At 45.5% G+C, this 52,950-nt stretch carries 40 protein-coding genes and 1 pseudogene; 36 read left to right on the top strand and 5 right to left on the bottom strand.

Annotated elements, in window-relative coordinates; all coding sequences use genetic code 11:
* The 3 genes and pseudogenes from PR675_RS16505 to umuD all read right to left on the bottom strand — a co-directional run.
* Positions 1-495 (bottom strand): hypothetical protein (locus PR675_RS16505; protein WP_000572561.1); only part of this gene is annotated, 495 nt, incomplete at its 3' end.
* Between the two features lie 188 nt (positions 496-683).
* Positions 684-917, bottom strand: a pseudogene (locus PR675_RS16500) (Y-family DNA polymerase); the annotation flags it as partial.
* Between the two features lie 7 nt (positions 918-924).
* Entirely contained in the window at positions 925-1,374 is a 450-nt protein-coding gene (umuD, locus tag PR675_RS16495) for a translesion error-prone DNA polymerase V autoproteolytic subunit (protein ID WP_000116661.1), read from the bottom strand.
* Between umuD and PR675_RS16490 the strand changes: the two genes are divergently transcribed.
* The 36 genes from PR675_RS16490 (at position 1,373) to PR675_RS16315 (ending at position 51,515) form a co-directional block, all read left to right on the top strand.
* Positions 1,373-1,630, top strand: a complete 258-nt coding sequence (locus PR675_RS16490) for a hypothetical protein (RefSeq protein ID WP_000182836.1) — start codon at positions 1,373-1,375, stop codon at positions 1,628-1,630. The two genes, umuD and PR675_RS16490, sit on opposite strands and share 2 nt — an antisense overlap.
* A gap of 382 nt (positions 1,631-2,012) precedes the next feature.
* A complete protein-coding gene (locus PR675_RS16485) occupies positions 2,013-2,918 on the top strand; it encodes a 3'-5' exonuclease (protein WP_071192450.1) in 906 nt (301 codons plus the stop codon).
* Between the two features lie 213 nt (positions 2,919-3,131).
* On the top strand, positions 3,132-3,431 hold the full coding sequence (locus PR675_RS16480) for a hypothetical protein (protein ID WP_071192448.1): 300 nt from the start codon (positions 3,132-3,134) through the stop codon (positions 3,429-3,431).
* A 317-nt stretch (positions 3,432-3,748) separates the two neighbouring features.
* Complete coding sequence (locus tag PR675_RS16475; RefSeq protein ID WP_071192445.1) at positions 3,749-4,702, top strand: WYL domain-containing protein; 954 nt, start codon at positions 3,749-3,751, stop codon at positions 4,700-4,702.
* Positions 4,703-4,781: 79 nt separating this feature from the next.
* Positions 4,782-6,605 (top strand): site-specific DNA-methyltransferase, encoded by a 1,824-nt coding sequence (locus PR675_RS16470; RefSeq protein ID WP_071192443.1) that lies wholly within the window; start codon positions 4,782-4,784, stop codon positions 6,603-6,605.
* Position 6,606: 1 nt separating this feature from the next.
* Positions 6,607-9,258, top strand: a complete 2,652-nt coding sequence (locus tag PR675_RS16465) for a DEAD/DEAH box helicase (RefSeq protein ID WP_071192441.1) — start codon at positions 6,607-6,609, stop codon at positions 9,256-9,258.
* 96 nt (positions 9,259-9,354) lie between these two features.
* Positions 9,355-13,236 carry a hypothetical protein gene (locus tag PR675_RS16460; RefSeq protein WP_071192439.1) on the top strand — a complete coding sequence of 1,294 codons (3,882 nt, stop codon included), beginning with the start codon at positions 9,355-9,357 and terminating at the stop codon, positions 13,234-13,236.
* 26 nt (positions 13,237-13,262) lie between these two features.
* On the top strand, positions 13,263-15,662 hold the full coding sequence (locus PR675_RS16455; RefSeq protein ID WP_272582805.1) for a hypothetical protein: 2,400 nt from the start codon (positions 13,263-13,265) through the stop codon (positions 15,660-15,662).
* A 71-nt stretch (positions 15,663-15,733) separates the two neighbouring features.
* Positions 15,734-16,915, top strand: a complete 1,182-nt coding sequence (locus PR675_RS16450; protein WP_071192435.1) for a DUF4268 domain-containing protein — start codon at positions 15,734-15,736, stop codon at positions 16,913-16,915.
* Between the two features lie 157 nt (positions 16,916-17,072).
* Positions 17,073-19,223: a MobH family relaxase gene (gene mobH, locus PR675_RS16445; protein ID WP_071192433.1), complete on the top strand. Its 2,151-nt coding sequence runs from the start codon at positions 17,073-17,075 to the stop codon at positions 19,221-19,223.
* Positions 19,224-19,271: 48 nt separating this feature from the next.
* Complete coding sequence (gene traD, locus PR675_RS16440) at positions 19,272-21,092, top strand: conjugative transfer system coupling protein TraD (RefSeq protein WP_071192431.1); 1,821 nt, start codon at positions 19,272-19,274, stop codon at positions 21,090-21,092.
* 9 nt (positions 21,093-21,101) lie between these two features.
* Complete coding sequence (locus PR675_RS16435) at positions 21,102-21,662, top strand: conjugative transfer protein (RefSeq protein ID WP_071192429.1); 561 nt, start codon at positions 21,102-21,104, stop codon at positions 21,660-21,662.
* Positions 21,649-22,284, top strand: a complete 636-nt coding sequence (locus tag PR675_RS16430; protein ID WP_000033753.1) for a DUF4400 domain-containing protein — start codon at positions 21,649-21,651, stop codon at positions 22,282-22,284. The genes PR675_RS16435 and PR675_RS16430 overlap by 14 nt, the downstream gene beginning before the upstream one ends.
* A 113-nt stretch (positions 22,285-22,397) precedes the next feature.
* Positions 22,398-22,994, top strand: a complete 597-nt coding sequence (locus PR675_RS16425) for a hypothetical protein (protein WP_225025319.1) — start codon at positions 22,398-22,400, stop codon at positions 22,992-22,994.
* Positions 22,987-24,093 carry a helix-turn-helix domain-containing protein gene (locus PR675_RS16420; RefSeq protein ID WP_071192425.1) on the top strand — a complete coding sequence of 369 codons (1,107 nt, stop codon included), beginning with the start codon at positions 22,987-22,989 and terminating at the stop codon, positions 24,091-24,093. The genes PR675_RS16425 and PR675_RS16420 overlap by 8 nt, the downstream gene beginning before the upstream one ends.
* Positions 24,094-24,229: 136 nt before the next feature.
* Positions 24,230-24,511: a type IV conjugative transfer system protein TraL gene (gene traL, locus PR675_RS16415; protein WP_000433891.1), complete on the top strand. Its 282-nt coding sequence runs from the start codon at positions 24,230-24,232 to the stop codon at positions 24,509-24,511.
* Positions 24,508-25,134, top strand: a complete 627-nt coding sequence (locus PR675_RS16410; protein ID WP_000667170.1) for a TraE/TraK family type IV conjugative transfer system protein — start codon at positions 24,508-24,510, stop codon at positions 25,132-25,134. Before traL ends, PR675_RS16410 begins: the two co-directional genes overlap by 4 nt.
* Positions 25,115-26,014 (top strand): TraK domain-containing protein, encoded by a 900-nt coding sequence (locus PR675_RS16405; RefSeq protein ID WP_410317203.1) that lies wholly within the window; start codon positions 25,115-25,117, stop codon positions 26,012-26,014. Before PR675_RS16410 ends, PR675_RS16405 begins: the two co-directional genes overlap by 20 nt.
* 2 nt (positions 26,015-26,016) lie before the next feature.
* The gene (locus PR675_RS16400) at positions 26,017-27,306 is read left to right on the top strand and encodes a TraB/VirB10 family protein (RefSeq protein ID WP_071192423.1); all 1,290 of its coding nucleotides are present in this window, start codon (positions 26,017-26,019) and stop codon (positions 27,304-27,306) included.
* Positions 27,307-27,380: 74 nt separating this feature from the next.
* Positions 27,381-27,953, top strand: coding sequence for a type IV conjugative transfer system lipoprotein TraV (gene traV, locus PR675_RS16395; RefSeq protein WP_141130322.1), 573 nt, complete (start codon positions 27,381-27,383; stop codon positions 27,951-27,953).
* Entirely contained in the window at positions 27,950-28,336 is a 387-nt protein-coding gene (gene traA, locus PR675_RS16390) for a TraA family conjugative transfer protein (RefSeq protein WP_032469918.1), read from the top strand. Before traV ends, traA begins: the two co-directional genes overlap by 4 nt.
* A gap of 178 nt (positions 28,337-28,514) precedes the next feature.
* Positions 28,515-29,348, top strand: a complete 834-nt coding sequence (locus PR675_RS16385; protein ID WP_001883769.1) for a type IV toxin-antitoxin system AbiEi family antitoxin — start codon at positions 28,515-28,517, stop codon at positions 29,346-29,348.
* Positions 29,341-30,279 (top strand): nucleotidyl transferase AbiEii/AbiGii toxin family protein, encoded by a 939-nt coding sequence (locus PR675_RS16380; RefSeq protein ID WP_032469919.1) that lies wholly within the window; start codon positions 29,341-29,343, stop codon positions 30,277-30,279. Before PR675_RS16385 ends, PR675_RS16380 begins: the two co-directional genes overlap by 8 nt.
* Before the next feature lie 580 nt (positions 30,280-30,859).
* Positions 30,860-33,589, top strand: coding sequence for a DEAD/DEAH box helicase family protein (locus tag PR675_RS16375; RefSeq protein WP_071192421.1), 2,730 nt, complete (start codon positions 30,860-30,862; stop codon positions 33,587-33,589).
* The gene (locus tag PR675_RS16370) at positions 33,586-34,695 is read left to right on the top strand and encodes a hypothetical protein (RefSeq protein ID WP_032469921.1); all 1,110 of its coding nucleotides are present in this window, start codon (positions 33,586-33,588) and stop codon (positions 34,693-34,695) included. The genes PR675_RS16375 and PR675_RS16370 overlap by 4 nt, the downstream gene beginning before the upstream one ends.
* 12 nt (positions 34,696-34,707) lie before the next feature.
* Complete coding sequence (locus PR675_RS16365) at positions 34,708-36,240, top strand: phospholipase D-like domain-containing protein (RefSeq protein ID WP_071192419.1); 1,533 nt, start codon at positions 34,708-34,710, stop codon at positions 36,238-36,240.
* Positions 36,241-36,242: 2 nt separating this feature from the next.
* On the top strand, positions 36,243-37,688 hold the full coding sequence (locus PR675_RS16360; protein WP_071192417.1) for a sigma-54-dependent transcriptional regulator: 1,446 nt from the start codon (positions 36,243-36,245) through the stop codon (positions 37,686-37,688).
* Positions 37,689-37,832: 144 nt separating this feature from the next.
* Complete coding sequence (locus tag PR675_RS16355; protein ID WP_001228924.1) at positions 37,833-38,525, top strand: DsbC family protein; 693 nt, start codon at positions 37,833-37,835, stop codon at positions 38,523-38,525.
* The gene (gene traC / locus PR675_RS16350) at positions 38,525-40,924 is read left to right on the top strand and encodes a type IV secretion system protein TraC (protein ID WP_000648043.1); all 2,400 of its coding nucleotides are present in this window, start codon (positions 38,525-38,527) and stop codon (positions 40,922-40,924) included. The genes PR675_RS16355 and traC overlap by 1 nt, the downstream gene beginning before the upstream one ends.
* A complete protein-coding gene (locus tag PR675_RS16345; protein ID WP_001044649.1) occupies positions 40,917-41,264 on the top strand; it encodes a hypothetical protein in 348 nt (115 codons plus the stop codon). Before traC ends, PR675_RS16345 begins: the two co-directional genes overlap by 8 nt.
* Positions 41,248-41,760 carry a S26 family signal peptidase gene (locus tag PR675_RS16340; RefSeq protein ID WP_175460329.1) on the top strand — a complete coding sequence of 171 codons (513 nt, stop codon included), beginning with the start codon at positions 41,248-41,250 and terminating at the stop codon, positions 41,758-41,760. The genes PR675_RS16345 and PR675_RS16340 overlap by 17 nt, the downstream gene beginning before the upstream one ends.
* A gap of 10 nt (positions 41,761-41,770) precedes the next feature.
* Positions 41,771-42,895 (top strand): TrbC family F-type conjugative pilus assembly protein, encoded by a 1,125-nt coding sequence (locus PR675_RS16335; protein WP_071192415.1) that lies wholly within the window; start codon positions 41,771-41,773, stop codon positions 42,893-42,895.
* A complete protein-coding gene (locus PR675_RS16330; protein ID WP_071192414.1) occupies positions 42,879-43,907 on the top strand; it encodes a TraU family protein in 1,029 nt (342 codons plus the stop codon). Before PR675_RS16335 ends, PR675_RS16330 begins: the two co-directional genes overlap by 17 nt.
* A gap of 2 nt (positions 43,908-43,909) precedes the next feature.
* On the top strand, positions 43,910-47,602 hold the full coding sequence (traN, locus tag PR675_RS16325) for a conjugal transfer protein TraN (protein WP_071192412.1): 3,693 nt from the start codon (positions 43,910-43,912) through the stop codon (positions 47,600-47,602).
* A gap of 458 nt (positions 47,603-48,060) precedes the next feature.
* Positions 48,061-49,479, top strand: coding sequence for an SIR2 family protein (locus tag PR675_RS16320; RefSeq protein ID WP_004249371.1), 1,419 nt, complete (start codon positions 48,061-48,063; stop codon positions 49,477-49,479).
* The gene (locus PR675_RS16315) at positions 49,476-51,515 is read left to right on the top strand and encodes an ATP-binding protein (RefSeq protein ID WP_004249372.1); all 2,040 of its coding nucleotides are present in this window, start codon (positions 49,476-49,478) and stop codon (positions 51,513-51,515) included. Before PR675_RS16320 ends, PR675_RS16315 begins: the two co-directional genes overlap by 4 nt.
* A 408-nt stretch (positions 51,516-51,923) precedes the next feature.
* Here the strand turns inward: PR675_RS16315 and PR675_RS16310 are convergent, their stop codons facing one another.
* Together PR675_RS16310 and PR675_RS16305 are read right to left on the bottom strand one after the other, a co-directional pair.
* Complete coding sequence (locus PR675_RS16310; protein WP_048608563.1) at positions 51,924-52,598, bottom strand: endonuclease; 675 nt, start codon at positions 52,596-52,598, stop codon at positions 51,924-51,926.
* 41 nt (positions 52,599-52,639) lie between these two features.
* On the bottom strand, positions 52,640-52,950 hold a 311-nt coding region (locus tag PR675_RS16305; RefSeq protein WP_272582804.1), incomplete at its 5' end, for a transposase.

Below are 52,950 nucleotides of genomic sequence, written 5' to 3'. Positions count from 1 at the left end.
GGCTGTACTTGGAGAACCACCGACTTTTCCAGTTTCATCCTTGGTATAAAGGTTTTCCAATAAATAGTCTCGATATCTCACGATTGGACTTTCCTCTACCTTCTCGGTGCAGTCATATATTGTTAACGGAGGTTTTTCATCAACCAGAAGGCCAGTCCTTGGGTGTGTATGTTCGGGGATTTCCGTGCTCAACCACCGATAGAAGCTCAATAACGCAACTGCATGGGATTGAATCGTCTTATCGGAGGATATATCTGGATCTGCCAACAAAGAGTGAAGATATAGATTCACTGGCACCACATTGATACCATCGGGGTCTATTAAAATTGGAAGTTTATGAGCAAATGGTTTTGAGTTGTCCCTAACGTCATGGATGATCTCGCCACTGTCAGGGTGTGGCCTACTTATAAATGAGGGATATTTCTCCGTACTAATCCACATAAGACAATAGTCAAAGCCGAAGTCATCTGGAAACGACCTATTTTGTTCAATCACATTAACACCTAAATCATCCGTTATTCACACTGCTAAGCCTTCCCCCAGGGGGTTACGCGTTCATACATCTACTTTTTCAAGATATTTCTTAACCAATAGTAAAAATTGTAACCACCCCTCATCTCGACGTCTAATTTATACAACCTGAAACATTACAACATGTGATGTCTAAAGTATTTCCCAACTGTAAGCGCATAGTTAGAGGAGAATGCCAAAATGCCATGGCGCTGCATTTCGGCTTTGATCTGAAAGACGGGTACGCCCATTTTAATACCGAGTAACTTAGCTTCACGCGAGCGTGCAACCACGCAGCCGTCATTGTTGGACAGCACCACAACCGGCGTATCTTTTAAATCAGGACGAAACAGCTTCTCACAACTGGCGTAAAAGTTGTTGCAGTCCACCAAGGCAAATACAGGCATGGGACAGTCACGACTTACGGCGCATGTTTCGCACCACATTGGTGACCACACCAAATATCTCTAACTCTGCCCCTTCAGGAATATGAATGGGCTCATACGCCTGGTTTCTTGGGATCAGCTTGACGCACGGCCTTAGTTGAAGCTCCTTTACCGTGAGTTCTCCATGGATGCCAGCGATGACAATGTCACCGTGTTCTGCTTGAACAGAACGATCAACCACCAAAATATCATCTGGGTGAATCCCAGCATCAATCATTGAATCACCTTCAACACGCACAAAGAACGTTGCAGCCGGTCGCTTGATGCACAGCTCGTTGAGGTCGAGCGTTTGCTCAACATAATCCTGCGCTGGTGAGGGAAAACCAGCAGAAACACGTTCCATGAACAATGGAATACGAAGGCGCTTGGCTTTGATGAAGGCAAGTGCGCCGCTACGGCCTATCAGCGAGACACTCATGACGAACCTCGAAAAAATAGAATTAATACTGTTTGTTTATACAGTATCTGATGCTATGCTGATTTCTACAAGTAAAATTGTAGGTAAAACTGTAGTTGTTCGAGTAAGACGTTGTGTCGTGGGTGATTTCTTTTTTGTGTTGAAAAGCTTGATGTGGGGATTGCTCGCCCTCGTCAAAGCCTGCAAGGCTTGGACAATACTGCTTCTGCCTACTGCTCTTGTTTCTGTTACTGATCCTGTTACTGCTACTGGTTAACGCATGGGTCAAGTAACCGTCAAACAAGGCTTGTTGAACCCTTTGCAAAGGGTTTAAAAACAGTTAGTAAAATTCTGCTTCGTATTGAATTTACTGGCTTAAAGCGAAGTCAGGAGCATCATTAAAATGCTCAGTCGAACTCAGTTCAAGCCTTTTTCAACCGTTTGAAAAGGGGTTGGCTAAGCCATACCTAAAGGGTATCGGTAAGGGTTACCTAAAGGGTTTAGCTAAGGCTTTCTGAAAGGCTTAGCCAAAGCCTTCATACATGGGTCACCCAGTAGAAAGATCAAAAAAACGCTGAGGTATCCAAGGTGCATTTAGAGAAACCTGTGGCACAGTGAAATAACCCAAAGCGAACAATAGAATTGAAGAGGAACCATCAATGACAAGAGCCCCTGCGCCATTTCCGCTAGAGCGCCTCGCGGATATTCCAGAAAGACCAGAAGATTTTAGATTGCTGGAGCGCATTCCATTAACGCGTGAGCCGCAGACTTGGCCACTTGAACTTTCTCCTATGGTCGGTGATGAACAGCCAATGGTGCTGCTCGATACAGAGACAACCGGAATGTCTTCCGATGATGAGTCCATTATTGAGCTTGGTATGGTTAAGGTGCTTTACAGCCCCTCTGCTCAGCGGATTGTGTCGATTGTTGATGTGATCAGCTTGTATGAAGAACCCGGCAAGCCAATCCCCGAGCTGATTACCGACTTAACCGGTATCACCGATGATATGGTGCAAGGCCAGCACATTGATGATTCACTGGTAGCGAGTTGGTTATCCGATGATCCGCTGGTGGTTGCACACAATGCACAGTTTGATCGTCCTTTCTTTGAAAAGCGGTTTGCTGCATTAGGCCATCTATCTTGGGCCTGTTCAGCCAGTGGCATAGATTGGAAGGCTCTGGGTTTTGAAAGTCGAAAACTTGAGTACCTGCTGCTTCGATTAGGTTGGTTCTATGAAGGACACCGAGCTGCAACCGATTGTTTGGCGATGGCCTGGTTGTTCTATTTGTTGCCCGAGTCCGTTGCAAACTTGTTGTCTGAAGCAGACAGGCGAACTGTGTTAGTTCGTGCGTTTGGTGCGCCGTTTGACGTAAAGGACTATTTAAAAGAGCGTGGTTACCGCTGGCATGACGGTGTTAAAGGTGCCAATAAACATTGGTGGCGCGAAATCAGCGAAGACGAGTTGCCGCAGGAACAAATTTACCTGGATGATTTGTACCATCGTGGCTCAGAACATGCCCACTATGACTACAAAGATGCTCGCAATCGATTTAAAGCTTTGTAGCTCTCTACAAGGTAAGCCTTGCATATTTGAAAACCTCTGGAAAATGGAAAGTGAACTTACGTTATACCCAAACTACTTGGTGTTGCAGCTAGGCGGCAAGTGAGCAAGTCCCCATGAGCATAGATCTTCTATGTGATTGGGGTGAGCGAATGCAGGTAACACCGCTGCGGCTGCAAGTAGGCAGGGTATATAACCAAAAAGAGGAATCTTTCCATGTACCAAGACACCTACATTGAATACTGGGGCGAAATCTTCGTCTCTGCCCGCATCATTGAATTTGGCATCACGTTCGAGCGCTTTCTTAAAGATCCATGGAAGCATTTGATGTCCTGTGGCCAAGAGTCTGCCCCAGACGCGATTGCTGAAGGGATGCTGCCATTGCTGCCAGCCCAGGCAGAAGTTGCCAGGCGCATTCGGGAGAGTGAGCAACGAGCCCTGATGTCTACAGAGTCGGACAAAGGGGGATCTCATCGCGGTAACATCGTGGTGCCATTGGTTAGTGTGGCACATTGATAGCAGCTATCAGCATTGGCACAAAACAAGGTCTTCACGCTCATGACTCAGTGGCAATTGTAATCCAGATCATAAAGTTGCCGCTTAGTCTTCCCTACAAAATAATTTGTGATAGGATGACACCTAATAAAATTAATTAGGTTGAAGCCTATTCAGTGTTTTATGACCATCTGTCCAGCTTCAACCGGTAGAGATTGCTAAGTCATTGCGAATGAAGAGCAGCATTGAGTGATGCTTTTCAATGTGATTACGCGATGTCGGTACTTACTGTATAAACAGAGTTTTAAGAAACTGGTTGAATTGGATAAACAAGACGCATGACAAATGATGCTCTGAAACAAACGGTAGCAGCGAGTTCACTCGCTCAAGAAGGCGCGAAAGGAAAGCCAGATAGGCTTTCGCAGATAGCGCAGTTGCCACAAGCAACTAGGGATCGCATTGCCCACATCGACTTCACCTTATTGTTTAAGGGAGAAGCGGTACGGGCGGATTTAGTTGATCGCTTCAGCATAGCCGCTGCACAAGCAACGAAAGACTTCACAATGTACCGAGAGCTTGCACCAAGCAACATTGAGTATGACCAAAAGCTCAAGTTGCATAAACGTGGTGAAGCATTTGAACCCTTGTTCGACTATGACGATGTGAGAACACTGGCAACCATTAGCCAAGGGTACGGCGATGGCTTTACTGGAAAGTTAAAACCACCCCTTGCTTGTGAAGCGCCTTATCACCTTAATAAACCGAATTTATCGATTGTCGCGAAAGTCACCGAAGCCATACACAAAGGCAAAGCCTTGCGTATCACCTATGTGTCGTTATCGAGCGGAGAAACAACGCGTGAAATTGTACCGCATACACTGGTAGACAATGGCTTGCGTTGGCACGTTCGTGGTTTTGACCGCAAACATGGTGAATTTCGTGACTTTGTACTGACCCGCATTAAAGCAGCGGTTGTGCTTGAAGACTCTACATTATCTGAAGCGGAGCTCGAAACTCAGGACAGGCAATGGAACCGCTTTGTTGAATTGGAGTTAGTGCCGCATCCTCGTATTGAGTACAGTGAAGCGATAGAGCTGGACTATGGCATGACGGGAGGCGTGATGAAGGTTGAGATTAGAGCAGCAACTGCGGGGTATTTGCTCAGGCTCTGGAATGTAGACTGTTCCGAGACCGCTTGCTTACCAATCAGTCAATGCCAACTGGCATTGAAAAATCGTGCTGCTCTTTATGGGGTACAAAACCTTGCAATCGCGCCGGGTTATGTCACTTAGACAATTAGTACAACCCAGACAACCACATTTATGACTAGAGATTAATCATCAGAATTAATTAAGAATTTAAGGAATACCGATGCCAACGTTGGATTTTAAAGGTAAGCAGTTTGTTTATTCACACCACCTGAGTGTGCCGTTTCGTGAACTAAAAGTGGTTGCGGATAAATCGTTACCACAGCAAGGTAAGGCTGCTTCACTTGATGACAACCTCATCATCCATGGCGACAACCTTGAAGCCCTCAAGGCGCTGCTGCCAACTCATGCTGGTAAAGTTGATTGCATTTTTATCGACCCGCCGTACAACACAGGTAATGAAGGATGGTGTTATAACGACAACGTTCGCTCACCATTGATGCAGGAGTGGTTGAAAAAGTCAGCTAATCCTGTTGATAAAGAAGACTTGGAACGTCATGACAAATGGCTTTGCATGATGTGGCCAAGAATTCTTCTTTTAAAAGAGTTACTCAGTGACTCTGGGAGTATCTGGATAACATTGGATGATAATGAGGTTCAGCGATTTAAAGTACTTATGGATGAGGTTTTTGGAGAGGAAAATTTCATTACCAGTTGTATTTGGCATAAAAATTATGCGCCAAAGAGTACAGCCCGTCATTTTTCAGAAGATCATGATTACATATTGGTCTATGCGAAAAACAGCGAGACCTGGGTTCCTAACATGCTCGAAAGATCGGAGGCATCAAATCAACTGTACAAAAACCCAGATAATGACCCTAGGGGTCCATGGCGGCCGAATAACTTAGCAGCAAGAAATTTCTATAGTAAAGGAACCTACTCTATAAAATGTCCAAGTGGAAGAATTGTGGAAGGCCCTCCAAGAGGACTTTATTGGAAAGTGTCAGAAGAAAATTTCTGGAAGCTTGACGCGGATAATAGGATTTGGTGGGGAGAGAGCGGGAATAACATCCCAGCTCCTAAAATCTTTTTATCAGAAGTAAAGCAAGGAAGGGTCCCTCAGACAATTTGGAGCTGGGCAGATGTTGGCCACACACAGGAAGCTAAGCGCGAATTATTAGAAATAATGGATTTTGCCACATCAGGTGATGTCTTTGTAACGCCTAAGCCGGTTCGTCTTATCGAGAGAGTAATTGAACTAGCAACACAGCCTACCTCCATAATATTAGATTCTTTTGCTGGTTCTGGTACTACAGCCCATGCAGTATTAAGTCGAAATCAAAAAGATGATGGCGATCGGAAGTTTATTCTTGTGGAGTGCGAAGACTATGCTAATTCGATGACTGCTGAGCGTGTTCGTCGAGTTATCAGTGGCTACCCTTTCAAAGGTAATCAGAAACAGGAACTGTTTTCTGAGAAAATAACTTGGTCGGTCTTTGAGAAAAAACACGCTGAGTTGTTGGAGCAAATTGCCAAAGTTGAAGCAAAACATAGCAAAGATTTCGACAACATTAAGAAAGAGCTCAAGGACGGTGTGCTGACTGTCACTGGTGAGCGTAAAGTGGACGAGTTTGCCCCAGGCATCGGCGGCAGTTTCACCTATTGTACCTTAGGTGAACCGATTCAAATTGAAAGCTTACTTACCGGCGAAGCGATGCCGTCGTTTGACGCGCTTGCGCGTTATGTATTTTATACCGCCACTGGGCAATCGTTAGAAGCGGTCGCTAAAGCTTCTGCCGATGGTTTTATCGGTGAAACAGACTTATTCCGTATTCATTTGTTCTATCGCCCAGATAGTGAATGGTTGCGCTCAAATGAAGCGGCATTAAACGCAGATAAAGTAGCAGCGATTGTTAAAAATAATGCTACGAAGAAGCGCACCATTGTTTTTGCTGTCGCGAAGTTTATGAGCCAGAAGGACTTAACTGAAAAACGCATTGAATTTTGCCAGTTACCTTACGCCATCCATCGCATTATGGGGGCGTAACATGGAGTTAAAAGACTACCAGAATGGTGTATTGGATAAGCTGGACTATTACCTGAAAAAGCTGGCCGACACCAAGGAAGAAGCGGAAGACTTTGCCGCTTTTCAGAAAATGAAAGGCAAAGAGGCCCGCTTAACTGATTACGCCAAAGATACGTGGGAAGCTCTGGTACAGGAGCGCCGTATTGACCTACTTAAAGACAAAAGCGGTCACTTGGTGCCTGCTCCTTATGTCACAAGATTTGACGGCTTAGAGCGGCCAATTCCTAACGTGTGCCTGAAAGTACCGACAGGTGGTGGTAAAACCTTACTTGGTGTTGCTGCGGTCGAGCGTCTGCAAACGGATTTGTTTGCGCAACAAACGGGTATGGTGCTGTGGGTGGTGCCTTCGGATGCCATTTACAAGCAAACCTGGAAACAGTTGGCTAATCGTGAACATCCGTATCGGCAAATGCTTGAACGTGCATCGGGTGGTCGGGTAAAAATGCTCGAAAAGAACGATGCCTTTACCAAGCGGGATACCGACGAAAACCTGTGCGTTATGTTATTGATGCTGCAATCCAGTGCGCGTCAATCCAAAGAAACCCTGCGCATGTTCCGTGATAGCGGGCGATTTACCACTTTCTTCCCGATTGAAGATGACACCACCGCCAATGAGGCGCTATTGAGCAGTATTCGTAATCTAGATTGTAACGATCTATCCGATTACGGTTGGCAAGAAGGCATAGCCCCAGGCTCAGTGTCAGTCAAACAAAGCTTAGGCAATGTGTTACGCATGGTTCGCCCAGTGATTATTGTGGATGAGGGGCATAAAGCCTATAGCGAAACCGCAAGAGAAACCCTGTGTGGCTTTAACCCTAAGTTTATTCTTGAGCTTTCTGCCACGCCTAACGCAAACGGTAAGCATCACTCAAATGTGCTGGTGAATGTGTCTGGGCAAGCGTTGAAAGATGAGCAAATGATTAAGTTACCCATCAACTTAATCAACGAAGACAAAAGTGAGTGGAAGCATACCTTGTCGCTTGCGCACGCCAAATTGGCAGAGCTAGAGAAGGATGCTGGGCAGCTACAAAACGAAACCGGTCGCTATATCCGCCCCATCATGCTGATCCGTGTTGAGCGCACAGGTAAAGACCAAAGAGATTCAGCCTTTGTGCATGCGGAAGACGCCCGCGAGTATTTAATGGAAAAATTGGGCGTAAATGAAAATGAAATTCGCTTGAAAACGTCTGACAAAGACGAGTTAGGTGATGATGATTTGCTCAGCGAAATGTGCCCCGTTAAATACATCATCACAAAAGATGCGCTGCGTGAAGGTTGGGATTGCCCCTTTGCTTATGTGTTAACCGTGTTGTCTAAAATGACCGCAAAAACGGCAATCACACAAATGATTGGCCGGGTACTCCGTCAACCACATGCGCGATTGACGCAAAAACCAAGCTTAGATGAATGTTATGTCTACACCTTTGATCAAGATGTGATGGAAGCCGTCGCCGGTGTTAAGCAAGGTTTAGAAGAAGAAGGGATGGGGGATGTGGCGAATCAAGTTAAAGCTACAGAAGCCAATAAACCCGCCGCTGTAGTGAGCAAAGAAACCTTATTGCGTAGAGAGCGTTTTCGTAACCTACCTAAAATATTCTTGCCTAGGGTTTTACATCGTGATGCAGAGTACAAAGACGGCTACCGTTTGTTTGACTATGAACGGGATGTGCTGGGTGACCTAGATTGGGAATCGCTGTCTTATTTGAATGCTGAAAACTTCCAGCTAGTGGACGACAAGTTACAGCGCACGATTGCCCGTATCGACTACAAAATGTCCAAGGATAACCAAGGCGAATTGGACTTGGCCGATCCGGTTCACGAGAACATCGAGTTTGACCCCAGTGCAGGCCTGGATATCTCGTTTATGGTAAGGCAGCTTACCGATGTCATTCCAAACCCATGGCAAGCCATGCGGGTATTAACGCACACCTTAGACACCTTACGTAGCAATGGGGTTACAGAGGAAGCGCTGTTTACTAATCGCCTTGAGCTGCTCAAAGAGATGAAGCGCGACATTAAACAGCAGGTTGCGCAATTATCGGAGCAAATCTTCAGATCTAAGTTGGACAAGGGTGATATTTCCCTACGTCTACTTGCTTCTGATAACGAAAAGCTAAATTGGGAACTGGCGCAAACCCTAGAGGTTAATGTTAGTGAGCATGATCAGGTGCTTCGCCGCAAAGATGGATCAGAACTCGAAAAAAGCCTGTTTGAAAAGGTCTATCAAAATGGGCTGAACAATTTAGAGCGCGACACAGCCTGGTATTTGGATAAGCAAGCGTCTGTATATTGGTGGCATCGTATTGCAGTAAATCAACGTGAGTACAGCCTACAAGGCTGGCAAAAGCAAAAGGTTTACCCTGACTTGTTGGTGTGCGTCGAACAGCCAAACTCTGGCAGTTACCGCTTCTCTGTACTGGAAACCAAGGGGGAGCATTTAAAAGGAAACGATGACACTGAGTACAAGCGCCGATTGTTTGAGCTGTTAACAGAGCACGTCAAGACGGCCGTAGATGCTGGCGAACTTACGTTGGAAGCAGCGTCGGGTGGTATGTCGTTCAGAATGCTGATGGAAGACAGTTGGTCACAAGAGATCGTGCCTGAATTGAATTAATGAGTCATTTGTTGGTGTTGTGTTGTATCCAACCTTGTCGCCCCTTCTAAAAGAGGGGCGAAACTCAAAAGGAATAGTAAGTTAACGAGGATTTAGATGAGTCAGCCAATACCGACTTCTTATAATCAAATCATTGCGCATACGATTGAACAGGCGCTTGCCCTATCGGTGAATGCAAAGAACGAAAATGCTATTGCTGGCTTTTGCCAGTTACAAGGCCCAACCGGCGGGGGCAAAAGTAGTTCGCTTTATCGTAGCCCTGACGGGAAAATTCCAGCGAGCCTTGAATTTATAAAATCCAAAGGGTTGCAGGCCATATTGGTCACCCATCGCTGGAACATCCTGCATGACATTTATGAAAGTGCCACGAGTGCAAAAGACAGTTCAGGTAATCCACTGCTCGTTAGTATTCTTTATGCTCAGGATGAAACTGTCGTTAGTGCGGTTTCTCAAAGGGCACTGCCACACGAACAAGGCGTTCAAAAGTCTGACTTGCCCGATCCTTATAAGGCCATTGAGGACATCCATGGTTTAGGAGTGTTTCGTTCTCATGCTGATAAAGAGGCTCTCGTTCGTGCTTGCCACAACGTTGCTGCCATTGCCCGTAATGTTGAGTACAAAAAGAAAAATCCTGATTCGATGGGCGTCTTACTCGAACGAGAAGAGCAGGAACTAAGAAAACTGTGTGGCTTTGTCGAGCGCACACTACTTGGGTGCATGTCGTCTTTAGAGAAGGCAGTGAAATATGCCAGTAAGCACCATGGCAAGACGCATGAACTCACGGAGCAAGCAAAAGAAAAGCTTCGTTTATTCAGAGAAAATAAATGGGTGCGTCGAATTTTTCCGGCGATTGCTTGGCACGATGATAAGCAACATTTGCTGGTATTAACGACGCAAAAACTGTTCGCTTCCTTTTACGACGGTAAACAGAAAGTCAGAATGTCGAGCGGCCAACTGGCCGGAAAAGTAGTATTTGTTGATGAGTTTGATTACCAAGCGGACATTCTACAGACGTTACTTGCCCAGTCTCAAATGGTGCAAGAGCCGCCTGAGTGTATTGGTCAATTACTTGAAGGGGGCAAGCGTCTTTTAGCGCGAATGCAGTTTGTTACTGCTGAACCTATACCTGAGCTTTACAGTGAGCTGAAACAGCTTATTGCGGAGCTAGAGGAGGATTTGACCAGCAAAGGTGTCGATCTCAATCAGTCTAGGGCGCTGGTAATACCATTAAAGCAGTATGAATCCGGTGTCCCGTTCGAAAAGAAATATCTATTTCGCTCAGATCACTTAGTAACCAGTGAGCCTTTGCAGTTACAGCAAAAACCTCATGGCTTTGAAGTGAAAAGTTATGGGCAAAGCGATGAAGCATCAGTTGATGTCGGTGATTTTTTGCGTGTGATGGAGAAATATATCAGACGCTTCAGTTTGTTGTTGTCGCAGTTCGCAACCGATGAGTCCGAAGCCTATGAGTATCTCGTTCGGCTAAACCGATTGCTGTTTGATCCAGCGAATGACTATCGACCATCCTACTACAGCACAGCGTTACCCAGCTTATCGCTGTTCTCCTTGCCTCGCACTAGCTTGCCTGAGTTAGAAGCGCTGAGTAAATCAAATCGATTACCCAATACTCAGACGAATATGTTTGGCCTAACAACTTGGCTGTTAACCACGGATGAAGCCGAAGCGGATATTGACCCGCTGAGGATCAAGATTAAACGCGCACTATTGCCGACAACGCCTGAAGGGTTAATGGTTTCGCTATCAAGTCGAAATCTTGTTTTTGCGCTATCCGCAACCTCTTATATCGAAAGAGGGATTGGTCATTTCGATATACGCTGGATTGAAAGCGCTTTGCGTTACGTAGCACAGGCCCGCAACCCACAATGTACCGAGAGTTTTTTGGGCGATAGCTTTGAGCAGCGCCCCGAAGATTGGTTTAAGAAGCCGATTCCATATTTACAAACTGACGAGGATAAGCAGTTACAAATGGCGGTGATCCGCTCGTTGGTTAAAGATAAATCTGAAAAGCGTCGTTCGGCACTGAAAACCACGATTCACGACTTTGATGAGGCTATCAATGCGCCAGTTTTTCAGGAGGCAAAACTGCATTTGAACGCTGCATTTTTTGAGGCTGAGCACTCAGATTACAAGTATGAATACCGGCAGTCTGTGTTGTTTAAATTACTGCACGTTCTGCATTTAGCAGCGAATGAGGCACAACATAAAGGGCACCTGGCCTTTGTTAACTCTGTCAAATACCTTCGGAAGTGGTTGATAAGTGATACTGCAGAAAACAGCAGAATGAGCGCGGATTGGCTTGAAATGGAGAGTTTAACCACTGGCGTATTGTCTTCTTTTGACGATGTGTTTATTCCTTTGGCTGTCAACGGTAAGCCCATGATGATTTGCTTACTCAATGCTGAAGCACAAAAGCGAGAAGGATTTGAGCACGCCTATCAAGCGGCGTTCGACTCTGGCCGAACTGTGGTGGTAATGACACAAACTGCATCCGCTACCAATGGCATTAATTTGGACTACTCCTTGCCCAACTCTCAAGGACAGATGGATCTGACGTCGCTGTTTATTATTGAAAGTAAGCACTTTTACTTTTCACCATGGGATAGCAATGACGATGATGACGAAATGTCTCATGCTGGCTTTCAGCTCAGAAACTTAGAAAAATTAGTCAGGCGTTCAGAATTTTCTCGTAAGCAGCAGCGGCAATTTATTATGCCGTTGATGAATAACTCAGTCGCTAAAATCCAGGAGCTAAACAAGCTCTATAAAGGGACAAATGACTACGTTAAGAATCTTGCCGCTGACGTGCAGCAGCAAGTTGGTCGTATTGAACGTGCTTGGACGTATGTGCCGCATGTGGCCATTCATCTAAGCGATGATGTAGCAGGCCATCTTCGCAACTACGGCCAATTAACCGTTTGTACTAACAACCGAAATTGGGTTTCTAACCTTAATAATCAGCTGATTGATGATCTTACTCATTCTGAAGATGCAACGGTTTCCAACTTTCTTGCCCTGTTGAAAACGCGCTCCCAAGATGGCTCTGCTGCGGTAGATATCATTGATAATAAGTTAGTTTCCGCTATCCGAGATGCACGACAAGGTAAGGGTTTTATCGAAGGCATTTCAGCGCTTTGGCATGAACTAGGCCGCGCTGTATTGCAGCATGATCTCCAATGGATACCACATAACAACACGTTTGGCATTACTGAGCCTTTACTTCGTTGGGCGTGCTTTGAACGACCCGAGGAATCAAAGGTTACTGGTGAAATATGGTACGACCCGAAAAGTTGGCAGTTCTTTGCGAAACGAGCAGCCGGATTGATTAAATATAACCCACAGACGCTTTATGACGTTGTTAATCGGCAACCTGCCATTTTGGATTGGTTTAATCGTAAAGGTTTTCGAACGTCGTTTCAGCCGTTTGCCAACGACATTGAAGAGCAATTCTCATTTCATCCCGTTGTGATTCAGCGAATTTTACAAGGGCGTATTGGGGAGGAGGGTATTCGCGCATTGCTGAGTGACAAGCAGCTAGCCACTAAACAAGACGTCTACAACCATGAGTTGTTTGAATTATATGATTTTGAGATAGCAAACGCGGATGTTTTTGTTGATGCTAAATTTTGGTCGATAGCTGCTCTGGAACAGTCGGATGAAGGCTTTGAGCATTGGCTTGCTTCTGGTAAACGTCCTGAATTTGCGCCTTTGGGATTAATTAAAAAGCTGGAGAAGATCCGCCAAATCCGTGGTGAAAATGCCATTTTGGTTATCGCGAACCTATTAACTGGTGAAGATTGTTCCTTATCGGGCTTTTCTGAAATGTTGGAGCCAGTAAAAGTTGAGAATGCTTCAATCCTGTTTCTGCCAGGTTGTTTGGTGAGCGATGGATATCAAATGACGTCTGGCTTTAAATGGTTTTCGAAAATAGTCTGGCAGCGTATGAGGGAGCAAGGTTAATGGATAAAAATAAAGATTTGAGGAAGTTGCCGCTGTCTCATTTGGTTTATTTGAATAGCGAGGTTGATGCAGATAAAGCCAACAAATTCGTGGTTTATCACTATCCACTTCTCAATAACAGCTATCAGTGGAAAGAGAAGAAAGCCTGGGAAGAACGTATCGATGCTGAGCTAGACAGTCGGCAGTTTGCCTATTTAATGAAAAAAAATGGTAATCAGTTTGGTCTCTATGTGGCTTTACAAAGTTTAAGTGATATTCCTCCATCTATTGTAGACGCTGAGTTGCAACCTATTACTCCCGTTCGAGTTGAATATTCACCGGTGTTAAATCCTGTGTGGATTCGACTAATGATGCGATCATTACGAGCTTTTGGCGGTCATTGTAAAGGCGCTTACAGTTTAGGTTGTCCGTTATTGAAAGTAGATAGCTGGGCTGGCGGTGTCAATGCGATCAGCCTAGATTGTAGAACTCAGCAGTTAAATGATGGTAATACCACTGAAATTGCTCTGTTCTATACCAATGTTCCATTAAGACCGTTATCTAATGACGATGACATAGATCGCATTAAGAAGCCTCTATGGGTCTATGACAAAAATAAGGTACTCGTCAGGTGGTATCCTGGCCATGAAAGAAAACCGAGAGGTACACTGTTTAAAGAAATTGGAAAGAGTAAAAATTCACGGAAACAGCGTCCGTTTCTGGATCTTTCTACACCAACTAGGTTTGAGCAAAGTTGGCCTATGGTGTTAAAACCAGTGCAAGATGCGTTTATCCTTTTTGCGCGTGACTATGGTTTTGAACTTTCAGCTAAAACATTAAATCTCCAACCACTGTCGTTGAAAACAAAGCATAAGGCCAATAAGGCTAAGTCATCTTTCCCAAGCATCGAGATATCCGGTGAAATCAAGGTTATAGACCTAAGAGTTAATGCCGTTGTTGCCGGTGAAGAAATCTTAGACTTACTTAAATCGCTAATTGCACAGAAAGACGTCGATGTTTCGTGGGATTTACTAGACGGAATTGCGGCAAATGACTTTGAACGGATAAAGCTTGAACGTTCGGACCGTGTTTTGATTCTGCTTGATCAGGAAAAAGGTATTGAAGATGATCGTTATCCACTAACGAAGTCGTTAATTGGACGGTGTGCAGTTCAACATATCAACGTTAATCCTCATGATGTAACGGGAGACCCAGTCGAAAAAAGGTTATTAATCGAGTCAAAAAGAGACGATGACCCGATAAAGCTATACGTTGCGTCTGAAGGTGGATATTACACCTACAACTACGAATTATTAGATACCAAGGCATACAAAGAAGCGATTATTAGAAAGCTTGAAGTGGTTCTTAAAGAGTTAGAGATCAAACGTTTACTGATTGATTCTGATAGGGCTATTTCTCAAGTCTTGCCATTGCAACGCGCCTGTTTAAATGAATCAACCATTGTCATTACTGATGGTTATTTGTTTACGGTTTCAAACGACAGGCCGGTGTTGATCCCCTTCGATCCCACTGATTCTGGTATGACTTTGAAAATAAATGAGTACCTCGCCAATTTCGAAACATCCGTAGATGATTTGCTCACTTTGATGAATGAGAAGTGGCCCTATAGTTATCGTCAGAATGTCGTAATGGATTACTACGGTACTGAAGTCGATAAACAACGACGATTTGCGGCAAGAATTACGCTTGTTTTGAGTAAGGATAAGGATGCACAAGTATCAATCATGATGCAAGATCCATCTTACGACCAAACGAATGTATTGCCACTGGGTATGGAAGATGCGCTTTCGGATTTAACCAAGAAACAGAAGCCTTATCCGTTGACGGATTGGGTTCTGCCAGATAGTGAAGTATTGCTCAATATTGTCAAAGAGTTGAGTGATGATGGCGTGTTATCCAGCCAAAAGGCAACAATGCGATTTGAAAGTGAGTTACCCGAATTAGTTGAATTATGGCAAGAACAATTAGTTTCGCTTCACCAGAAAAATGAAACGAAGGTGACTTACTATCAGGTAAAAAAAGAGGTTATTCAGCGTTGGTTAGATAAGCGAGGAAAGAAAAAAGATACATCAATCAGCGGTAGTTTAGATACCTTGTTATCTCGATACTTTGATAAGCCTTTAAATGACATCAAACGCTGGATGAGTAACATACCGGGTATTCAACGCATATGGTACGACAAAGAAAAGGGATATTTTGTTGTCGGTGGATTAACCTCTCCAAAAGCTCAGTTGATCAGACAGCCAAGCATCCGACAATGGCACACCTTGCAAGGTGAATTGGACATCGAATTACTTGCTGATTTGCTAGATGTTGATTGGGTTCGTATGAATCAGCTTGCGGGTAACCCCTGCGTCACAACATTAATCAAGCGATGGAAAGAGATAAATCCCGACTCTAGAGATGCGACTTTGCTCAGTTGCTAAATGACTTTATTAAATAATTCTGTAAATGAAATTGAAGCGATAAAAAGTGCTAAGTAATAGGATAAATAACCATGTTCACGGTAAATCATCAAACCAACAGGATTAGTCCTGTTAGGGCAAAGAAGTTCAGTGAGCTTGGCTTTTCTGAGCGAAAACACCTTCAGGAATGGTTGGCGCATGAGCCTTCTGCGCTGGGTGAAGAGTTATTAATTATTCAAAAGGAGTTCGATGGCTTTGATGATACTCGCGAACGCTTAGATTTACTTGCGCTAGATAAAGATGGCAACTTGGTCATCATTGAAAATAAACTGGATGACAGCGGTCGTGATGTGGTCTGGCAGGCACTTAAATATGCCTCTTATTGCGCCAGTTTGACCAAGGCGCAAATAGTTGAAATCTACCAGCAGTACTTGGACCGCTATCAACCTGTAACACGAGAAGCTGACCCATTAAATGTCCCCCAAGTTGCTGAACTTAATGCCAGTCAAAGAATTTGCGAATTTCTGGATGCGCCAGATCTGGATGAGGTCAAGCTCAATCTAGGTAACAGCCAGCGTATTATGTTAGTTGCGGCAAACTTTCGCAAAGAAGTGACCAGTACTGCACTTTGGCTATTGGGGCAAGGTATTAGTATTGCATGCTTTAAAATTACCCCTTATTCGTTGGGTGAGCAGCTACTCATCAATATTGACCAGATCATCCCCACGCCCGAAGCGAAGGAGCTGATGATCGGTATTAATGCCAAAGAAGCGGAAGAAAAAACGACCGAAGTGGTACTGAAAAACCGTCATACGGTGCGTCGCGAATACTGGGAGCGAGCATTAGAGGCGTTTCAGAAAAGTCCGTGCCAGCTCTACAACAACATTAGCCCGAGTAAAGATCATTGGCTATCAGCCGGTTCTGGACTGAGTGGTTGTCCGTATAACCTGATTTTTCTGCAAAAAGAGCTTAGAGTTGAGCTTTGGATTAGCCGTGGGATTACCGAAGAGAATAAATATCTCTTTGATTCCTTGCTTGAGTCCAAACAGGAAATTGAACAAGCATTTGGTGCGGAGCTTGAATGGATGAGATTGGATGAAAAGAAATCTTGTCGTATTCAGTTTTCGACCAAAGCTGATGGCTTCAATAAAGATACGTGGCCCAATGCGGTTGCGTGGCACTTAGAGCAGATGACTAAGTTAGAAAAAGCTTTAAAAGGGCCGCTGCAAAAAGCGGCTGAAGCGCTAAAAAATAAACCGGCAGAGGTATCCTGATTCCCGTAAGCTGAATATTAGTATTTTCAACTCACTTATTTCATCGGGTTCAAAAAGACATAAATACATTGTCCGCACATTTAAGTATTAAATCTTTGAATCTAATTAACCAGCAACACTAGATTGAACCTTCACACTAACGTGTCGGAGGTTCACTATGTTCAAAAACCTATTTTTTCAAACCAAAGCACTACCAGAGCTTTCATCGCAACTGGATGCAGAAATCCCACGCTACCCGCCATTCCTGAAGGGGTTGCCAGCTGCGTCACCTGAAGATTTGCAGTCCACACAAGACGAGCTAATTGCCAAACTGCGCCAGGTACTTGGCTTTAATCAGCGTGAGTTTCAAAGGCTAATTCAGCCCTGCATAGATCATCTGGCTGCTTATGTTCATTTGTTGCCAGCTTCTGAGCATCATCATCACAGTGGCGCTGGTGGATTATTACGTCATTCGTTGGAAGTTGCTTTCTGGGCGGCACAAGCAGCTGAAGGGATCATCTTTGTTGCCAGTGGCACACCAGTTGAGAAAAAAGAGCTGGAACCAAGGTGGCGTGTTGCGGCGGCTCTTGGCGGTTTGTTCCATGATATTGGTAAGCCTGTTTCAGACTTGTCCATTACAGACGAAGATGGACGCTATCAGTGGAACCCTTTTTTAGAAACCTTATCTCAGTGGACCACTAATAATAGCATTGAACGCTATTTCATTCGCTGGCGCGACGGACGGTGTAAGCGGCACGAGCAATTTTCAATTCTGGTGTTGAACCGGGTGATGACACCTGAGTTGCTCGCCTGGTTAACCCAACCGGGCCCAGAGATTTTGCAAGCCATGCTGGAAGCAATTGGCAATACCGATCCCGAGCATGTCCTATCTAAATTGGTCATTGAGGCTGACCAAACCAGTGTCCAGCGAGACCTGAAAGCTCAACGAATTTCCGTTGACGACAATGCCCTTGGTGTCCCAGTCGAACGCTATCTACTTGATGCCATGAGGCGATTACTTGCCAGTTCCCAGTGGCTGGTCAATCAGCGAGACGCCAGAGTCTGGTTACGAAAATCGAATCAATCAACCAATCTTTACCTGGTCTGGAAAAGCGCGGCTAAGGACATCATTGAGCTGTTGGCCAAAGACAAGATACCTGGCATCCCAAGAGATCCCGATACCCTTGCGGACATCCTCATTGAGCGGGGATTGGCCACTAAATCCGCCTCAAATGAGCGATATGAAAGCCTTGCCCCTGAAGTGCTGCTCAAAGACGACAAGCCAATCTGGTTACCCATGCTGCATATATCTGAGGCCGATTTATTGTTCAGCTCGAATGTACCAAGTAGCGTGAGACTGTTTAGCAAATCTGAGTGGGAAGCAACACTGCAAACACAAGCAGAGCCTCAGAGTCGTTCCAGTGAACATCCAGATTTGCCTGAAGCGTCATCATCAATTGAACTCAGTAATTCGGCTGAGTCGCCATCGACAAAACCGTCCGAACAAGATGATGAACTTCGTCATGCCAGTGATGTTAATCACCTTCAGGCAAATGAAAATGCTCCAGGTGATGGATGTGAAAAGCCTAACAATTCATATGATGGCGCTATCTCAAATAACGTAAACCAGCACGATGCAGAAGCATTGAATCTGCCTGAATCTTTGGCGTGGTTCCCAGAGGCCAGCAGTGCGTTGGTTATGGTTGGTGAACAGATACTGATCCGCTATCCCGATGCCGTAAGGCCTTGGTGTGCTCCCCGAAAACTGCTTGCTGAACTCAGTCGATTAGATTGGCTTGAATTAGATCCCGCAAACCCGACACGTAAGGCCAGAACTGTGACTACGAATGATGGCGTTCAGGAGCAAGGGTTACTGCTGAAGGTATCGATTTCTAAAGGGCTTACTGCACTGATAGACCTCTCCAATCAAGACGCAGAATCAGTGACAGCAATTCAGAACGAAGAGGCTTCACAGCGTCAGAGTCGAACTGAGACAGCCAATGCCCAAGCAAAAGAGCCCGCCACAAGAGCGGAGCGTAAGCAAAAGCCGATTGCGCCCAATGCGAATTCAAGTACAGACCCAAAACACGCGCAGCGGCAACAGATGGTTAATTTTGTGAAAGATTTGCCCATCTTACTGACCGATGGCGATTACCCAGACGTGGATCATAGTGCCGATGGTATTCGCGTCACGATTCAAACCTTACGCCAAGTCGCCAATCAGCATGGCATTCCAGCCGGACAGCTGCTTCGGGGGATCTCGGCCAGTGACCAATGCCAGTTTGATGAGGGGGAAACGGTTCTGTTTACCGCTCACGCTAAACGTTAATCCATTTGAAGTTAAGCGGATTGTAAACGGTTATTTTGCGGAGCATGAATGAAAGAAAACGCATATGAGATGCCCTGGCGCACGAACTATGAAGCCATGGCAGCAGCAGGTTGGCTGGTTGGTGCAACTGGGGCAATTGCCGCAGAAATGCTGACTGAGCTACCACCTGAGCCATTTTGGTGGATGACAGGGATTTCCTCGGGCATGGCGTTGTATCGCCTGCCTGAGGCCTACCGTCTTCATAAGTTACAGAAGGGACTAAAAGGCAAACCTTTGGCTTTTATGGAGCTGTCGCATTTACAAAAGGTGATGGCAAAACATCCTGATGAATTGTGGTTGGGGTATGGCTTTGAGTGGGACCAGCGTCATGCTCAACGCGCTTATGAAATTCTAAAGCGGGATAAGCAAACCTTGCTTAACCAAGGTCACGGCAAACAAATGGGTTCGACCTGGATTCATGGTGTCGAGCCCAAAGAAGAAGATGTGTACCAGCCAGTTGGTCACACCGAGGGGCATACCTTAATTGTCGGCACGACCGGTGCCGGAAAAACCCGATGCTTTGATGCGATGATCACCCAGGCCATTTTGCGTAATGAAGCCGTGATTATTATTGACCCTAAGGGAGACAAGGAACTTAAGGATAATGCGCAGCGAGCCTGTATTGCCGCCGGTAGTCCTGAGCGCTTTGTGTATTTTCATCCGGGTTTTCCGGAGCATTCAGTACGTCTTAATCCCCTGAGAAACTTTAACCGGGGCACTGAAATTGCCAGCCGTATTGCGGCATTAATCCCATCCGAAACCGGTGCTGATCCATTTAAAGCATTTGGCCAAATGGCACTGAATAACATCGTACAAGGTTTGTTGCTTACTTCACAACGTCCTGATCTGAAAACACTGAGGCGATTCTTGGAAGGTGGCCCAGAAGGCTTGGTAGTAAAAGCCGTCACAGCCTGGGGGGAGCAGGTGTATCCGAACTTTAGTGTGGAGATCAAGCGCTTTACCGAAAAGGCCAATACCTTGGCTAAACAAGCGATGACGATGCTGCTTTTTTACTACGAACGCATTCAGCCCGTTGCCGCCAATACCGATTTGGAAGGGCTATTGAGTATGTTTGAGCATGACAGAACCCACTATTCCAAGATGGTGGCCTCACTGATGCCGGTGCTCAATATGCTCACATCAAGTGAACTAGGCCCATTGCTATCACCGATTGCAAACGATGTAGATGACAGCCGGTTAATTACGGATTCTGGCCGTATTATCAACAATGCCCAAGTGGCCTATATCGGGTTGGATTCATTAACCGACGCCATGGTTGGCAGCGCCATTGGTTCGTTGCTTTTATCCGATCTCACCGCTGTGGCCGGTGACCGCTATAACTATGGTGTTGAAAATCGTCCCGTAAATATCTTCATCGATGAGGCGGCTGAAGTCGTCAACGATCCCTTCATTCAACTGCTCAACAAAGGCCGTGGCGCAAAAATGCGTTGTGTGATTGCTACTCAGACCTTTGCTGACTTTGCCGCTCGTACAGGCAGTGAAGCTAAGGCACGCCAGGTGTTAGGTAACATCAACAACTTGATAGCCCTTCGGGTGATGGACGCCGAAACGCAGCAGTACATTACCGACAATCTGCCTAAGACTCGGTTGCAGTACATCATGCAAACTCAAGGTATGTCGTCCAACTCGGACAGCCCCGCGTTGTTTACCGGCAATCATGGCGAACGCTTGATGGAGGAAGAAGGCGATATGTTTCCACCGCAGTTATTAGGCCAGCTCCCCAACCTGGAGTACATCGCCAAGCTTTCAGGTGGCCGCGTGATCAAAGGTCGCATTCCTATTTTAACCAGCTCTACACAGGCAGCATAAGGAGTCTGTATGCATCATTCTGTCTGTCTGAAAATGACAACACTTACCAGTAAAGAAATGCTCGCTCAGTGGCAGCAACATAACCCCCAGTTCAAGGAAACCTTAAGACTGCTTGAAACCGACTGGCCTCATGCTTTGGCCTCGGTGTATTGCTTGGCGGACTACTTAACGGATGCGTTCACGTTAGATGGCCATTCCATCTTTGATTTGTGTCTGTGCAATGGCTTGGGCAGTTATGAAGAAGTCAGTTGTGATGATGATAGTGTACGCCTTTGGCATTTCATTGAGGCACTTACCTGGACTGCCGCCAGTGCTTTAACGGGGATTCGCCTGCGTGATCCTGACCATTTCGAGTGGGCTGCCGTGGATGGTGTGTATTTCCACTCCTGGATTCGTAATCGTCCAAATCGGATGGCGTATTTGGCTGAAGGACGTATTGATGTGCGTTATGTCAGTGGCCATACATCGACAAAGCGGCTTCAACAAGTGATTAAAGCCCAGATTATGACGCCAACCGTTGCAGCCATGCTGGCGCGAGTTGAAGAGGATGTTTGGCATGAGCAAGCATAAGTCGGTTTGGCTGCTGTGTCTGGCACTGATGCTAGAGATTATTGCCATTGGCGTGTTAGTGCCCGGTGATTGGACTGGCCGGGTCATCAGTAAAGAAAAGCAGATGATCCAAAATCAATTGGGCGCTCAAACAAGCTATTGGATAGGTCAAACTAGCCATGGCTGGTATCAATCATGGGTTGTGGATACGCAGATGGAGCAATCTGTGCGTGACTTTCTAATCCCCACTGAAGAACAGCGACTTCGTTCTAAAGGGATGGAGAACATGGGAGGCTTTTGGTTTGTCTGGGTAGAAGACCGTATTCAGGCATTTTTTGATGTGTTGTACCAAGTGTTCACGCGATTTGCGTTGCTGATGGTCTGGTTGCCCTTTGCGCTTATTCTCATGTTACCGGCGTTGTGGGACGGCTTGATGACCTGGAAGATTAAGAAAACAACCTTTGATTTTTCGAGCCCTATCATTCACCGCTACAGCATGATTATCCTGGGCTCAGGCGTCATTTTACTGTTTATGGGATTGTTCGCCCCGCTGGCCATTCCACCGGTGGTGCTACCGTCGCTGATCATCGGTTTAGCATTGATGGCGGGGTTGGCGTTAAGTCACTTGCAGAAGAAGATTTAGTTTACATTTTAATCTAAGGTTAACAAGTTGGTGGCGGGTTGACAAATCTTAAAATTAGCATATTATTGTCCGCGGTATCTAATCCTATTGCTTTACTACCTGAGGTAACAAATTTGAACATACCGATGACACTAAACCCTAATTTTAAAGAAAGTCAGCTGATTGAAGTTGCTCAACTTTTAGCAGATGTTCGAGCAGATGTTGTAGATTTACACAACAGAGATTTGGGTGACACCAATAAATCATTGGGCATAAGGTCCTACGAGTGTTGTTGTACACAGTTAGTAAGGAAGTCACTTGAAGTTGATTGGCTTAAGATACTGACCCCGAAAGGGAGGTTTACGTTTAGTATCGCTGACGTTCCAGTTCGTTTCTGGAAAGGTCAGCCTGACAAACTCCCATCAGGGAAACTGATACGTTCCCACGAAGCTATGATGCAAATGGAGTTATTTTCAACACAAGATAGTCCGTCAGAGATCATTTGGTTTTTTGTTCTGAGCACTGATCAAACTAAATGTGTAGATCGCGCCTTTTTCGTTGGTTATAGCGATATTGGTGAAATTGTAGTCAACTGGGAAGTGCCAATGAATTCTAAGGTTACGTTAATAACAGATACTGATGAGAATGTTTCTCATGGTGTTGAACTTGAATCGGCTGTTTCTAAAATCAAAATTAAGAAAAAGTCGAAAAATGCAGTAAATCATGAATAACGAATTTTTTGGTGAAAAACTAAGACTGGCGAGATTGATGGCCGGAATTACTCAACAAGAACTTGGTGAGTTAGTTGCGGTCAGTCGTCAGTTTATACATCAGCTTGAAGCAGGTGTTAAACCACCTGCTGAAGACCTGCTTTTGGCATTGGCTGAAGTATTAAAAGTGAAAAGTGATTTCTTTTTTAAGAAACCACAAAATGATGTTAAGTATGAGCAATGCCACTTTCGCAAGCGCAAAACAACACCAGTTGGACTTGCAAATCGTGTATTGGCTCTCGGCACCATTTTTGAACTATTAGTTGAGATTATTGAAGATCATCTTGAGTTGCCTGTTGCCAATTTTATTGATTTTGAAGAACCAGATCTGAGTGCGGAGGCTATCGAAAGAGCAGCGGAGCAATGTCGTATTAACTGGGGTCTGGGTTTGGATGCACCAGTTACAAACATGGTAAGAGTACTGGAGAATAATGGCGCTGTAATCACTTGCTTTGATGGTGTTTCAGATAAAGTTGATGCGTTATCAATGAATCGAAAAAGACCCATCATAGTAAGAAATAATGCGAAGGAAAGTTGCTGTAGAATGCGCTTTGATTTAGCGCATGAATGTGGCCATTTGGTTTTGCATCAAGGTGTAGAAACTGGGTGTGCTAAAACAGAGAGAGAAGCTGATGCTTTTGCAAGTGCGTTTCTTTTTCCACGTAAGGCTTTTCTGAAAGAGTTTCCTCAATGTGTGGGACCAGTTCGAATCAGGTGGGAGAAAATCTTTGCATTGAAACTTAGATGGCGTGTTAGTGCGAGAGCAATAATTTATCGAGCTAATTATCTTGGGTTAATTTCGTCGCAACAGTACAGAACCGCCAATGTTTATTTGAATAAATCGGGTCAATCGAAAACAGAAGACTTAGATGATCAAATACCAATGGAACAGCCAGAGCTTTTATCAGCTGCAATAGATCAGCTTAACGAGCATTTGGGGATTTCGATTTTTGATATTGCAAACGATTTAGGTGTTTCAGAGCAGATAGTTGCTCAGTTAACCAGTTACGATTTGACTAAGCAAATCAATAAGTCAAATGTCAGAAATATCAATTTCTAAGACAACCACCTCCCTAAAACAGATGAACTAGCGCTCGGTAGTTCAAAACCTTCAAGAATTCGATATCTACCTGACCACAGCCCTGAGTTATTTCGGGGCATTCTTCACTTCTCAATTCAAACAACGAGGAGTGACTATGGAACCTGTGAGTATTCCGTCCTATATCGATGACCCGCCGCACTTCCTGCTTTGGAGTGCCGATGAGATGGCTCCCATTCTGTTGGGGCTAGTGATCGGCATTTTTACCGGTAATGCCTTGGTTTTATGCCTGTTGGGGTTGGTTACAACCAAGCTCTATCGGCGTTTTCGTGATGGTCGCCCTGATGGTTTTATTCTTCACGCCATCTACTGGGCTGGACTGTTGCCAACCAAAGCCAAGACGATCCCTAACCCTTTTATCAGGAGCTATCTGCCGTGAAGTTCGACGTGTTTTTAAAATCATGGCAAGGCACGCAATTAGAGAACCGATGGCAGCGGTTCCTGATTGCAGTGCTGGTGCTATCTAATTTGCTGCTTGCGGTAGCGGCATTTTCTCGCAATACCGTGGTAGCTATTCAACCACCAACCTTGTCTGAAACAGCTGAAGTGTCACGAAACCAGGCCACTCAGCCTTACCTGGAATCTTGGGGGCTCTACCTGGCTGAGCTTATGGGCAACGTGACGCCGGGTAATGTGTCTTTCATCCGGGTTGCCATTGAGCCGCTACTTTCTCCAGCGGTGTACCAGCAAGTGGTCGATGCACTGGAGATTCAGGCAAGACAAATCCGCGAAGACCGGGTCACGCTCAAATTCCAACCCAGACAAGTGGAGTATGAGTATGAAACCGGCCATGTCTTTGTGACCGGTTATTCCTTGGTCTCTGGACCATCTGGAGATGAGCAGCGCCAAACTCGCACCTATGAGTTTGACATCGACATTGAGCAATACCGTCCAAAACTTAGCTGGATGGATACGTATGAGGGGCAAGCTAGAACGAAGCGCGTTCGTGAAAAGTTGACCCAAGAGCAAAACCGGAGGGTGAATGATGCGAACCAAAATTAGTCGATGGATGACATCAAGCTTAATCGCAATGAGCTTAAGTGGCGTCCTGTTATCTCAAGCGTCGTATGCAGACGTGGAATTGCCAATTGTGCCAGCCAGTGTGATGAAGCAGTCTGCCACTGCAAATCCACCGGTTCAAAGCAATACGGTTGCAACCGATGCGCCAACAACGTTACTGATGACACCGGGGGTTAATGAACTGATCCCTGTAGCACTTGGTCATCTGAATCGGATTGTGACGCCGTTTGAATCGCCTCAGGTGAGAACAACCAGTGATGCTCAGACGCAAATCAAGGGGAATGTTGTATATGTGGCCACGGACAAAGAATCACCGGTTTCACTTTACATCACTCCGCCTGGTCTGGAAGCGCCCGCGTTATCTGTCACCTTAGTACCTCGTCGTATTCCACCGCGTGAAATCACCTTAGCTATTGATGGTCAGCAGTGGCCTATTAAGGGCGTCGTGAACCGCAAAGCCGCCACTTGGGAAACAGCTCAACCTTACGTCGATAACCTAAGTGACTTACTCAGACGCCTTGCACTAAATGAGTTACCACAAGGCTATGACATCCGTTTAGCTGGCCAAACTGACACAAGCCCGAAATGTTTTCAGCCGGGCTTAAAGTTTGGTTTTAAGCAGGGGCAAATTGTGTCGGGACATTACTTCACCGTCTATGTAGGACTGGTTGAAAGCTTTGCCGATGAGCCGATAGAAGCCAGTGAATTAGCCTGTCATACACCAGATATAGTGGCAAGCGCCTACTGGCCTCGCAATATCTTGTTGCCGGGTGAAAAGACTGAGTTGTATGTGGTTGTTCGCAATCATCGTGAAGAAGCGGTGGAAAGTCAGCGACCTTCGCTTCTTGTGGGAGGTAAGTAACGATGAAAGCACAATGGGAACAAATGAGCCCGAACATGAAGCGGGGTCTATCGGTTGCTGGTATTGCTGGTGGTCTCATCCTTATGGTGATGGTGTTTTCACCTAATCCTGACGATGGCTCAAGCAGTCGGAACCGGCAGGAAACGATCCGGCACATTCTTACGGATACCAATACTCGTGATGTTGGGGTCGATAGTTTGGCTGCGAACGTAAAACTACTCAGTGAGCGCAATGAACAGTTACGTCGTGAAGTTGAGCGCTTGCGTCGTGACGTCGATTCAGGGCGGCTAAGCTTAGGTTCGCCTTCTATTCCAAGTGAGGTCAATGCGGAGCTGGCCCGCCTTAGAGCGGAACTTGATGATGTTCGCGCTGGAGGTGATGTAGCAATTGAAGGCACAAATAGCCGTTTTGAAGTGCCTTTATCTGCCATGGAATTACCTAAAGAAGAAAAGCCACTGCCGTCTAACCCAGACGACTATTTTGCCAATGCGCCGCTGCCTGATCCGCTCTATCAGCAGCCAGCCAATGGCCAAGGTACACGAGCTCGGGATGTTCCATTGCCGCCAATCACGATTCGTATGATTGAGCCTGAAGTGGTTGTCGAACCAGACGTTGTTGTGCAAGAAGCGCCGCCTTTGTATCTACCGGCGGGCAGCATCATCTCGGGTACTTTGATCACGGGTTTGGATGCTCCTACTCATGAGTCCGCAAGACGTGAGCCTTTTCCTGCATTGCTGAGGATTCAAAAGGAAGCCATTTTACCCAACCGATTTAGAGCGGATATCAAAGAGTGTTTCTTGATCGCTGCAGGTTACGGTGATTTGAGCTCTGAGCGTGCTTATTTGCGAGGCGAGACCATTTCATGTGTGAGAGAAGATGGTGGCGTCATTGAAACACGACTGGATTCTTATGCCGTGGGTGAAGACGGCAAAGCCGGTATTCGTGGCCGATTAGTGTCGAAGCAAGGCCAGCTGGTGGCCAAATCGATGATGGCCGGATTCCTTCAGGGCTTGGCTGGCGCATTTGATGTGAATCCTGTACCAACGATTCAGACGGGTAATGCCGGTGATACTCAGTTGTACCAGCAAGTCATGAGCCAAGAAGCATTACAAGGTGCTGCGATTAAAGGCACCGGTAAAGCATTGGATCGAGTGGCCAAGTTCTATTTGGACATGGCTGAAAATATGTTCCCAGTCATAGAGGTAGACGCTGCAAGGAAAATTGAAGTCATAGTCACTCGTGGGGCCTCGTTGTCGTTGGCCACTTCGCAAAGGGGAGGTGCAAGAAGATGAAAAAATCCTGCATGTTGCTAACCGATCGAAGTCCGTTTCAGACAATAAGATGTGTATCCAGAGGAGAGTTAACCATGACGACATCAATGCAGAACAACTCAAAGCACCAGCCAAAACAGTGGTCTAAAGCTGGATTACTTTTATTGGCAGTCGGCTCAACCTTATTGTCTGGCTGTAGTTCATTGGGTCTTGGGAGTAGTGAATATGGATGCCCAGGTATGCCTGACGGTGTGCGCTGTTTATCCGCTCGTGAAGTCTATGAGCTTACCAGTAATGGCGCTGCACCCAAGACGATTGATGCTGTGGCGACTCGAATTGGTTCTCCCTCTGGGTATTCACAATCTGATTTAGAGACAGGACTGCTGAGCCATCCAGCATTACCTGAGACGCAGCAATCTGCACCTCTTCGCATTCCTTCAAGAGTGATGCGAATTTGGATTGCGCCTTGGGAGGATGACCGTGGAGATCTGAATTTATCCAGCTACGTGTTTACCGAAATTGAACCGCGCCGGTGGGATATTGGGGTGTCAGCACCTCGAACGGTTTCGCCAGTGCTACGTCCACTTCAGACTCAAAGCGATTCTGCCTCAGCGGGAGCTGATGGTAAGCGCGATAACTTGAGTATCTACGGAGAAACTAACGAATGACAAATGCAGTTCGCACCATTCAAACTCAGCGCCTAATGACCATTGGTGCGCTTGGTTTGATGGCGTTAATGATTTCGGAGCCCTCATTTGCGGGCACCGGCGGTGATGCTTTCACCGATGTGTGGGATACCCTAAAAGATTGGACCCAAGGTACTTTGGGACGGATCGTAGCGGGAGCCATGGTACTGGTGGGTATTGTGGGCGGTATCGCTCGCCAAAGCTTGATGGCCTTTGCCTTGGGCATTGGTGGCGGTATGGGTCTCTACAACACACCAACAGTCGTTGAAAGTGTTATGTCTGCAACCTTACCTGTTGTTGCCAGCACTCAAGAAGTCATTGGCACAACAGTTCCAGCAATCAGCGTCGTCTTACTGGGCACCTGAATGTGAGCCATATTAGGCAGTTCACTTAAGGCAATCAAACTTAGGTATACACAACATCGGGTTATTGGTGATGTTGTGTAGACCTTTTCATTTCAGCGACGCCACATTAACGAACTTGGTTTACAGTATTTGGTATATTAATACCTAAGGTGTTAAAATTCCTATCGTAATAAACTATATGGTTTATACTGTTCGTGATATTCATACTTTGGGTGTTAAAATGTCATCTAAAATAAACTGGCTTGTTGCTCATACTTCTCCTGGTGCGCTAGTACTTCAGCAATGGCTGACTGAAAACGGCGTGAGCTACTCGTTGGCTCAAAAGTACGCGCAGAACGGTTGGCTGAAGAAGCTTAGTTCTGGTGTGTACTATCGTCCAAATGCGCAGGGCGATATAAAGCCAACTTGGGTTGATGCCATTCAAGCATTGGATGTGCAATTGGGCGTTCCAGTTCATTTGGCTGGATTGAGCAGCTTAACTCACCAAGGACTGAGTCACTATTTGCAGCTGAACAAAGAGCAAGTTTGGATTTGCGTTAAAAACAAGTCGTCCTTACCGAAATGGTTTCGTGAATTCCCTTATCAGAATTGGTTTTACTGCGGAAACCATAAGCTTGAAGTGAATCCCGAGAAAGATTTGAAAAGGATCACGGTTAAAGAGAAAGAACTCACTGTCAGCTGTGCAGAACTTGCTGCCTATGAAGTGGTAGACGCTATTGGGAAGCTGATTTCATTTGAGCATGTCGCAGAATTATTTCAGGGTTTAGTCAATCTTAGCCCTAGAAAAGTACAAGATATTCTTGAGCGAAGCAGCTCTGTTCAGGCAAACCGAATATTTCTATTTCTGGGTCGATACTACGATCACCAGTGGGTCAATCGCATAGATGAAACAAGAATTAAATTGGGTGCAGGAAAGCGGCAGGTTGTCGAAAAAGGACGTTTTGATGAGCGATATCAAATCACAGTGCCAGAGATATTAAGCGTCAAAAAAGGTGAACAACATAATGGATAAAGATAGCCCATATTACAAACAGGTTTCCTTGCTCATAAGAATGCTTCCTGTGGTAGCAACAGAGACGGTTTTTGCACTTAAAGGTGGCACCGCCATTAATTTATTTGTGAGAGATTTTCCTCGGCTATCTGTAGATATTGATCTTGCTTATCTTCCACTTGAACCAAGAGATGAGGCATTGATTAATGTCAGGGCTGCATTGCAGCGCATTACAGACAGAATCAATACTCAACCAGATATCAGAGCGGCATTTCAGGATAATAAAGCTGATGAACTGAGAATCGTTGTATCAAGTCCGGTTGCGACGATCAAAATTGAAGTGTCGCCCGTCGCCAGAGGTACATTGCATAGGGCAGAAATAATGCCAGTTCAAGAGTCTGTTGAAGACGAGTTTGGTTATGCTGAGATTCAGGTAGTCAGTCTTCCCGATCTGTATGGTGGAAAATTGTGTGCTGCAATGGATCGCCAACATCCTCGCGACTTATTTGATGTGCGTATGTTACTTGGCAGTGAAGGGATTTCGAGAGAGATTTTGGTGGGTTTTTTAACCTATACATTAAGTCACCCTCGGCCTATTAATGAAGTCATGTCGCCAAACTGGCAGCCTCTAAATGAGAAATTTCAGGCAGAATTTGACGGAATGACTTTTGAAAAAGTTGAATGCGAAGACTTAGCCTCTGTTAGGCCCATGATGTTAATTGAACTGCAAAAACATTTCACAGAAAGGGATCATGCTTTCCTTATGTCATTCAAAAGAGGGCAACCTGACTGGGCATTGTTTGACTATCCTAATGCAGCAGACTTGCCAGCGATTCGTTGGAAGTTGCAGAATATTAACAAATTGGCAAAGAATCAAGCAAAACATCAAGAGCAATTAGATAAATTAAAGCAAGTGCTTGATGATTGGCTTGTTAACGCAAACGCCGAGTAATTCGTTTATAACAATCCTCAACGAGCTATAAGCCCCCTAGTTAGATTGCGATTTCTTCAATCTATCTAACCGAGTCCACATAGGTGTAAAAAAACGGGCTCAGCTAAACCGTTTGGCTAGCAACGGCGCTTCTGTCATCGCTTGTAGGCGATAAAAGTGTTATGTCTGCAACCTTAACCTATCGTTGCCAGCACTCAAGAAGTCATTAGCACAACAGTTCCAGCAATCAGCGCCGTTTTACTGTGCACCTGATAACAATAAAAAATGCCCAAGCGGCCAGATATCTGACGGCTTGGGCGTCATCCTACCCCGTACCCGTTTATCATGACGGCGTTTCAGTTAAAAGTAGTCAAAGTAAAGTTGTTTGGGTTCTTTTCATTGTCTTGGCTTCATGAGAGTTATGTGATGTACAAAATGGTACTTATAGGTTATAAATTTACCCAAAGGGTGTGAAAAATACCTTTCTGTAAAAACCTTTATTTGTTCGGTGGTGCGCAATTAATAAGGCCTTTGAATCGAAGGTTGTTGGCACGATGCTTGATATTTAGGATGAACAACTTATTCGATCAAAGGACGAAACATGGCGTTATTAAGATACGCAAACTTAGGAATTCACAGGCCAGACATCCTGCTTAGTAAAGCAGTGAGTGGTCTTGGTGACTTTTATAAGTATTTAGACACCACTCGAAAATACCTAGAAAGTACGAAGGCTGTTAAAGCGATAGCTTGGGAAAAGCTGGACGATGCTCAAAGTGGAGTATGGATACAATTAGTTGAGCCTGCCGATAACTGCGGTGATTTCGAAAAGAACTTAAAGCTCTTTTTAGATGAAAGTACCGACACGGTATACGAAGCAAGCCCCGCTAGATGGAAAGCCGTGGGTAGTGCCGCTAGAGAATGCCCAAATTGTAGAAGTCACGGTAAACCTAAAATGGCTTATGCAACTGAGGAGCACGCGGACGAAATTGCGAGTGAATTAGGCAATGGGCTGTCGTCGTATGAGTGTCCAGACGGTTATGGTTGGCATTTGACGGGTAAATCACAAAGCAATGTTGGATTCAATAAATCCAACGCAATTTCAGTCCTGGACAGAAATGTAGAGAATGACAGCTTGTTATTGGATCGTTTACCTGACCACGACTATTTGGTTATTCGTCCAAACACATACCAGTTAAAGTGTCAGATTAATGCATTACAAAGCTTACAAGACACCCCTTCTATTCACCATCTTCCGCTATTGAGGCTGTTTGAAGGTAAGGATCATGCTAAGTGGCCGAATGTTCCTTATGATGAGCACTTATTTAACGATGACTACTACGTTCTTACCGATGGAGCAAGAGAGGGAACATCTCAGCAGCGTGATTTTGTAAATATTGCACTCAATACACCAGACTTTGCCTTCCTTGAAGGCCCCCCTGGATCTGGCAAAACTACAGCCATTTGCGAACTGATTCTTCAATTAATAAAGCGAGGTAAGCGGATCTTACTTTGTGCATCAACACACGTTGCTGTTGACAATGTTCTTGAACGAATGATGTCTGAAGAAAATATTTATCGCGACATGGTGTTACCTGTACGGATTGGAGATAAATCAAGCGTTTCTCAAAAGGCAAAGTCATGGCAATTGGAAGAGTTTGTTAAAACTGAACGCACAAGATTGCTAAAACATCTTCAGCAACAACCGCACATTTCAGTTAGTCAGAAGTTACTTAAAAGTAAGGTCGGTGAAGGTAAACATATTGTTGAGCGTCTTGTTCTTGAAGCGGCGAATTTAGTTTGCGGGACAACTATTGGTTTGCTTCAGCATCCTGATATCAAAAATAAACAATCAACATCGCCAATCTTCGATGTGATGATTATTGATGAAGCATCAAAAACAACTTTTCAAGAGTTTTTGGTGCCAGCGGTACTTGCCAAGCGTTGGATCATGGTGGGAGACCCAAAACAGCTTTCACCTTATGTTGATGATGAAGCTACCGAAGTAAATTTGCAGCCATGTTTACAGGATAGTTATCAGCGAGAAGCATGCGCAGATATTTTCTCTGCTCGACAAATCAATATTCAGAAACGAGAAGTATCCTTGGTTTGCACTGACGATGAAAAGACAATTGAATTTTATCATCAGCAAGCAAAGTCCAAAAATGTATTGGTTGCATCATCTAAAGGTCCGAAGACAGATCTCCCTTACGCATCAGTAGTCCTTGGTTCGTCAGCGTTCATCACTCAGAATGCTAATCACCTACCCCTGGATTTGACGACCATAAGGGGGCTGCCTGCGTTACCGGAAAAGTTAGAAATGCGACTTGCAGCGCATTCGAGATTAACTCGTACAAAAATCAAGACCGAGTCCGATAGCTGGGAATCCCAGTTAGCGTGGCGACTGGCTCGTATGTACGAACAGCGCCTAAATACAGAATCTAACGGAAGTTCTAAAACTGTTAATAAGTTAGAGGAAGATATCAAAGCGCTACTACCATTTGACTCAGAAAAAGATACGTTCACTGCAATAGACAGGGTACGTAGGATCGCACTGCCTTCTATCCTTGAATCACTACAAGTTGGATTTGAACGAACAGAGTATCAGAAACAAGGCACCGCTCTGTCTGATGGACTTCCAGCCAGTGTTTTGGAACAACGACAAATACGGCTTAGTTACCAGCACAGAATGCATCCAGACATTGCCGAGTTTTCCCGAGTACATATATACCATGAAAAAGCACTGCAAAGTCCTGATGGCCAAGCTGAAAAGCGGGACTGGGGATACCGAAGCGGCTCACATCGTTGTATATGGCACGATGTTAAAGGTCGAAAAGGCAAAGAAGGTGAAATCACCGCTGAAGTAGAAGAAATATTAAAAGAATTAAGTCGCTTTGATTCTTGGGCAAAATCAAACCCAAATGTTGAGAAAAACCAACAAAAGCCTTGGGAAGTTGCTGTTTTGGCATTCTATCGGGCTCAAGAGCGAGCTATACGTCGAGCTTTACGAAAGTGGACGGGAAATCATCACGGAGTAAGGCATTTCTATCGAGGTGAAAAATCCTCACCGTATATTGATATTCAGATATGTACCGTAGACCGTTTTCAGGGGCATGAGGCTGATTTTGTCATGCTTAGTTTCGCAAATAACCATCCCACGAGTTTTCTTGAAAGCCCAAATCGCTTGAATGTGGCAATTACGAGGGCCAAGCATCAGCTCATTGTGTACGGAAACCGCCCTGCAATGCAAAAGGCATCGGGTGTGTTAGGTACTTTTGCCAGCAATTCTTACTGGTCTACAACAATCGAGACTGAATCACAGGAGGCACTATGAGCCAGGACATCATACTAAAACGAGAAATTAAAACTGAAAGTTGGCTCATACAGGGTGAAATCGCGCTGGCAGATAGCCGTCCAGAAATTAACTGCGTGCTGCAATTCCTTCAAGATTATCCGAATGCGAGTTCTGCTGAGTGCTCCGAGCATTTATTTGGGGACAAAATCGGACGTCGTGTAGTTGCTGATAGGTTACTAAACATATGTCGATTATATGGGCTTGCTGAGTCTAATCGAGACCAATACAGGCTCACTGAATCAGGACTGATTGCTCTTGAGAAAGATCAAATCCTAGTGCCAGAAGATGGGTGTTGGAGCCTTTGCGTTTGTCATGAGCCTTTATTGCCTCATCCACTTCTTACTATTGATGCGCACACAGAGCCTAGTGCAGCGTCGATCGGACTTGGAAAAAACAGAAATGAGCTAAATGAAAGAGCAAAGCGACTAGTTGAGGTTCCTCAACTAGTCAAAGACGTTCGTGGCCTGAAGGTTGAACCAATAGGTGGAGGTTCGGAAGTACGCGTTGACAAAATTGAACTCAAAGGTGAGCGCATCTCACCGCAAGGAAAACCGTATTACATCGAGTGGAATGTGACTGAAGGCAATGTCGATGTGAAGCGCGGAAAGGATCTTATATTTTCACGTCGGGTTGAACCAATCAGTCGTCAGCAAGTTTTGAAAGTACTTCTGCATAGTGAGGGCTTGCTTGAACAATGGGATGAGCAAACTGAAATCTTGTCAGTGGTTTTCGAAAATACTACTGAATCTGAGCGAATCAATATGAAGCGCTCGGTAAGCGTAAAAAGACCATCTGTTCACAAGTTGGGCTCGTTTGATGCGATGAAGTTACACAATATTTCTATATCAGCATTGACTGAATTGGATGCTAAAAAGTGGGCTGAATGGAGATTAGAGAAAAATATCAATATGTATGCCACTAATAGCAAGTACCAAGTTTGGAGAGAAAAAGCACTCGAACCTTTTAAAAGTTGGAATTTCACACTACCTGATAGGGCTGAGTTGGCAAATCAGTTTTGGACTGAAGAAGACCAGCAAAATCAGCATACCTGGCATGTCATTGCAGCCCATGATTGGAACCTATAAGGAATAATAGTGATGAATTTAATTGAAAAGTTTACTAAGACTGAAACTAAGATTGTTGATCAATCAAATACCAAGTTGCCCCCTGTGCTTTTGCCTGTTTTACCTAAACAGGTATCTGATCCGCAACCTATTAATAGCTCTTTGTTCTGCAATGAGCTGCAATCAAGAGTTGTCGAATTAATCGATAATGCTGAGCACTCGGTTATTCTTAGTACGTTTTTACTTGCTGATGAGAATGTCGAATCTGCTGTCCTAAAAGCTGCAAAGCGCAAAGTTCGTGTGTACATACTATTGGCATGTGAGACTCGTCTTGATGGCGATGTGCCTGACGATGACTTTGGTAAGAAGTGTCTTGTGCAGCATAAGGAAATGTTAAACAAATTGTCTGGACATGTTCACTTTGCATCTGCGCCGCATTTCCACGCAAAAGCCGTTGTTATAGACGCATTACATGAAACTGGTAATGCTAAAGGGTTGCTTTTAACGGCAAACCTTACAGAAGAAGCACTTTTACGAAATGAAGAGCTGGGGGTCGCGCTTTCACGCCATCAAATAGCTGAGATCGTGAATGTGTTCCGTTGGGCAATCTTCGAGAGTGCGCAGCACCATATGACAAGCCGTGGTGAATTCTCAGCATATAAGTCTCCAGGCAATGTCAGATACCCAAGGGAATTAACTGAAATACTGGTCACATCGAGTGAAGACGCTCGAATTAGGGAACACGCATTAGCGTTGATCAATCAAGCGGAAAATGAACTCATCATATCGAGTTTTGGATGGCAAGAGGACCATCAGCTTGTAAAAGCAATATGTGAACGTGCGAAGTCGGGGCTAAAAGTCACCATTCTATCTCGCCAAAGACCCGCAGCCATGCCAGCGTTGTTGGCTATGAAACAGGCTGGTGCATCGGTGATGTGCTTTAAATGGCTACATGCCAAAGCGATTGTAGTTGATGGAATGCATGGCATGGTGATGTCGGCCAATTTTCAAGCGCATGGTATGGATCAAGGCTTTGAGTTAGGCGTAAAACTCACCGGTATTCAGGTAAAAGAGCTGATCAACTGCTTAGATATGTTTTTAACTAATAGCCACAATGAATTGAGCATCGACATGAGTCTAGGGATGATTTCTGGTGGTTTTGAAGCTTGGGAAAATAATACATTCAAGAGGTACTCAGTCAGCGAAGTAGACATTGTTGAGTTATCACCTATAAAAGCAGATTGTTTGTCTGATATGGATAAGCACCCAAAAATACCCAATGCAAACTGGCGGGAAAAAACATCGCACAAGATTGAGTATAAATGGCGTATAGAGCCGCCAGTTATCACTAACGCCAGTCCAGAGTATTTCAAACCTTTAACGGCTAAGGGTGAAACTTCTAAGAAGCAGGATTCAGGATCGCCTAGAGAGAGTTATGAGCCAAAGGTTGTTCGACTGACAAAAAAACAGTTAGCTATTACAGTTCGTCAAGAATACGAACTTGCCATGGCAAAAAGGCTGAAGCAAAGTGAATTGCCAAACGCCCGAATTGTATTGGAGGCGTAATTTTGGATAACAAAAACACACTGCTTTGTTGGCACTCAAAAAGAGCTGGGGTTGAGGTATTAGACGAAGCGTTAAAGCGGCTTAAGAATCGTAAAGTTTATGTTGGCAAAGTAATTGTTCTTACTCAGTCAGCTGGGGATAACAGTCTGTACAAAGAGCATGAATTTGGCGATATACAGATTACCTTTCGAACTGTAGCTATCGAGAACCCAGCTGATCATAACGAAATTTATCACGCAATAGAGTCTGAGATTATTCCAGAGCTAAAGCTTGAACAGAATCTTCATATCAATGTATCGCCGGGAACTCCGGCGATGCATGCGGTTTGGTTGATTCTTCATGCTCGGGGGCATTTTCCACGCGAAACAATCCTCTGGTCATCACAATATAACCCCGATACCAAAAGAACCAGCATTGCCAAAGTTGATTTCAGTGTAAATACGTATTTGGCAGAGATATCTGCTATTTCAAGTTCAGAGGGCGGTTACGCCCTTTACGATTTAGACCCTAAATCAAAAGCAAGGCAGGATGCATTACAAACGTTAAAGCAGTTCTCTTGTGTTCCCAAAGCTCCGTTACTTGTACTGGGTGAACGTGGTACAGGGAAAACGAGGCTAATTGAAACCGTTGTCGGTAAGGTAAAGCAAAAGCAGGTTGTTACGCTTGCATGTGGAGGACTAGATTCTCAAGTGGTTGATAGTATGTTGTTTGGCCACGTAAAAGGTGCCTTCACTGGGGCGGAAAAGGATCGCAATGGACTTTTGAAAGAAGCAAATGGAAAAGTTTTGTTTTTGGATGAGATTCAAGATTTACCAACTTCGGTTCAGCGAAAGCTGGTTCGAGTGCTTCAAGATAACCATCACAGTTTTCGCCCTGTTGGAAGTGACACTGAGGAAGCATCTGACTTCGAGCTAGTTTGTGCGAGTAATAAATCACTTGAGCAATTGGCAACGATACTCGATGCTGATTTCTTTGATCGTGTATCCATGCTCACAATAACAATACCTCCACTTCGTGCATGCAGAGAAGATATTCTGTCGGATTGGCAAAGAATCTGGCAGGAAGTTAATGTTAACCCCAATCTGCCTGCGGAAGCTCCGGTGTCAAGTGAATTAATCCAGTTTTTTAACTCGGCATATTTACCAGGTAACTTACGTGACCTAAAAAAGTTGGCATACATGTCTTGTGCTTTTTTGAGCTCCCAAACTACAGAGTCGGCAATCTCTAGCTCATTAGCTGCGTTGGGCGAGCCTGTTATCCAGGAGGATAGTCCTGACACAAGGTTTGCATTTGGTGATTTATCCAAGACAACTAAGGATGAGTTAATGAAAGCGTTTCACAAGGAATTTGCAACAGCCGCCAAAAAGCAATTTGGTACATGGGTTAAAGCCGCAGAAGCATTGAAGGTAGATCAAAAAACTTTGCAAAAGTATATGAGAGACAATTGAGTTATTTTAGTGTGTGATTGTTTTCATTGAGATTTGGTGTTGGTGCTGCTTAGCAAGACGACAAATTCTTCAATCTATCTAACCGAGTCCACATAGGACAACTGCATAGACTGGAGCCTCGATTTACATTAACGAGGACTCCTCATGCGAAAACTATCTCCAATTATTCTGGCGCTTGCGCTGTCTCCTTTGGTTCAAGCTGAACCCGTGTCTGAAGTGTCGCCCGTTGGCAAAATTGACGGCATGGTTTCTTTACCTGTCACGGGTATGAAAGCGGTCGAAAGCAATGGCCGTATTGTTTTCATGTCAGACAGTGGCCGGTTCGTCATTGATGGCACGCTCTATGATGCCTGGTCCAAAAAGCCGCTTACCAGCCTTGAAGAAATTCGTGAAGCGGGGAACACGCTGGACTTAAGTCGTCTTGGCTTAAAAATGGATGATTTGAACCCACTGACGCTGGGCGAAGGCAAAAAGAAAGTGGTGGTCTTTGTTGACCCACGATGCCCGCACTGCCATGAGCTTTTGAAACAAGCTTTACCGTTAACCAAAGAATACACCTTCCAAATACTCCCTGTGCCAGTGCTTGGTCCTGATTCAGAGCGTCAGGTTCGCCAGCTTGGCTGTGCGCGAGACAAAAAAGCGGCCACCGATGCATTGCTCAATGGCCGGATTGGTAACCTAGAACAGGATGATGCCTGCAACTTAGAACCAATGCAGCGTACCTTGGTGACGGCTCAAATCCTGGGCATTCAAGGTGTGCCTTTCATCGTCGCCAATGATGGTCGCATCAGCCGAGGCCGTCCTTATGATCTTTCTGCTTGGTTGGAGGGGCGTTAATGAAAGCCTCTCTGTATTCAGGGCAACGCGCTTCAGAGCTCTTGCCAGTATTGGCCTATTCCGACGATGAGCAACTGTTTTTCATGGAAGACCAAAGTGTTGGCTTTGGTTTTCTATGTGACCCATTGCCGGGTGGTGATGAGTCTGTTGCAGACAGGGTTAATGTTCTTCTCAACAACGACTGGCCAAAAGACACTTTGCTGCAATTTGGCCTGTACGCCTCGCCTGATATTCAAACCGACCTTCAGCGCATGATGGGCTTACGGCATCGTCAATCCGATCCATTGCTTAGGGCGTCGATACGCAAACGTGCGGATTTTCTCGATGGGGGCACGGTTCAACCGATAGAAGAATCGACCCAGACTCAGGTTCGCAACTTTCAACTGATCGTCACCTGCAAATTGCCTTTGGAAAGTCCTATACCGACGGAGCGTGAGTTGAGTCGAGCATCCGCGCTTCGGGCTTCTTTCTCGCAAGCGCTGGCAACGGTTGGTTTTCGCGTCACTGAGATGACTGACCGAAACTGGCTCGCGGCAATAAGTGCTCAGCTTAACTGGGGAAAAGATGCTTCCTGGCGCAATCCATCACCAATCCGCAGTGAGGCAGATAAACCACTTCGGGAGCAAGTGTTGGATTATGACCGAGCTATCAAGGTGGATAGCCAAGGTCTGATGCTGGGCGATTACCGAGTTAAAACCTTATCGTTTAAACGCTTGCCTGAGCGGATCTGGTTTGGTCATGCCGCAAGTTTTGCGGGCGATATGATGACGGGCAGTCGCGGTTTACGCGGCAGCTTTTTGCTAAATGTCACCATTCACTTTCCCTCAGCTGAGGCGATGAGATCTCGTTTAGAGACGAAGCGTCAGTGGGCGGTCAATCAGGCCTATGGCCCGATGCTCAAGTTTGTGCCGGTGCTTGCAGCCAAGAAAAAGGGATTTGATGTTCTTTTTGAAGCTTTGCAAGAAGGTGATCGTCCTATTCGGGCCAATATGACTTTGACGCTGTTTTCACCAACGGGAGAAGCGTCCATCAGCTCTGTTTCAAATGCTCGAACTTATTTCAAAGAACTCGGATTTGAGCTGATGGAAGACAAGTACTTCTGTTTGCCCATTTTCCTGAATGCCTTGCCATTTGGTGCTGACCGCCAGGCGATGAACGACTTGTTTCGATTCAAGACCATGGCGACACGGCATGTCATCCCTCTGTTGCCTTTATTTGCGGATTGGAAAGGCACTGGCACGCCGGTGATTAACTTTGTTTCCCGTAATGGCCAGATCATGAGTGTGTCCCTTTATGACTCGGGCAGTAATTACAATTGTTGCATCGCGGCGCAATCGGGATCGGGTAAGTCATTCCTGGTGAACGAAATCATCTCCTCCTACCTATCAGAAGGCGGGCAATGCTGGGTGATTGATGTTGGCCGCTCTTATGAAAAGCTGTGTGAAGTCTATGACGGTGAGTTCTTACAGTTCGGGCGAAACAGTGGCATTTGCTTAAATCCGTTTGAAATCGTTGAGGACTATGACGAAGAAGCGGATGTGTTGGTTGGGTTATTGGCCGCAATGGCCGCACCTACGCAGTCATTAACCGATTTTCAGATGGCAAACCTAAAGCGTCAGACCCGTGAACTGTGGGAGAAAAAAGGTCGTGCCATGTTGGTTGATGATGTGGCAGAGGCCTTGAAAAATCACGAAGACCGACGTGTGCAAGACGTGGGTGAGCAGCTCTATCCATTTACGACACAGGGCGAATATGGCCGCTTCTTTAATGGCCACAATAATATTCGCTTCAAAAACCGTTTCACCGTTCTGGAGTTAGAAGAGCTCAAGGGGCGTAAGCATCTACAACAAGTGGTGTTGCTTCAGCTTATCTACCAAATCCAACAAGAGATGTACTTAGGTGAGCGGGATCGTCGCAAGATTGTGTTCATCGACGAAGCCTGGGATCTGCTGACTCAAGGTGATGTCGGTAAATTTATCGAAACGGGTTACCGGCGATTTCGAAAATATGGTGGCAGTGCTGTAACGGTAACGCAATCGGTCAACGATTTGTATGATAGCCCTACAGGTAAAGCCATCGCTGAAAACTCAGCCAATATGTACCTGCTTGGTCAAAAAGCTGAAACCATCAACGCGCTCAAAAAAGAAGGCCGCTTGCCACTAGGTGAAGGCGGCTATGAATACCTGAAAACGGTTCATACCGTCACTGGTGTCTATTCCGAAATTTTCTTTATTACCGAAATGGGCACCGGGATTGGCCGCCTCATCGTCGATCCGTTTCACAAGCTGTTGTACTCGTCCCGTGCAGAAGATGTAAACGCGATTAAACAGTTAACGCGCAAAGGCCTTTCTGTTGCTGATGCCATCTCTCAGTTGTTGAAGGAGCGAGGCTATGAATAAGACCACGCTTTGGCCATTTATGGCCTCTATTACTTTGTCTATTGCTGGTAGCGGTTTAATGACCAGCTGGCTCTTAATGAAAACACTCGAACCCATCCACAGCCAGTTGGCGTTAAGTACGCCCATTGCGGTCGTGGATTTTGGGGAGGCTGTGCTGTCACTGGGCCCCAATGCCAGCGAACAAGACATCGAATCCAGGTTGCTTCAGACCAATCAGCAAATTGAAAAGCTAAAAGCAGCCGGTTTTATCGTGCTGGATGCCCAAGCGGTGGTGGGTGCTGATGATTCCGTATTTGTGCCATTAGGCTCAAAGGAGGTGTCTCATGCAGATACTCCGTAAAAGAATGCCTTGGCGGCCATACCTCATCCAGTTGACTGTTCTTGCGTTAATCATGGCCTTGGTAGGCACCTACGCCATGATGCGCTACCGAATAGGTATTGATACCCAGCAAGAGCGCTGCCTGCCTGATACCACGGTGTATCTGATTGACCTATGGAATAAAAAGCCCGTTAAGGATGGTTTGTATGCCTTCCACTCAAAAGGACTCGCTCCGTTATATAACGACGGTACTCGGATGCTGAAACGCCTAACAGGGATGCCAGGGGATGAAGTCAAGGTGACGCCTGAGCATGTGCTGGTGAATGGTGCTGAAGTCTCTACCGGCATGGCATTAGCCCAGCGTCTTGGTGTGGCTGAAACAGAATTTAGCCGCTCATTGACGCTGCAAGAAAACGAATATTGGTTTTCCGGTGAGGCTGCAACGAGTTTTGACTCCCGCTATTGGAATGCCGTTAAGCGCGAGCAGATTGTTGGTCGCGCTTGGCCGCTTTGGTAGGAGGTGGATGATGAGAAGACTATGCCTCTTATTTTTGTTGGTTGCTCCATTGGCTTGGGTTCAAGTTTCCTGGGCACAAGAGCCTTATCCGTTGTCTGATGAGGACAAAAAGATCGTTGAAATGAGCCGCAGCATTTTACAAAGTGCTGTGGATGGTTCATCTGAATTTATCGAGCCTTTTTCACCGATTGAACAACCTGCGTCGCTCAAACATAACGATGAATGGTTGATTTTTGCGTCGTCTTCACTGGGAGATTCCTCACTGAAGCAGCTATTTAAAGAGGCCAGTGCTACCGGCGCTATTGTGTTGTTTCGGGGAATTCCTGAAGGAAAGACCTTGGGGGCGGCTATCCGTGATTGGCATACGCTGATGACGGGGCTTGATCCTGTTCCTCAGGTTCGAATCGATCCGAAAGCCTTTGTGCACTGGCGGGTGACTAGCGTGCCTGCTATTTTCCGCATAGAAGATGACAAGGTGACTGCAAGTGCACTAGGGGTTTACAGCAAGGACTGGTTGCAGCGTCAAATTGAAACAGGCAATACCGGTTCATTGGGTCAACGCGGTCCTATTCATTCGATTTTAGAACCGGATTTGGTGCAAGTAGCGATGCAGCGTTTACAGTCGATTGACTTGGGCGCGTTAAAGAAAAAAGCCATTGAGCGTTTCTGGTCTCGCCAAACATTTACTGAGTTACCCAAAGCCACGCAGTATCGGATAAGAACGGTTGATCCAACCATCGTCATGCAGCGGCCACTATTGGATGCCAATGGCCGAACATTGATCCCAGCGGGAACGCGTATTAACCCGCTCAAAGCCTTGCCATTTACTCAGCAGCTCGTGGTGTTTAATGCGTCGAACGCTGAAGAAGTGGACGCAGTAGCGCATTGGCTTGAGGGCCAAGATAGGACACTGCGCCGCATTACGCTTATCACCACGCAGCTCGACCGTACTCAAGGCTGGAATCGCCTCAATGCGATAGAAAAGACATTGGACAGTCCGGTTTATCTTCTCAATGCCTCGCTAAAGCAGCGCTTTGATTTGCAAGTCACCCCATCGTTTGTTCAAGCAAAGGGACTCGCGTTTGAAATAGAAGAAATTCCAGCAAAGGAGCTTGTTCATGCAAAAGCTCAATAATACGTATCGTCTGTTGCGGACTCTCGTTGTCATGTTTGTCCTAAGCGCATCTATTCCTGCAAAAGCCGAACTGACCTGCCCAGACGCGGGTTTATTGTCTGGCAAGTTGCTGACGGATGTTTGCTGGTCATGCATTTTTCCTATCCGGGTTGCAGGGCTTCCTCTTGGCTCTGGCAATGTCCCAAGCGGCGCATCAAACAAGTCATTTTGCTTGTGTGAAGACAACTTAGGCGTGCCAAGGCCAGGTATTGTTACCAGCATGTGGGAGCCAGCGCGTCTGATTGAATTGGTCAGAACGCCGGGTTGTTCGCCTTCCATGGGAGGGATCCGTTTACCGTTAGGTGATAGACGACTGCAAGGTGGTCATGGTGAAGGTGAATACGATACCGGCGATCTTGCGTTCTACCATTACCATTATTACGCCTTTCCGCTTTTGGTCATGCTTGATTTGTTCATGGATGGCAATTGCAATGCCGATGGTTACATGGACTTTGACTTGATGTATTTGTCGGAATTGGACCCAACATGGCTTAACGATGAACTGGCCTTTTTTACTCAGCCTGAAGCGGCTGCCGTTGCCAATCCATTGGCTATATCTGCTTGTACCGCTGACGCTGCTTCATCAACGCTTGGTAAACCCATCGACCAGTTGTTTTGGTGTGCTGGCAGTTGGGGCCATCTCTACCCGTTATCTGGCCACACCTTAGCCTTCGGCTCATTAGCAGAAAACACCAGCCATTTAGCGGCGCGTGCAATCGCGGCTCAACACAGGCGTGGTCTTGCTAGACGAACAATGGGGAACAGTGCGCTATGCCGACCTGTTATCGAACCCATGCTACCGAAATCCCAATACAAGATGAGTATGTTCTTCCCTGTACCAGAAACTGAAAGTGCGCATGTCATCGGTGAAAGCACCATGAAATGGGGAGAGTGGCGAACGATCCCCGGTGCCGGTGAAGATGCGCTCTACATTTTGTGGCGCTGGCAAGACTGCTGTAACTCGGGAGGTTAACCATGAAACCAACACTTTTCACCCGAGTGTTAGCGGGTATTTTATCTATCACTATGGCGTGCTTGCCCCTACATGGTGTCGCCGCTGATGTGCAGCGCCAATCCGGCCTAAGCGGACAACAGGAAGGTAAGCAATTGCTGCAAAACTGGACGATGCCCGCACTCAATGGCAATACATTGTCGGTGCCGAATGGCAGTGGTAATGAGACGATTAACTTACAAGAGCTTTTCCCTGGTATGGATCAGGGCTCATTGGATGTCTTAACGGGCGTTTATGGCTCTGATGCCAGTATGAATCAATTGGGGACGCAGCGCCAAGAGAGCATGGCATCCGAAAGTGGCGCTACGGGTGAAGCATTTCGCTCGCTACAGCAAATCAAAGACAGGTCTCGGCCAGATATGGTCAATGATCCGCTTTGGGCATTAACTGATGCGGTTCAAACTGACCCCAATCTATTAACCCAAAGCTTCCCCGGCTGTGAGTCTCAAGGTGAAGGCAGCCCAAATTACCAGCAATGTGACAGGCTCAATACAGCGGTTAACAGCTGCACTATTACTCACGATTACACGGCAGGCATTATTGAGCATGTTTCTGGACCGATGAACCTTCGCTCTTGTGGTGAGGGGTGTCTTGAAGTTTGGATTGGACGAATTGGCGACAACTACTGGAGTGGCCGTTGTAAAGTGTTTGAACAGGCCATCACACTCAAAGTCGTGAACCCCGATGCGATTACCTCAGCCGTTCTTGAGTACGCTAAATGGGATGACTACATGCAAGTTTGGCTTGGCGATCAGAAAGTCTGGTCTGGGCCGAACAATAACTTTCCACCAGAAACGTCAGGTCGCTGCGAGCTCAGTACCAGTTGGGAGCGCAATCCAAATACCGATCTCACTGCCAGGCTAAAAGCGGTAGAACCCGGTTTAGAAGTGCCGGTAAAAATTCGCGTATCGGTTACGGGTAGTGGTGAGGGGTATGCACGCATCAAGGTGCGCTTTGATCCAACCAAGGTGGTGATGAATGATAGTTGGTCGCCACAATCCTGTATCGAACAAGCAGCGGATATCCCGACGAAGTTTTCAGACTACAGCATTCAATGCACGGATCAGCCTTCTTCAACCAACGGATGTACGGTGGTCAATGGTGTTTCAGTTTGTGAGTCCTATTTTGCCCCAAGCCCAGTGGCTGGCATATCGCCTTTGTGTCGTCGTGTGCAAGTGAGTGTGGATGATGAAAGCTATAAAGGGATTGAAAATCAGGCCTGCCAAGTGCTTGAAGCGAATCCTTCCTGTGGATTCATGTCGTCAGAATGTGCCGAGACCAATGATAAAGGTGAATGCACTCGTTTTACCGATACCTATGACTGTGGATTGCAAACCAGCGATCCAAAGTGTGTGGTATCCAATCTTATGCCGAGTAGTTTTGAAGCCTGTGAGCCTACTCAGACGATCACGCCATTTACTGAAACCAAGCATGTACCCGATTACCAGGTGTGCGAGAAGATCAGCACGCTTACTCAGTGTCAGTTAGAGCGACGTGTATCCGCTGAAACCCATCAACAAAGCTGGTCCATTGAGCGTGGTTGCTTTAGCTCCGAAACGCTCAGTTTTGTTCCACAGCACAGCAGTACTATGCAAACTGGAAACGCTACGCTGAGGATTTTTGATAATCAAAATACTGAGATAAAAATCACCGAGTCGCCATCCAAGGCAAATGGCTGGAAAACGACACTCTCATTGACGGGCAATAAGGAGACGGTGACTGAGACGAAACCGTCCATTAAATACCCTGAAATGACCTGTCCAAAAGGAACCTTGGTTGGCTCATTGTGTAAAGTCGTCAATGGTTCGATTATTTCGTGGCATGAACCCCAGGAGGTCACTCGTTCCAGATGCGATTCCGGCTGGAACAAAGTCGATTTCGACACTTGCAGCCGAGAAGTTCAGAAGTGTTTGGCTCCTGCGAAACTGAGTGCTTCCTTGACCTTCTCCGGCAAGTACTTAGAGCAAGACGTTGTTCATCAATCAAGTGATCCGGGCATAGACCAATGCTTGATGCAAACGGATCAGTTTACTGCGGTGCAGTGGCAGTGTTTGGATACGGGCACAAAACGAATCGACGGGTTAACGGTTGGTAGTAGCGAGTTGGCGAAGCTTGGAAGTCTTTATCCGGCTGTTGTTTCGTCTCCTGCTCATTTAACCAGTCGTGGCAGCTCTGATGGACTGGGGCTCTCATGCTGGAGGGCAAAAGCGACCTATAATGCCTCGACTGCTCACCCAGAGTTCAACATGGGCAGCTCAGATAGCTGGGTAGATGCCAATGGTAATACACAAACCATCGTCAATAACGGACAAAACACGACCACCAATACGTGTGCCGCGCTAGAGCAAAATCCGGCCTGCCAGTACGTCAGAACCGAATGTACTGAGGGCGGGGCTGGTCATGAAGGCTTCTGTTATATCCAAAGTTTGGTGTATGACTGCGGACAAAGCGTTGAAGTGCAAAACGCTCGAATGGAAACTCAATACAACTGTGAGGGGCCAGTTCGCTGTATGGGCACAGATTGTTTAGAGCCAGAGTCAATCAAGCAGGCTAACTTTGCAGAGGCCGCTGCGATGCTTAATGCGGCGCAGTTTATGACCAATGATATGTCATGCACAGGAGCTGATGGCCAAGATAACGTCGAGTGTACGGTCTTTAAAGGTAATGCTGGCCAGTGCAAAAAAGCCGTTGGCGGCATAGTGGATTGCTGTGAAAAGCCAAGTGGCGTGTCGCTATCGGATTACATCACGATGATAGTTGCGGTCAACAAGCTTGATACGGCAGTCATGGCCATGAATCCGTCTTCGGCAATCTATGGTTCGTGGAATACGCTCAGGGAACCAATCACCAGTACCTGGAGTGCGGTTAAAGAGCCTTTTGTGTCTGCATGGGACTCTCTCATGGGGGCTGGGCCATCAACGGCTGCTGGCGCGGGAGCGGAGCAAGCTGCGACTGGCTTTATGCAGGTGTTGACCAACAAAACGGCTGAGTGGGTAGGCTCTACGTTTGGTTCGGGGGCGCAATCGGCACTGTTTAGTAACGTTGGTGGTGCGGTTGGAGCCGATGGTGTCGTTTCGGGTGGTAACTTTGCCCTGGGGGGCGCTGCGGGCGCGGTTCTGAGTACGGTTATGACGGCCTACATGATTTATTCAGTCACTATGATCCTCATTCAGCTTATCTGGAAATGTGAGCAGAGCGAGTTTGAAATGAACGCCAAGCGGGTATTGAAGAGTTGCCACTATGTAGGCTCTTACTGCAAGTCTAAGTTCTTAGGTGCCTGTGTTGAAAAACGGCAGTCATATTGCTGTTTTACTTCGCCACTTTCACGGATCATTCAAGAACAAGTACGCCCTCAATTGGGCCTTGGTTGGGGCAGTGCCAAGTCACCAAACTGTGAAGGTTTGACCGCGAGTCAGTTAAACCAGGTAGATTGGAGCCAAGTCAATCTCGATGAATGGATAGGTATCTTGTCGATAACAGGCAACCTACCCGAAGTACCGTCACTGGATCTGGAACGACTCACAGGCTCAGGAAGTACGCTAAACGTTGATGGAAATCGTCAGAGTGCCGCAGATAGAGCCATTGAACGGCTAAACGGAATGGATGCCCAGAAACTTCGCCAGGAGGCAACGGAAGAAGTCTCGGGGAACAATTAGAATAAATTGCTCCGTTAGCCCCGTTTTGCAGGACTAATGGAGCAGAAAAAATAATCAATATGCATTTATGTAACTGCGACAAATTTGCAAAAATGTGTTTGTAGTAGTTTCGATAAATAGAGTTGGACATCGGACAGATAGCTATGAGCGAGGAACTGACGTGGCCAACCAAAATCGACCAACCCAGCTAAGCCACTTTTCTCAATATCTTCATTTTTAATTCATACATATTTGGGCTTGGATACCTCAAATATGTATGCAAACGTTCTGTATTGTAAAATGTCATGCTAAGCTCGAAAGCACGATTGAACACCTTGGTGTCGAGATTGAAGATGTACTAAGGATTTCAGATAGTTGTGACGGATGATTCAATGCCAACGGCTTAAGTTGTAAATATTCATGGCAGACGTTTGTGTCCCCAACGCTATATCTTTCACACAAATATGAGAAGTGTATTTATGACTATTCAGCAAATTAAAGTTGGCAGTGTTCCTGATATTATTGAGCTAACACCAAACTCCAATGAGCAAAGTGATTCTTATCCTTTTATCCTATCAACGAATACTTCATGGGGAGAACAGGGTTCTAAAATATCAATAGAGAAATTACGCCAAAATATTGAGCCTTGGTTAACAGCACTTTTTCAATCCGAACATTTAAATCTATTGATCGGTGCGGGTTTAAGTACGTCTATTCAAATGTCGGCTACAGGCGTGCCACCCGTTGGAATGGGGTGGATCAGTGATCTAGCGGTCTGTCAAAGCGAAATAAATGAATTCGCTACAAAAGCTGCCAAATCGGCTGGTCGCGCACAAGGAAATATAGAAGATCAAATTAGAGCTATTAATGAACTTATCAAAGGTCTTGAAATTTTAACAGTGTTGGATAGCCCGCAACCTGAAAACCCCCCGGCTCCATATGCAGCCTATAGAGACCTAAAAGCTGATTTAGCTGCAATTAAGGGGGAATTGTCTCGATGTCTAGGTGAGTTTTCAAAATCTGTCAGTACAGGAGAACACTTAATTAAAAGTGCTGAAAAAAAACGAAAAGAGGAAACTTTCAATTATCTTGTGAGTTTCTTAATGAGCTTTGCAAGTAGAACCGCTACACGCGACAGATTGCATATTTTTACAACGAACTATGACCGAATTATCGAGGTTGGTGCTGAACTTGCTGGTTTAAGACTCATAGACCGTTTTGTTGGAAGTATTGCTCCCGTTTTTAGATCCTCAAGATTAGAAGTTGATTATCACTATAACCCTCCGGGAATACGTGGTGAACCAAGATATTTGGAAGGAGTGGCACGTTTTACCAAACTTCACGGTTCTCTAGATTGGCACGAACAAGATGGTGCGATTAGGCGCTTTGGCCTACCTTTTGGAGCTCGCTCTGTTGAACCGTTTCTAGAAGCAGAGGGGCACGAAAGCGATAGTTATGAACAACTTATGATTTACCCTAATTCAGTCAAAGATAGAGAAACCGCTGAGTACCCCTATGTAGAGTTATTTAGAGACTTAGCAGCAGCGACTAGCCGTCCAAACAGTACATTAGTCACGTATGGCTATAGCTTTGGTGATGAGCATATAAACAGAGTAATTGAAGATATGCTTACCGTTCCATCTACCCATCTAGTCATCATTGCTTTCGGAGATCCGCTAGAAAGAATTATGAACTTCATTGGTAAAAGTGGAAGAAAAGCTCAAATCACTTTACTAATGGGTGACCATTTGGGGGATCTAAAAACTTTGGTTGATAACTATCTACCTAAACCAGCCATAGATAAAGCATCAATAAAGATGGCCGAATTACTAAAACAGCGAGGCTTTATCCAGTCAGAACACTCAGGTAATGCAACTACCACCGAGGTAACATCATGAGTTACTTGCCTATAGAAAGACTGGAACAGTTACGAATCGGAACCGTTGGTTTTGTATCGCCTAGTGAAATTAGAGTTTCCTTAGAAATTGATTCCCCAGACTCAGTCTCTCTTCAAGGAGGCTCACCTCGCAACTTTCCTCGAATCAACAGTTATGTGCTTATAAACAGTGATGATGGATTTCTAGTTGGTCAAGTTGAGTGGATCGCAGTAGAACACTCGCCATACCCCAAAAGAAGAGGCTTGCAAGATTTTGGCTTGATAGACTTACCTTTTCCTCTAAAAAAGCTCAGTATCAACCCCGTTGGTACATTGAGAAGCGATAGAAAAAACGATGGTTTCAAATTCACCAGAGGAACAGATGCATTTCCTTCAGTTGGTGATTCAGTGCTTTTACCTACTGACCAACAATTAAACTCAATAATCGAATCAGGTGAAAACAGAAGGGTTAAAATAGGAGATAGTCCTCTAGCTAACAATGCAGAAATAAAAATCGACCCCGATAAGCTTTTTGGGCGACATATAGCTGTTTTAGGCAACACAGGTAGTGGTAAATCTTGCTCTGTGGCGGGACTAATTCAATGGTCACTGGACGCAGTTTTACAACAGGGCCAAACTCCGAACGCTCGATTTATAATACTTGATCCTAACGGGGAGTACAGCCGAGCATTTGGTCCAAAGTCAAAATATAAGGGGAATTTATTGCGCGTAGAGGCTAACTCTGATTATGGTGAGTTAGAACTTAAAGTACCATCATGGCTATGGAACAGTTCAGAATGGGGGGCGTTCACTCAGGCAAGTTCAAAAGTTCAACTCCCATTACTACGACGAGCTTTGAGGGCGATGAGAAATGATGTGTTGTCAGAAGATGATGTGACAATTCAAGCAAAACATTTTTGCGGAATACTTTTAGTTTCAATAAGGCAACTAGCAAGTCAAGGGCAGATATATGTGAATGGTGGTCATGCCAAAGGCTTAGTTGAAAGTTTAACGTCATGGGAAACTAGCCTCATAACATTAAACGAAAAAATCCACAACCAACCTTTCAATAGTGTAATAAGCACGATAAATACTTACCTATCTTCCAGAAGAGGAGCACAGTGGCCTGCTAAGCCTGAAGTCAGTGATACTGATAAGTTGATTTCTGAGTTAAAAGAAGCTCATGTTGCACTTGGTGGTGATGAACAAGAACTTCTCCCGAAAAGTGAAGATACGCCTATTCGCTTTGAAGGTGATGACTTCGTCGCCTATCTCGAAGCTTTAGCACAAGAAACGGGAACTGAGCAGTTCATGGAATTTCTTTTGACTCGAATTCGCACAATGCTAGGTGACACCCGAATTAGTGCAGTTACTAAAGATTCTGAGGAACCAATAAGTTTAACTGATTGGCTAGATACTTTTCTTGGGAAGGATACTCATGGTGCTATCACTGTTATCGACCTATCACTAGTTCCCAATGAAATTATCCATCTTGTAACAGCAGTAATCTCTAGAGTGACTTTTGAAGCTCTTCAACGATATCGGAAGATGAATGGAAAACCATTACCAACAGTAATGGTTGCAGAGGAAGCTCATACATTTATCAAACGATACAAAGAAGAAAGTGAGAGTCAATCAGTTTCTGATGTGTGCTGCAAAGTATTTGAAAAAATCGCTCGCGAAGGGCGTAAATTTGGTTTGGGACTAGTAGTATCATCCCAACGACCTTCTGAGTTATCTCCTACTGTTCTTTCTCAATGTAATACTTTTTTACTGCACAGAATTAGCAATGATAGAGACCAAGAACAAGTTCATAGGCTTGTTCCCGATAACATGAGGGGGCTATTAAGAGAGCTACCATCGCTACCATCTCGACATGCAATTTTACTCGGATGGGCTTCAGAACTACCGGTGTTAGTTCGAATGAAAGAACTTAGTGAAGAGCAAAGGCCTCAGTCTGATGATCCTGACTTTTGGGACGTATGGTCTAACTCCACAGGTGAGCCTCGTGAAGTAAACTGGCAGCCAATCGTTGAAGAATGGCAAAACAGAGATTAATTTACCAGCCAAATTAGCGCCAAATAGATGCTTAACAATACGAATAAGATTAACTTTCTATGGCGCATTTGTTCCAAAGCGATGAGTGGCGTGAACTATTAGTGGTGTGCGAATCAATAGGCTATTACGCTAATTTCGATAAACGGGTACTTTCCAAAGTGACTTAGGGTTCCTTTCTGACAATTTATTAAATGCATAGATATTAACGACGCTATACGAGAGAAATTTGGGGGAATTACGATTGATTGAAAATTCGACTTAATTCGACAAAGCTGATGATGGTTCAAAAGCGAGTCAGATCCGAACGTCCACTTTGGCAGTTGCCGACTATCAGATTAATTTTAGTAATGTTAATCTGATTTTCGCTAAAAGAACCTTGTCCAACAAGTTTGTCTCAGCTAGTTTCAATTAACAGCTATTTGACACATGGCAGTTAGAGTTACCTTGAATAGTTTTAATCTTAAAATCACGCACTTTTTCCCATTCGTCAACAGGGTCCATTCTTGACCAAGCTTCAAATAGCTGAGTTTGTTGCCTACTGAGTCTTAGGCCGTATTGATCTCGCATGTAGAAATAAATTCTAGCAATATCACCCTGACGGTTAGCTGGTGGTTCTGCTCGACGGTCTTTGAAATCAACTTCGAAATCACATTGACCATAGGATCTTGGTTCATTCGGAATCATGCCAAATCGAAAATTTGACCTATCCCCATTGAGCTCTCCTACAGATGGTACGAGGTTATGGAGATCCGAAACCATTTTAGAAAACTCAGGATCATTCTTTTCGCAGTTCCGACGACCACCATTTTGCCAGCATTGGCGTTGATGGCCAATTTCCCAAGCTGAGACTACATGTTCCCACTCTAAGCGTTCACCTCGTTTCGGTTGCTTTCTTGGTTCATATCCGCAAGATGCAGCATCAATCGCACCATCATTGCTATAGCTACATCCACAGTAAAACGTACTCTGGTTGTCTTGGTAAATTTCTCGGGCAAATCGTTTTGCCTGACTGAACGATGTGGGGTGTTCTGCAATTGCAGGTATAGCGAATAACGCTATAAAGAAAGGGTATACGGATTTAATGGTTGATGGGGCACCTTCACCCCACCAACCTGATACCACCCTCAGATGGTTGATAGATCGACCCCGTAGTTGAGTTCCTCTGCGAAGTCCGGCAGTCCGTAACCGATGGTTTTCTTGTAGAACGGAGAGACCTTCGCAGTCGGAGCCTTCTTCTTGTGCTTCGTAGTGTAGAGCATTCGTGCCCGCATCACCTCGAAGGAGTAACCTCGCCCTTCACGGTTCTTGTCCTTGGCCAGTCGGTTGATGGACTCCGTGTAAGCATTGGTGACGGGCATGTCCGTCTCGAAGTAGGTCATGATCTCTTCGCGCCAGTTGCCCACAGCCCTGACCAGATCGCTCCAGACTTCCTTCT

Source organism: Providencia sp. PROV261, from assembly GCF_028477945.1.
In the GTDB taxonomy this organism is placed as follows: domain Bacteria; phylum Pseudomonadota; class Gammaproteobacteria; order Enterobacterales; family Enterobacteriaceae; genus Providencia; species Providencia stuartii.
This window is presented reverse-complemented; position numbering and strand designations above follow the sequence as displayed.

Excerpts from the sequence above, each read along its gene's own strand:
- PR675_RS16490 (WP_000182836.1), top strand. The coding sequence starts at position 1,373 with ATGACGAACCTCGAAAAAATAGAATTAATACTGTTTGTTTATACAGTA.
- umuD (WP_000116661.1), bottom strand. The coding sequence starts at position 1,374 with ATGAGTGTCTCGCTGATAGGCCGTAGCGGCGCACTTGCCTTCATCAAA.
- PR675_RS16485 (WP_071192450.1), top strand. The coding sequence starts at position 2,013 with ATGACAAGAGCCCCTGCGCCATTTCCGCTAGAGCGCCTCGCGGATATT.
- PR675_RS16480 (WP_071192448.1), top strand. The coding sequence starts at position 3,132 with ATGTACCAAGACACCTACATTGAATACTGGGGCGAAATCTTCGTCTCT.
- PR675_RS16475 (WP_071192445.1), top strand. The coding sequence starts at position 3,749 with ATGACAAATGATGCTCTGAAACAAACGGTAGCAGCGAGTTCACTCGCT.
- PR675_RS16470 (WP_071192443.1), top strand. The coding sequence starts at position 4,782 with ATGCCAACGTTGGATTTTAAAGGTAAGCAGTTTGTTTATTCACACCAC.
- PR675_RS16465 (WP_071192441.1), top strand. The coding sequence starts at position 6,607 with ATGGAGTTAAAAGACTACCAGAATGGTGTATTGGATAAGCTGGACTAT.
- PR675_RS16460 (WP_071192439.1), top strand. The coding sequence starts at position 9,355 with ATGAGTCAGCCAATACCGACTTCTTATAATCAAATCATTGCGCATACG.
- PR675_RS16450 (WP_071192435.1), top strand. The coding sequence starts at position 15,734 with ATGTTCACGGTAAATCATCAAACCAACAGGATTAGTCCTGTTAGGGCA.
- mobH (WP_071192433.1), top strand. The coding sequence starts at position 17,073 with ATGTTCAAAAACCTATTTTTTCAAACCAAAGCACTACCAGAGCTTTCA.
- traD (WP_071192431.1), top strand. The coding sequence starts at position 19,272 with ATGAAAGAAAACGCATATGAGATGCCCTGGCGCACGAACTATGAAGCC.
- PR675_RS16435 (WP_071192429.1), top strand. The coding sequence starts at position 21,102 with ATGCATCATTCTGTCTGTCTGAAAATGACAACACTTACCAGTAAAGAA.
- PR675_RS16430 (WP_000033753.1), top strand. The coding sequence starts at position 21,649 with ATGAGCAAGCATAAGTCGGTTTGGCTGCTGTGTCTGGCACTGATGCTA.
- PR675_RS16420 (WP_071192425.1), top strand. The coding sequence starts at position 22,987 with ATGAATAACGAATTTTTTGGTGAAAAACTAAGACTGGCGAGATTGATG.
- traL (WP_000433891.1), top strand. The coding sequence starts at position 24,230 with ATGGAACCTGTGAGTATTCCGTCCTATATCGATGACCCGCCGCACTTC.
- PR675_RS16405 (WP_410317203.1), top strand. The coding sequence starts at position 25,115 with ATGATGCGAACCAAAATTAGTCGATGGATGACATCAAGCTTAATCGCA.
- PR675_RS16400 (WP_071192423.1), top strand. The coding sequence starts at position 26,017 with ATGAAAGCACAATGGGAACAAATGAGCCCGAACATGAAGCGGGGTCTA.
- traV (WP_141130322.1), top strand. The coding sequence starts at position 27,381 with ATGACGACATCAATGCAGAACAACTCAAAGCACCAGCCAAAACAGTGG.
- traA (WP_032469918.1), top strand. The coding sequence starts at position 27,950 with ATGACAAATGCAGTTCGCACCATTCAAACTCAGCGCCTAATGACCATT.
- PR675_RS16385 (WP_001883769.1), top strand. The coding sequence starts at position 28,515 with ATGGTTTATACTGTTCGTGATATTCATACTTTGGGTGTTAAAATGTCA.
- PR675_RS16380 (WP_032469919.1), top strand. The coding sequence starts at position 29,341 with ATGGATAAAGATAGCCCATATTACAAACAGGTTTCCTTGCTCATAAGA.
- PR675_RS16375 (WP_071192421.1), top strand. The coding sequence starts at position 30,860 with ATGGCGTTATTAAGATACGCAAACTTAGGAATTCACAGGCCAGACATC.
- PR675_RS16370 (WP_032469921.1), top strand. The coding sequence starts at position 33,586 with ATGAGCCAGGACATCATACTAAAACGAGAAATTAAAACTGAAAGTTGG.
- PR675_RS16365 (WP_071192419.1), top strand. The coding sequence starts at position 34,708 with ATGAATTTAATTGAAAAGTTTACTAAGACTGAAACTAAGATTGTTGAT.
- PR675_RS16355 (WP_001228924.1), top strand. The coding sequence starts at position 37,833 with ATGCGAAAACTATCTCCAATTATTCTGGCGCTTGCGCTGTCTCCTTTG.
- traC (WP_000648043.1), top strand. The coding sequence starts at position 38,525 with ATGAAAGCCTCTCTGTATTCAGGGCAACGCGCTTCAGAGCTCTTGCCA.
- PR675_RS16345 (WP_001044649.1), top strand. The coding sequence starts at position 40,917 with ATGAATAAGACCACGCTTTGGCCATTTATGGCCTCTATTACTTTGTCT.
- PR675_RS16340 (WP_175460329.1), top strand. The coding sequence starts at position 41,248 with ATGCAGATACTCCGTAAAAGAATGCCTTGGCGGCCATACCTCATCCAG.
- PR675_RS16335 (WP_071192415.1), top strand. The coding sequence starts at position 41,771 with ATGAGAAGACTATGCCTCTTATTTTTGTTGGTTGCTCCATTGGCTTGG.
- PR675_RS16330 (WP_071192414.1), top strand. The coding sequence starts at position 42,879 with ATGCAAAAGCTCAATAATACGTATCGTCTGTTGCGGACTCTCGTTGTC.
- traN (WP_071192412.1), top strand. The coding sequence starts at position 43,910 with ATGAAACCAACACTTTTCACCCGAGTGTTAGCGGGTATTTTATCTATC.
- PR675_RS16320 (WP_004249371.1), top strand. The coding sequence starts at position 48,061 with ATGACTATTCAGCAAATTAAAGTTGGCAGTGTTCCTGATATTATTGAG.
- PR675_RS16315 (WP_004249372.1), top strand. The coding sequence starts at position 49,476 with ATGAGTTACTTGCCTATAGAAAGACTGGAACAGTTACGAATCGGAACC.